Origin of the sequence: Kitasatospora sp. NPDC093102 (assembly GCF_040683915.1) — a bacterium.
GTDB lineage: Bacteria > Actinomycetota > Actinomycetes > Streptomycetales > Streptomycetaceae > Kitasatospora.
Genome location: NZ_JBFBFA010000038.1, coordinates 1 through 56,076, shown reverse-complemented (window position 1 = coordinate 56,076; position 56,076 = coordinate 1). Strand labels below are relative to the sequence as shown.

Here is a 56,076-nt window from a genome sequence, read left to right as displayed (position 1 = left end):
ATCCGAAAGCCGCCAGCGGCAGCAGGCGCTGTCAGGACCGCGCCCACCGGGCCGGGACGGCCGCCCCGCGCCAACCGGTGCCGGGGCACCGTCACCCCGGGCACACAGCAGGGGAGATCGTGCGCTGATGACCATTGACCACGACAGTGTGCCGCGATCGGGCGGCCCGCTGGCCGGCCCCCGCCGGCCCGGTACCGGGCTGCTCGACCGTCCGGCGGGAGTGGCACACCCCCGAGTGGTCCCGCCGCCGCGCCGCCCCCGCGGGACGGTCCGCGCCCGGTTGGCCCTGTCGCTCGCGCTGGTCCAGGCCGACATCATCGCGCTGTGCTCCGCCGGCGGCATCGCCAACCGCGCCGTCGACCCGGCCGCCCCGCTCGACCCGCTGCTCGGCGTCCCCGCGGTCCTGCCCCTGCTGCTCCTGCTCAACCTGGCCGGCGGCCTCTACCGCTCCCGGCTCACCCTCTCCGTCCTGGACGAACTGCCCGCGCTGGCCGCCCGGGCCGTGGTCGCCACCGCCTTCGCCGTCACCCTGTCCGGCTGCCTCGGCGACCGCTGGCCCGACTGCGGCCCGGCCGGCCTGGCCCGGCTCACCGTCCTGCTCGGCGCCCAGCTGCTGATCGCCGCCGTCGGCCGCGCCGTCCTCTACCACCTGGTCCGGCGGACCCGCCGCAGTCACCCCAGCCCCGTCCTCGTGCTCGGCGCCGGCCGCCTCGGCCACCGGGTCGCCGCCGCCCTCCGCGAGCACGGCGAGTACGGGATGCGCCCGGTCGGCTTCCTCGACGCCGACCCGCCGCTGCTGTCCCGCGACACCGACCTGCCCGTGCTCGGCGGCCGCGAGGCACTGGAGCGCGAGGTGCGCCGGCACGGCGTCCAGCACGTGATCGCCACCGCAGGCGCCGAGGACGAGGCCGAGACCGCCGCCGCCCTGCGCGAGGCCGCCCGGCTCGGCTGCCAGGTCTGGCTGGTGCCCGCGCTGCGCGAGTACGGCTCACTGCCCGCCACCCCGATCACCGGCGGCGACCACCTGTGGGGCTTCCCCTGCCTGCGGGTCGGCCGTCCGGCGAGGCGCCGCCCCGGCTGGGCCGCCAAGCGCGCCCTGGACCTCACCGCCGCCGCGGTCGGCCTGCTGCTGCTCGCCCCCGTCCTGGTGCTCTGCGCCCTCGCCGTCCGCTTCGACACCGGCCCCGGCGTGCTCTTCCGCCAGCAGCGCACCGGCCTGGACGGCCGGGTCTTCACCGTCCTCAAGTTCCGCACCCTGCGCCCGAGCAGCGCGCACGAGTCCGCCACCCGCTGGAACATCTCCCAGGACCACCGGATGGGCACCGTCGGCCGACTGCTGCGCAAGAGCTCCTTGGACGAGCTGCCCCAGCTGTGGAACGTCCTGCGCGGCGACATGAGCCTGGTCGGCCCGCGCCCCGAACGGCCGTACTTCGTCATGCGGTTCGGCCAGGCCTACCCCGAGTACGCCGACCGCCACCGGGTCCCGGTCGGCCTCACCGGTCTGGCCCAGGTCAACGGCCTGCGCGGGGACACCTCCATCGAGGACCGGGCCCGCTTCGACAACCGCTACATCGAGAGCTGGAGCTTCTGGCAGGACGTCAAGATCCTGTGCCGCACCGCAGCCCTGATGCTCCACCCGGACGGGAGCTGACCCAGCGTGGCCCTGACCCTCCCCGCCTTCCCCCGCCCGGCCTTACGGAAGACGCTGCCCGCGCTCGCGGAGCGCACCAGCCCGCTGACCGCGGCCACCGTCCTGCTGGTCTGCGTGCCCACCGGGGAGAAGGACGTCGCCGCCGCCGTCCACGTCACCGCCGCCGATCTCGCCTCGCTGGCGCTGGTCGCCCTCACCGCGCTCGACCTGCTGCGCGGGCGGCTGCCCGCGATCAGCCGCACCACCTGCGCGCTGTTCGGCGGGATCGTGGTCGCCGCGGCGGTCTCCACCATCGGCTCGATCGACCCGGCCGCCGGCGTCACCGGCTTCGTCCGGCTCACCCAGGTGTTCGTCCTGGTCCCCGCAGCCGTCCTCTGCTCGCTGCGCGACCGGACCGACCAGCGCCTGGTCCTCGGCTCCTTCGTGCTCGCCGCGCTGATCCAGGGTGTGGTCGGCGCGAAGCAGTACCTCACCCACACCGGCGCCTCCTACACCGGCCGGCCGATCCGGGCCGTCGGCACCTTCGGCGCACTCGACATCATGGCGATGTCCAGCGTGGTCAGCTACGGGCTGCTCGCCGCCCTCGCGCTGGCCCTCGGCGAGCGCGGGCCCGGCGGCAACGCCCGGCTGCGCCGCGCGATGTTCGCCGCCGCCGCCTTCCTCTCCTTCCCGCTGGCCGTCTCCTTCAGCCGCGGCAGCTGGATCGCCACCGGCCTTGCCGCGGCCGTGCTGCTGCTGCGCGCCGACGCCCGGCTGCTGGTGCGCAGCGCCGTCCTCGGCCTGGCCGCCGCGGTCGTCCTGGTCGGCGGCCTCGGCCTCGGCGGCTCCGGCGTCACCGAACGGCTCAGCTCGATCGGCTCCGTCTCCGCCGCCCCCGACCGGTCCGTCTCCGACCGGTACGACCTGTGGGCCACCGCCGGACGGATCTGGCAGGACCACCCCGTGCACGGCGCCGGACCGAAGGCCTTCCAGCAACTGCGCGACAGCCGCGCCCCGCTGCGGCTGTCCTCCGGCAGCGATGCCGCCGACGCCACCATCGGCTTCCAACGCGAACCGCTGCTCTCCCCGCACAACATGTACCTCCTGGTGCTCAGCGAACAGGGCCTGATCGGCATCACCGCCTACGCCGCACTCTTCCTCGCCCTGCTGCTCGGCTGCCACCGCCACCGCCACGGCCCCGGGCTCGCCGCACTCGCCCTGCTCACCTGGGTACTGGTCGACTTCCTGTACGCCGACATCGGCGGCACCACCACCGTGCTGACCTCCGTCGTCCTCGGCCTCGCCGCCCACGCGGCCGCACACCGGCCCGAGCGTCCCGCCACCGGGTCGGCGACCACCGGAGCGGCCCGGTGACCACCGACCAGCCGGCCGCCCTCGCCCCCTCCCTCCCGGCCCCCCGCAGCGCCCCCGGCCAGGACCCGGCCGCCGAGCACCACCCGGCCCCCCGGCGCGGCTTCGTCGCCAAGGCCTTCGGCATCACCGCCGTCCTCAGCGCCGCCGGCTCCGGCCTCGGCCTGCTGCGCGACCTCCTGCTGGCCCGCTACTTCGGCGCCAACCAGGGCACCGACGCCTTCCTGGTCGCCTGGACCGTCCCCGAGACCGCCGCACCGCTGCTGATCGAGGACGCCATGTCCTTCCTCATGGTGCCCGCCTTCGCCCTCGCCCTGGTGCTGCGCGAGGAGGACCCGGACGCCCCCGACCCGGTCCGCCAGCTGGTCCGTGCCACCCTGCCCTGGCTGCTGATCGCGCTCGGCGGCCTCGCCCTGGCCGTCGTCCTGGGCGCCCCGGAACTGGTCGGATTCCTCGCCCCCGGCCTCACCGACCCCGACCTGGCCGTCACCTGCACCCGGATCACCGCGATCACCGTGCTGCCCTTCGGCGTGGCCGGTTTCCTGGTCGCCGCGCTGCGCGCCCACCACCGCTTCACCGCCCCGGCCGGCATCTACGTCGCCCACAACCTCGGCATCCTCGCCGTCCTGCTGTGCTTCCACTCCTACCTGGGCGTGCGCTCCGCCGCCCTCGGCGTCGCGGTCGGCAGCCTGCTGATGGCCGGTCTGCTGGTGGGGCCCTTCCTGCGCAGGCTGCGCCAGGGCCCGCCCGGTGCCGGCCGAGGCCGCCGCTCGCGCCGGGCCCTGGTGCTGATGCCGCTCGCCCTGCTGCCGGTGGCCGCTTTCACGCTCACCCGCCAGTCCCAGGTCTTCGTCGAGCGCTACCTCGGCTCGGCGCTGCCGCCGGGCACCATCTCGCACCTCAACTACGCCGCCAAGGTCTCCCAGCTCGCCATGACGGCGGGCCTCCTGATCTGCACCGTCACCTTCCCGCTGGTCGCCCGGGCACTCGCCGCCGGGGACCTCACCGCCGCCCGCGACCGGGTGGAGCAGGACCTCGGCCAGGCCGCGGCCGTCGTCCTGCTCGGCACCGCCTTCCTGATGGCCTGCGCCCCCTCGGTGGTCTCGCTGCTGTTCGAACGCGGCGCCTTCGGCCCGCACGACACCGCCGCCACCGCCGACGTCATCCGGGTGTACAGCTTCGGCCTGCCCGCCCAGGCGCTCATCGGCGTGATGATCCGCCCGTACTTCTCGCTGCGTCCGGTGGTCCGCCGGGCCGACGACCCGGGCACCGAGGACGGCCGCCGCCGGCTGCTGGACTGGTACCCGGCCGCCGCGATGGTGCTCGGCCTCGGCGTCACCGTCACCACCGGCCTGCTCGCCACACCCGGCTTCGGCGCCCTGGGGCTGGCAGCCGGCAACGCGGCCGGCATCACCACCACTGCCGCACTGCTGCTGCACGGCCTGGTGCTCCGCGGCATCCCGCTGCGGCTGCGCCGGGTGCTCGGCGGCCACGGCCGGCTGGTGGCCGCCGCCGCCGGGGCCACGGTGCTCGGCACCGCCGTCGCCGGACTGGCCGCCGACCCCCTGCTCTCGACCCTCCTCGGAGGCCTCACCGTGGCGCTGGCCTTCGCGGCCCTCGGCACCGGGATCGGCGCCCGCGAGGTGCGCGGCCCGGTCCTCGCCGTCGCCCGGGCCCTGGGGCCCGTCCGGAACCCGCGAACCGTCGCCGAAGAAGGGAAGCGTCCCGATGGACGATGAACGGGGAACCGTCCGTTCGGCCCGGGCGGGCGTCAGCAGCACACCGCCGCACCGGGCACGACTGCCCAGGTGCCGCCGCCCGGTCGGCGAGCTGATGCGGGCCCGCGCCCTGGGCCGGGACGACCGACTGGTCGGCCTGACCTTCGACGACGGCTACGCGGACTTCGCCCGGTCCGCGGTGCCGATCCTCCAGACGTACGGCTTCGGCGCCACCGCGTACGTGGTCGCCGACCTGCTCGGCCGGGACAACGACTGGGACACCGAGGGCCCGCGCAGGAAGCTGCTCACCGTCCAGGAGGTCACCGAACTCGCCGCGGCCGGCTGGGAGATCTGCTCGCACGGCCTCGGCCACCAGGCGCTGCCCGGCCTGTCGGCCGAGGACCTCGCCGTCCAGACCCAGGAGAGCCGGCGCCTGCTGGAGGAGGCCGTCGGCGGCCCGGTCGCCGGCTTCTGCTACCCGTACGGCGCCGTCGACCTGCCCGCCGCCCTGGCCGTGCGCGACGCCGGGTACGACTACGCCTGCGCCATCGCGCACTCCCCGGTCACCGGCCGCTACGCACCGCCCCGCTGCTACGTCGGCGACCGCGACGGCGCCTGGCGGCTGCGCACCAACAAGAAGGGCCGGCCCCGGCTGCGCGACGCCGTCACCGAGCTGCGCCGGTCCCGCCGGGAGCGCCGGCCATGAGGGTGCTGCACATCGTCACCGGCCTCGCCTCCGGCGGCGCCGAGCGTCAACTCCAGCTGCTGCTGGGGCACCTGCCGGCGCACCAGCAGTGCGAGGTGCTCGCCCTGACCAACCCCGGCACGGTCGCCGCCGCGCTGCGCGCCGACGGCGTCACCGTCCACCACCTCGGCATGCGCGGCAACCGGGACCTCGGCGCGCTGCCCCGGCTGGTCCGGCTCGTCCGGGCCGGCCACTACGACCTGGTGCACACCCACCTCTACCGGGCACAGCTGTACGGCCGGCTGGCCGCCCGGCTGGCCGGGGTGCGCGCGGTGGTCTCCACCGAGCACTCGCTGCACGCCGGGGTGATCGAGGGCCGTCCGGCCACCCGGGGCGTCAAGGGCCTCTACCTGGCGGCCGAGCGGCTCGGCAGCACCACCGTCGCGGTCTCCCGCCAGGTCGCGCAGACACTGCGCTCCTGGGGCGTCCCGCCGGCCCGGATCGAGCTGATCCCGAACGGCATCGACACCTCCCGCTACCGCTTCCCGCCCGCCGAACGGGCCGCTGCCCGCCGCAGGCTGCGCGCCGAGCTCGGTCTGCCGTACGGGAGTTGGGTGGTCGGCGGGGTGGGCCGGCTGGTTCCCGGCAAGCGCTTCGAGGTGCTGGTCGAGGCGCTCGCCGACCTCGACCCGGCGACCCGGTTGGTGCTGGTCGGCGAGGGCCCGGAGCGTGCCGCGCTGGAGCGCCGGGCCGACGAACTCGGTGTGCGGGAGCGGCTGGTGCTCACCGGCGAGCGCGACGACGTGCCCGAACTGCTCGCCGCCCTGGACGTGTTGGCCGCCCCCTCCACCACGGAGACCTTCGGCCTCGGCGTCCTGGAGGGCCTCGCGGCGGGGCTGCCGGTACGGCACAGCGCCTGCCCGGCGCTCGACGAACTGCCGCCCAGCGCCGCCCCGCAGGCCCGCCGCATCCCCTCCGAGCCCGCCGCCTACGCCGCCGCGCTGCGCGACCTGCGGCCGCTCAGCGCGCACACCGCCGACCCGCTGCCGCACCCCCCGGCCGTCGGCCACTACGACATCGCCCGGGTCGCCTCAGACCTGGGTGCCCTCTACGACCGGCTGGCCCGCGACTGAACGCCCGCCACTGCCGGAACCGCCGTACCAGACCCAAGGAGCCATACCCATGACCACTCCGCGCCGAAGCGCCCGCCGCCTGGTCCGCCGCTGGTGGCCGGTGGTGCTCGCGGTTCCGCTGGGCGCCGCGGCCGGCGCCGGGTACGCCGTCGTCTCGCACCCGTCGTACTCCGCCAACGCCTATGTCCTCGTGGTCGCGCAGAGCCCCGGGGAGGCCGCGCTCGCGACCAACTTCGCCCAGGCGTACGGCCGGCTGGCCGGCCAGCCGCAGGTGCTCGCGGTGGCCGCCGCCGAGACCGGCCACACCCGGTCCGAGCTGGAGTCCCTGGTACACGGGACGACCTCCCCGGACGCCCCGATGATCGAGATCACCGGCACCGGGCAGCGCCCCCAGCAGGCCGCCCGGGCCGCCGACGCGGTGGCCCGCTCGTTGGTCGCCTTCGCCAACACCAGCAGCAAGGAGACCAACGTCCGGCTGGTGACGCTGTCCCCGGCCGCCGCGCCGGACAAGCCGACCACGCCGTCCGGGAAGCTGGACGTCGCGGTCGGCGGCGCGGCCGGGCTGCTGCTGGGCGCGCTGGTGATGACGACCCGTCGTCGGGGTGGCGCGGGGGCGCCGGAGGCGGCCGGGAGCCCCGAAACGCCGCAGGTCGCGCAGGCAACGGAGGGCGCGCAGGCGCCGCAGGCCGCGCAGGCAACGGAGGCCCCTTCCGCTCCCGTGTCGGTGGCGCTCCCGAGGACGCCGCGCCCGCGCAGCGAGGAGCCGGCCAAGGCCAGGACCGAGTCCAAGCCTGCCTCCGAGCCCAAGACCGAGGCCACCCCCCAAGCCGAGTCCGGGGCCGAGGCCGCGACCGAGGGGACGAAGGCCGAGGGGACGAAGGCTGAGGGGGCGAAGGTCGAGGGGGCGAAGGTCCAGGGCTCGAAGGCCAAGGGCGTGAAGGGGGAGGGTGCGAAGGCCGAAAAGAAGACCACCGGGAAGACCGACAAGAGCACCGGTGTCGAGCCCGCGGCGGCGAAGCAGCCCCCGGCCGAGGAGCAGCCCGCCGTCGCGGAACAGCCCGCCGCCCAGCCGAAGGCCCCGGCCGGGACGGGCCGATGAGCACCGACACCCGCAGAAGCGTCCTGCCCGCCCAGCCGACGGCGCCGGCCTGGACCACCGAGCTGCGCTGCGAGGACGGCGCCCTGGACGCCCTCGCCGAGGAGTGGGACGACCTGGCCGCCCGCTGCCGGACCGCCACCTTCTTCCAGGCCGCCGACTGGCAGCGCTCCTGGTGGCGTCACTACGGCCGCCCCGGCAGCCTGCTCGTGGTGCTGGTCCGCCGGGGCGCCCGGCTGGTCGGCGCGGGCGCCTTCGTGCGCCGCGGCGGACCGCTCGGCGGCCTGACCGGCCTCGGCGGCGGACTGGTCGACTACACCGACGTCCTGCTCGACGACGAGTGCGCCGACCGGGCCGCCGCCGAGTTCGCCGCCGCCCTCCCGCTCGCCCGCCCGTGGCAGTGGCTGGAGCTGCGCGAGGTGCACCCCGAGGCGGCGGTGCAGCGGGTGTACGAGCACTGGCGCGGCAGCCGCCGCCGTTACCAGGACTCGCTCTGCCAGTACCTGCCGGCCGTCCCGATGGACCAGCTGCTCAAGCGGGTGCCCGGCAAGACCGCCCAGCGCAGCCGGGTGAAGCTCCGCAAGATCGCCGAGGCCGGGGTGAAGGTCCGTTCGACCCCGGTGGCCGAGGTGCCGCAGGCGCTGGACGGGTTGCTGCGGCTGCACTTCCTGCAGTGGCAGGTGCGCGGCATCACTCCCGAGCACCGCACCGAGCGGTTCGCCCGGCACCTGACCGAGTCCACCGCCGGACTGGTCGCCGCCGGCAAGGCCGCCGTCCACCAGTTCCACCTGGACGGCCGGCTGGTCGCGGTGAACCTGCTGCTGCTCTGCCCGTCCTTCGGCGGGCTGTACATGTACGGCGCGCACCCGGAGCTGCGCGAGCGACTGGACATCGCCGGGCTGCTGTTCAGCGCGGCGCTGGACGAGACGGTCGGCGCGGGCGTCCCGGTGCTCGGCCTGCTGCGCGGCCAGGAGCCGTACAAGCAGCGCTGGCGGCCGGAGCGGCTGTCCAACCAGCGGCTGCTGCTCGGCCCGGCGGGGGCGGCACCGGCGGCCGCCGTCCGGGCCGGGGCGGTGTGCGCCCGGCAGGCGGCGGCGCACCAGCTGCGCACCCGCTTCCCCCGGCTCAAGGAGGCACTGCTGGCCCGCCGCCGCAGCTGACCGCTCAGTGCCGGGCGTGTGTCGCACCCGCCGGCCTGCCCGTCGGCTTACCGGTCGTCGGACGGGCCGACGGGCTCGCCGTCCCGCTGGGCGCGGCGGGTGAGGGCGGCGGGCTGGGCGGGCCCGGCACCGCAGGCACGTCCGGCGCCGCCGGGACGGCAGGTGCCGCCGGCGCCGGCGCCCCCTTCGAACCGGCCATCAGCTGTTTGAACGTCGCCGCCGAGCGGGGATTGCGGTCGCACTCGAAGAAGCCGTGCGGGCAGTAGTCGGTGACGGTCTGGTAGGCGGTGTCGTGGGTGCGGATCCAGTCGACCATCCGCTGCACGAACTCGGGGTTGTCGCCGTTGCGGAACAGCCCCCATTCCGGGTAGGAGACCGGCTTGCCGCGCTTGGCGGCGAACTCCACCTGGTCCTGCAGGCCGTACGGCTCGTGCACGTAGTCGTCGAAGGTGCCGCCGGCGGGCTGGTCGTAGTTGTCCATGCCGATGATGTCGACCACGTCGTCGCCCGGGTAGCACTTGGTCCACGGGACGGCATCCAGGCCCCGGCTGGGGGCGAAGTCGAAGCGGAAGCGCTGCCCGGGCACCGAGCGCATCACCCCGACGATCCGCCGCCAGTACGCCTTCCACGCGGACGGGTCGGGTTTGCAGCGGTGGGTGTAGGTGGTGCCGTTCATCTCCCAGCCGAGAGTGAGCACGGTGTCCGCGCCGCCCAGCGCGACCAGCCGGCGCGCGAGCGTGAGGAAGTGTCCGTCGAAGTCCCCGCGCGCCCCTTGGGCGAGCAGCTTGGCGACCGCGCCGTCCGGCACGTCCGCCTCGCTGGGCACCAGCATCGGCACGCCGAGCACCAGCAGCCGGGACGGATCGGCCCGCCGCCACTGCGACCACAGGCCGAGCACCATCGGCTCGCCCTCGACGTCGCTCCAGCCGTTGCCCGCCAGATAGGTGTGGCCGACCTGCATGTTCGCGTCGCCCAGCCACTGCGCGTACTGGCGGATCTGCGGGATGTGGTCGTCCCAGGACCCGACGAAGGCGCCGAACGGCGGCTCGTGACTCGGCCGCTGGACCGGCGGGCGGGGAGCCGCGCCGCGCGGCTCGACGGTGTCCGAGGAGAGGCTGTGCCGTTCGGTCTGGCTGAACGGCGTCCCGGCCGGGACGCTGGCCGTGGCCATCAGCAGCAGGGTGGCGGCGGCCAGCGTCAGGCGGCCGATTCGCATGGTGCTCTCCTCCGGATGTCGCGTGGGCGGGGCGCACGGTCTCGGCGTGGACGGACCGTGACGCCCCGCTCGCCGACAGTAGGCCCAAAGGGGGAAGGAAAAGCCGAATGTCACCCTAAAGTGGGCGTCGATCGAATGCCGTCCACCGCGGCGCCGGCCGCAACGACCGGCGACCGGTGGTCATGTATCAGCTCTGTAACGGTCCCGCCCGGCCCTTCCGGGCCACTCCGGCACGCCCGGTGGAGCGGCCGGAGCGCCGACGGCGCAGGTGGGCGGGTGGACGTACGGGGAGGGCACGCGCGGCCGGTCGGACGCCCGGCGCGACGGGCCTGTGGCGGAACCGGGCTGACTCGCGGGCCCGCCGAAAGGTACGCTCCGCCCGTGTCCTGGAAGCCTCTGCGTGTACTGACCCCCCGCTCGATCCTGCCTGCCTCGGCGGTGGTGCTGGTCCTTGCGGCCGGAGCGGCGGCGCACGCGAACAAGCCGGTGCCGTTCGGTGACCGGGTCGCGGGACCGGGTGGCGCGGGGGCGACGCCGGTGAACTCCGAGTCGCTCAGCTCGGCCGACCTCGACCTGCGGGTGGGGCCCGGCCTGGAGGCCTTCCACAAGCAGACCGGCGAGCAGGCCTGGTCCTACCGCCGCGAGGGCGCCGAGGCGCTCTACCTGGCGATGGCCGGCGACAACGCGATCGTGGTCTGGGACGACGGCATGGTCACCTCGGTGCGCCCCGGCGACCACGAGGTGCGCTGGCACCGCGCGGTGCCCGGCCTGGCCGACTGGCTGCACGGCGACGGCGAGCCCGGCGCCGACAAGCGGACCGACGCCGAGCGCAAGGCGCTCGCCAAGCAGCGGGCCGCGGGCGCGCTGCACACCGTCCAGCGGGACGGCTCGCCCTGGCTGGCCCTGGTCACGCCGAACCTGACCATGGGCCTGCGCGACGCCGACGGCGACCTGCGCTACAACGACAAGCCCTCCGCCGGCTGCGCCTACGACCCGCTGCGCACCGTCCACACCGACTACGCCGTGCTCATCCCGCGCACCTGCACCAACAGCAGCGGGCAGGCCGTCTCCGGCGGAATCACCGGCTACCGGCTGGACAGCAACGGCTGGGCCATGAGCACCGGGCCGACCGCCACGGTCAAGGTGCTGGACCGCAGCCGGGTGGAGATCACCGACGGCCCGATCGTCCCGCCCAGGGTGTTCGACACCAAGGTGGCCGCACCCGAGACGGCCTGCGGCAGCGTGGACGCGCCGTTCGCGGCGGTCCGCCCGCAGGGCGGCTGTGCGGCGGACCCGTCACCGAACCCGGCCGCGGGCGACCCGGCGGCCCAGGAGAACCCCCCGGCCCCGGACGCCACGGCTGCCACCGGAGCCCCCGCGGAGGACCAGCCGGCCGCCCAGCCGCAGTAGGCGGGAGGGGCCGCGGGCGACGGCCCCGCTAGCTGGGCCGGCGGTGGGTGCGCCGCTGCTCGGTGTGTGCCGGCAGTCGCCGGGAGTCGGCGAATACCCCAGGGCGGTACCTCTCCGGGGGCGGCGCGGGGCCCGGTAGACTTGCCGCCATGGCTATCTTCTCCGGGCAATAGCGGGCGGCGGCGCCACGAGGGTCGCGCCGACCGCCGATGAAGCCCCCACACGCCAACCCGGCCCCGGGTCCGTCCCACCCGGCCGCCCGCTCACGTCCCAGGAGTAGTCCCCAGCCATGATTTCCACCAACGCCCTCGAACTGCGTGCCGGTGCCCGGATCCTGATCGAGTCCGCGAGCTTCAAGGTCGCCGCCGGCGACCGGATCGGTCTGGTCGGCCGCAACGGCGCCGGCAAGACCACCCTCACCAAGGTGCTGGCCGGCGAGGGTCTGCCGGCCGCCGGTACCGTCACCCGTTCGGGCGAGGTCGGCTACCTTCCGCAGGACCCGCGCACCGGTGACCTGGACGTCCTCGCCAAGGACCGCATCCTGTCCGCCCGCGGCCTCGACACCGTGCTGAAGAAGATGCGCGAGAACGAGGACCGGATGGCCAACGGCAAGGGCGCCACCCAGGACAACGCGATGAAGAAGTACGCCCGGCTGGAGACCGAGTTCCTCACCAAGGGCGGGTACGCCGCCGAGGCCGAGGCCGCCACCATCGCCGCCGCGCTGGGCCTGCCGGACCGCATCCTCGGCCAGCCGCTGCACACCCTCTCCGGTGGTCAGCGCCGCCGTGTCGAGCTGGCCCGGATCCTCTTCTCGGACTCCGACGTGCTGCTGCTCGACGAGCCCACCAACCACCTGGACGCGGACTCGATCGCCTGGCTGCGGGACTTCCTGAAGACCTACAAGGGCGGCTTCATCGTCATCTCGCACGACGTCGACCTGGTCGAGACGGTCGTCAACAAGGTCTTCTACCTGGACGCCAACCGCTCCTGCATCGACGTCTACAACATGGGCTGGAAGCAGTACCAGCAGCAGCGCGAGGACGACGAGAAGCGCCGCAAGCGCGAGCGGGCCAACGCCGAGAAGAAGGCCGCGACCCTCAACGCCCAGGCCGACAAGATGCGCGCCAAGGCGACCAAGACGGTGGCCGCGCAGAACATGGCCCGCCGGGCCGAGAAGCTGCTGTCCGGGCTGGAGCAGGTGCGCCAGAGCGACAAGGTCGCCAAGCTGCGCTTCCCCGAGCCCGCCCCCTGCGGCAAGACCCCGCTGACCGCGAGCGACCTGTCCAAGTCGTACGGCTCGCTGGAGATCTTCGCGGGCGTGGACCTGGCGATCGACCGCGGTTCGCGGGTCGTCGTCCTCGGTCTGAACGGTGCGGGCAAGACCACCCTGCTGCGGATGCTGGCCGGGGTGGAGCAGCCGGACACCGGCGAGGTGATCCCCGGCCACGGTCTGAAGATCGGCTACTACGCCCAGGAGCACGAGACCCTGGACCCGGACCGCAGCGTGCTGGAGAACATGCGCTCGGCCGCGCCGGACACCGACCTGGTGCAGATCCGCAAGATCCTGGGCTCCTTCCTGTTCTCCGGTGACGACGTCGACAAGCCGGCCGGGGTGCTCTCCGGTGGCGAGAAGACCCGTCTGGCGCTCGCCACCCTGGTGGTCTCCTCCGCCAACGTGCTGCTGCTCGACGAGCCCACCAACAACCTCGACCCGGCCAGCCGCGAGGAGATCCTGGGCGCGCTGCGCGAGTTCGCCGGGGCGGTCGTCCTGGTCACCCACGACGAGGGCGCGGTCGACGCGCTCCAGCCGGAGCGGATCATCCTGCTGCCGGACGGCGTGGAGGACCTCTGGAGCCCGGCCTACGCCGATCTGGTCTCCTTGGCCTGACCGGAAGTAGACGCGAGATCCGCTTTTCAGATGAGAATATCTAGTCCTTTCGGCGTGTCCGGGAATGAAGTAGACCCGGATTCCGTTTAAGGACTTTCCGTCGGCCCGCCACTCGACCGTGGTCGGGCCGACGCTGCTGATCAGCAGTTTCACGGCGAACGGCGGCATCGACCCAGGGGGCGTGCACTCTGTGTGAGCGCCCTGATGCGCTCGGATCACCACCGACGGACCGCGCATTTCCGACATCGACCTTGTCGAATGGGTGGCCAGGACGCGGTGGATGGGTGATCATGGGAATCTGACCGAGCAACGCTACGAGGAGGCACGGGTGGCCGAGACTCTGAAAAAGGGCAGCCGGGTGACCGGTGCCGCGCGTGAGAAGCTCGCGGCCGATCTCAAGAAGAAGTACGACTCCGGGGCGAGCATTCGCGCTCTCGCGGAGGAGACCGGTCGTTCGTACGGCTTCGTGCACCGGATGCTGAGCGAGTCCGGAGTGATCCTCCGGGGCCGCGGCGGTGCCACGCGGGGCAAGAACAAGGCGACTGCCGGGGCCGGTTCCTGACGGTTCGTCAGCCATTGGCTGGATGACGCGGCGGCAGGGCGCCGACCGGGGAGACGACGGCTGGCCACCAGTCGGGCGTCCGCCCTCGGGTCGTGCGGACCGGCCGCCGATCGTCATGTCCGGGATGCCGCCCGCTCCCCGTTCCTCGGCTCCGTTCGTTTTCCTTTCGCTCCTCGATTTCGGCCCTCGGTTCCCCTCTTCGCCGAGCGTCCTGGGTCACGTCGATCTTTCGGGACCGTGGGCACTGCCCTCGCGCGTCGAGTTTTGTTACTCTCCGGTAGCCAAGTCTCTTGCCACCGGAGGTCCCCGCATGACCGCTCCCGCCACCGACCCGCAGGCCCCGAGCTGGGAGCGGGACGGCGTCCGCCTGGAGATCGAAGGCGAACTCGCCGTCATCACCCTGTGTCAGCCGAAGCGGCGCAACGCCCAGTCGCCCGCCCTCTGGCGCGCCCTCACCGACGCGGGCCGCGAGCTGCCCGGCAGCGTTCGGGTGGTGCTGCTGCGTGCGGAGGGGGTCTCGTTCTCCGCCGGGCTGGACCGGGCCATGTTCACCCCCGAGGGCATCCCCGGTGAGCCCACCTTCCTCCAGCTCGCCGCCTCCAGCGACCGGGAGCTGGACGAGGCCATCGCCTCGTACCAGGAGGCGTTCACCTGGTGGCGCCGCCCGGACCTGGTCTCCGTCGCGGCGGTCCAGGGCCACGCCGTCGGCGCGGGCTTCCAGCTGGCCCTCGGCTGTGACCTGCGAGTGGTCGCCGAGGACGTCCGGTTCGCGATGAAGGAGACCTCGCTGGGCCTCGTCCCGGACCTGGCCGGCACCAAGCCGCTCACCGACCTCGTCGGCTACGCGCGAGCCCTGGAGATCTGCGCGACCGGCCGCTGGGTGGGCGCCGAGGAGGCCGCCGCGATCGGGCTGGCCAACCTGGTGGTGCCGGGCGAGGAGCTGGACGCCGCCGCCCGCGAGCTCGCGGCGGCGCTGCTGGCCGCCCCGCGCGGCGCGGTGATCGAGACCAAGGCCCTGCTGCAGGGGGCCGCCGGGCGCTCCTTCGACGAGCAGCGTTCGGCCGAACGGGCGGCGCAGGCCCGCCGGCTGCGGGAGCTCGCCGGGATCGGCGACTGACTGCACGGCAACGACGCAGGGCCCGACCCCGAGGGATCTCCCCGGGGTCGGGCCCTGCCTGCGTCTTGTGCGGGGCGGGGCGAGGTGGGGCGTCGACGCTCGGCGGGCGGGGATCGTGGCGAAATGCCAGAGTTAGGGGGGTTTGCGATATAGCTGGAGCCGCACGACGGGAGAAACACCCATGCCTGACACTCCGACGCCCGCGACCATGCACAAGCACACCGGCAGCACCCCGCCCGCCGGTCCGCCGCCGGGTGCCGGCGGTGTCAAGCCGGTCGGGGAGCGCGGCCACACCGCGCTGGCCGTCGGCGTGGTGGAGAAGATCGCCGGGATGGCGGCCCGCGAGGTCGTCGGGATCCACGCGCTCGGCTCCGGGCTCGCCCGTACCTTCGGCGCGATGCGGGACCGGGTGCCCGGCGGCAAGTCCAGCGTCGGGCGGGGCATCAAGGCGGAGGTCGGCGAGAAGCAGACCGCGATCGACATCGCCCTGGTGGTCGAGTACGGCGTGGTCATTCCCGAACTCGCCCGCCAGGTGCGGGAGAACATCATCAACGCGGTCGAACGGATGACCGGCCTGGAAGTCGTCGAGGTCAACATCGCGGTCAACGACGTCCATCTCCCGGACGAAGTGGAGTTCGAGGAGGAAGAGGAGCCGGTGGCGGCGTCCGGGCAACGGCCGAAGCTCAAGTAACGGGGCCGGGTGCGGGCGGGGCAGCGGCGGGCCGGGGTCGGCCGGAGTCCGTCCGAGGACCAGTCGAGGCAGCGGGAGACTAGGGAGTAGCGGATGAACCTGGCCATCATCGGCCTGGTGGTTGGCATGGCCCTCGGCTTCGCCGGGTACTTCGGTGGGTTCGCGGCCTTCCTGCTGGTGGCCGTGCTCGGGCTGGTCGGCTTCGTGATCGGTCGTCTGCTGGAGAGTGACATCGATCTGGGCGACCTCGGTGACCTGCTCCGCGGCCGCGACCGGCGCCGCTGATGGCGGGCCCCGCGTCGGTTCCGGCTGCCGTTTCCGGTTCGGGTTCCGTACCGGGGCGTCGGGGGCGGCTCAGGGTCGCCGACCGGGTGTACGCCCGGATCGCGGCCCGGGCCACCCGGGAGGTGCTGTCCGAGGCCTGGCCCGCCGGACGGGCGAAGGGGGCGCCGCCGCATGTCTCGGTGACCGTACCGGGGAGCACGGTGAAGGTCCGGGTGGCGCTCGAGCTGCCGTTCCCTGCGGACATCGCGGCGCTGGCCGGGGCGGTGCGGCAGCGGATCAGGGAACGGGTGGCGGGGCTGACCGGGGTCAGGGTGTCGGAAGTGGTCGTCGTGGTCGAGAAGTTGGTGACGGGGGGCGCCTCGTGAACGCGGAGGCTTCCGGGGCGGAGGTTCCCGGGACCGAAGGTGTGCGGACGCCGGCGTCGGGGGTTCGGCCGGGGAAGGTGAGGCGGCTGCGGGCGCCTCGTACGGCTGTGGCGGCGTTGGTGGCGACAGGGGTACTGGTGGTGGCGGGGGCGCTGCTGTACGACGTGGTCGCCGTGCGGTTGGGGCAGCCGGCGCGACAGTGGCGGGCGCAGATCGCGGACGAGCTGGCGACACGGCACCTCGACGACTTGGCGGTGCTGGTGGGGGCCGGAGTGGCGACCCTGCTCGGCGGGTGGCTGCTGTGGCTGGCCGTCGCGCCCGGGCTGCGGCGGTGGCTCGTGCTGCGGCCGTACGGCGGGACGACCGCGGCCATCGACCGGGCCGGGGTCGGGCACCTGCTGGCGGACCGGGCGGCGGGGTTGGACGGGATCGACCACCTGCGGATCCGGGTCGGGCGGCGGCGGGTCCGGGTCTCGCTGGTGGGGGTGGCGGATCCGGCGTTGGTGCAGCGGCAGTTGCGGGACGAGCTGGGACGGGTGGGATTGGGACGGCCGATGCGGCTGGACGTGCGGGCGGCGCGGGGGGCTGCGGGTGTGGTGGGGGAGGACTCGGGTGGGGGTGCCGGTACTGGGACGGGGGCCGGGGCGGCCGGCGGTGAGGGGGCGGCGGGGTGAGGAGAACGGTCGTCAACCGGGTGATGCTGGGGACGCTGGGGGCGGTCCTGCTGGTGGTCGGGGTGCTGGTGCTGGCAGGCGGGCTCGACCTGTACCGGCGGCTGGGCGTACATCCGCCGGAGTGGTGGCCGCTCACCTCGCCCGACCAGCCGGTGGTGAGCGCGAGTTCGCGGGTGCGGTGGGTGGCGGCGGCGTGGTGGTGGCCCACGGTGATCGGTGGGTTGACCGTGCTGGTCGCGGGGACGGCGTGGTGGCTGGTGGCGCAGCTGAGGCGCAGTGGGCTGTCGAGCATCGTGGTGCCGACACCGGGGGTGAGCGGGCTTCGACTGCGGGTCGGTGCGCAGGCGCTGGAGGAGGCGCTGGAGAACCGGACGGTGGTGCTGCCGGAGGTCGAGCGGGCCGGGGTGCGGCTGGTGCGGGCGCCGAGACATCCGCGGTTGCGCGGGGCGGTGCGGTTGCGGCCGGGCGGGGATCCGGCCGCGCTGGTGGAGCACTTCGAGGACGGGCCTCGTTCGGATGCGTGCGGGAGCCTGCGGCTGGCGGAGTTGCCGGCCGATCTGCGGATCCGCGTTCTGCAGGGCGCCCCCGCCGAGCCGCGGCACGGGCGGGGTCGGCGGGGGCGGAGGCGGAGGCAGCCGAGAGTGGAATAGTCGGGACCGATTGGTCAGGGCCGAGTAATCGAGAGTGGAGCGGAAGTAGGGGCAGGAGTCAAGAGGGGCGGGGCGGTGGTCAGAGGGTGCGGAGGGCGCCGCCGTCGACGGGGACCATGACGCCGGTCAGGTAGGAGGCGGCGGGGGAGAGCAGGAAGGCGGCGACCTTGCCGAACTCCTCGGGGGTGCCGTAGCGGCGGAGCGGGATGGTGGCGTTGGCCTGGGCACGGGCGGCGTCGGGGTCGGGGGCGAGGCCGTCGAGCTCGCGGACCCGGTCGGTGTCGATCCTTCCCGGGAGCAGGCCGAGCACGCGGATGCCCCGGGGCCCGAGTTCGTCGGCGAGGGCCTTGGCGGCCATGGCGAGACCCGGGCGCAGACCGTTGGAGATGCCCAGGCCGGGGATCGGCTGGCGGACCGAGCTGGAGAGCACGAAGCCGATCGCACCGCCGTCGGGGAGTGCGGCGGCAGTGGCGCGGGCGAGCCGGAGGGCACCGAGGAAGACGGACTCGAAGGCGCCGCGCCAGGCGTCCTCGGGGGTGGTCTCGACGGGGCCCGCCTGGGGGCCGCCGACGCTGATCAGGATGCCGTCGAGGCGGCCGAAGTGCTGTCGGGCCTCGGCGATGAGGCGCTCGGGGGTGTCGGGGGAGGCGTTGTCGGCGACGAGGCCCCGGGCGGTGCCGAAGGTCTCGAGTTCGGCGACGGCGGTGTCGACGGCTTGCCGGGTGCGGCCGCTGATGAGCACGCGGGCGCCGTCGGCGGCGAGTTCGCGGGCGCTGGCGAGGCCGAGGCCCCGGGTGGCGCCGGTGACGATGTAGGCCTTGTCTTTCAGTCCGAGATCCATGGGGACATAGTGCCCGGTGAGGGGTGGGCTGTGAGGGTCGGGGCTCCCGGGAGGGTGGGGGAACGGGTGGGTTTCTGCGCGGGCGCGCGGGCTTCGCCCTGCGCGCCCGCCGGGTGGGGCGGGTCGGGGCTGGCGTTGACGTCGGGGGGAAGGTTTACGGTCGTTGCCGGAAGCGTGGGAGGAGTGGTTCGGCGTGCGGATCGGGGAGTTGGCGGAGCGGGCAGGGACGACCACGCGGGCGTTGCGGTACTACGAGCAGTTGGGGCTGTTGCCGGCCCGGCGGGCGGGCAACGGGTACCGGGCGTACGACGAGGGGGATCTGCGGTTGCTGCGGGAGATCCGGATGTTGCAGGACTTCGGGTTCGGGCTGGAGGAGACCAGGCCGTTCGTGGAGTGCCTGCGGGCGGGGCACCCGGAGGGGGACTCGTGTCCGGCCTCTCTGGAGGTGTACCGCCGGAAGTTGGGGGAGCTGGACGAGTGCATCGCCCGGCTCCAGGACGTGCGGGCGCAGGTGGCGGGGCAGTTCGATCGGGCGGTGAGGGCCCGGGACGAGTTGGCCGCCGTTCAGGAACCGCCTCTTTGTGAACTGGTGAAGGAGTAGACGGTGGTGGAGATCACGGGTGTGCCGGCAGTGACGGACGAGACGTTCGCCGCGGAGGTGCTGGCGGCCGAAGGGCCGGTGCTGGTGGACTTCACGGCGGACTGGTGCCCGCCGTGCCGGATGATGGCGCCGGTGCTGGCGGACATCGCGCGGGAGGAGGCGCACCGGCTGCGGGTGGTGAGCGTGGACGTGGACCACAACCCGCGGACGCAGGCGGCGTACGGGGTGCTGTCGATGCCGACGCTGATGGTGTTCCGGGATGGGCAGCCGGTGCGGTCGGTGGTGGGGGCGCGGGCGAAGGCGCGGTTGCTGAGGGAACTGGACGACGTTCTCTAGGCCTGGACGACGTTCTCTAGGCCTGGACGACGTTCGCTAGGCGGGGACGGCGTTCGCTAGGCGGGGACGGCGTCGAGCGGGACCTCGGCTTCGGCGGCCTGCTTGGCGCGGTCCTTGGCCTCGCGCCGGGCGAGGACCCAGACACCGACCGGGATCATCGCGGTGAACAGCCACCACTGGATGGCGTAGGCCATGTGCGGGCCGATGTCGGAGTGGTTGGGCTCGGGGATCAGCTGGGGCTGGTCGGCCGGGGCCGGGGTGGTGCCGGTGAGTTCGAGGTAGCCGCCGAGGAGGGGGGCGCCGGTCTGCTTGGCCTGCTCGTCGGTGTTGATCAGGTTGAACTGGCGGTCGGGCAGGCCGGTGCGGTCCTTGATGCCGCTGGCGCCGTAGGTTTCCTCGGAGCGCAGGCGGCCGGCGAGGGAGACCTCGCCGGTGGGGGCGGCCGGGACGGGCGGGTACTCGGTGGCTCCGGTGCCGGAGGCGACCCAGCCGCGGTTGACCAGGACGGTGCCCTTGCCGTCGGCGAGCTGGAAGGGGGTCACGACGAAGTAGCCGATGGTCCCGTTGGAGTCGGTCCGCTTGCGGACCACGAATTCGTGTGCCGGGTCGTACTGTCCGGTGGCGGTCACCGCGCGCCAGGTGAGGTCCTCGGGGACCGCGAAGCCGGGGGTCGGCGACAGGGTGTCGAAGGGGACCGGCGCGGCCGTGAGGGCCTGGCCGATCAGCTCGTTCCGGGCCACCCGTGCCTCGTGGCGGTGCAGCTGCCAGAAGCCCAGCTTGATCGTCGCGGGGATCAGCAGCAGCGCGACCAGCATGGTGATCAGCCACTGTCGGGTCAGCAGAAAACGGTACACATGGGAACGGTACGCCGACCTCACAACCGGCTCACGCACCGGGGTGCGGGGCGACCTCGCGCAACAACTGGAGGAAAGCGTCCTCGCCGACCACCGGGGTGCCGACGTCGCGGGCCTTGCGGGCCTTGCCGCTCCAGCTGTCCGGTTCGTTGGTGACCAGCAGGCTGGTGAGGCGGCTCACCGAGGTGGCGATGTGCAGGCCGGCCTCGACCGCGCGGTCCTCCAGGACCTCGCGGTCGGTGGCGGTGTCGCCGGTGATGGCCACCCGCATGCCTTGGACCAGCGGCTTGCCGTCCTCCCAGCGCCCCGGGTTGGGGTACGGGCAGGGCGGGCGCTTCTTGGCCTGGCGGTACGTGGCGCCGGACCAGGTGCTGCGGCCGGGCGTGGCGGGCTCCTCCTCGCCGAGGTCGGTGACCGCGACGCAGTTCTGGAGCGGCAGCGGCACGCCGCCGTCGCGGGCGAGGTGCAGGCTCGGGCGGAAGGCCTCGGCGAGCACCCGGGCGTCGTCAAGGGCGTTGTGGGCGTGGCGTTGCTGCACGCCGAAGTGGGCGGCGAGCGAGGACAGCTTGCCGTTGGGCAGCGGCAGGCGCAGGTCGCGGGAGAGGACCATGGTGCACAGCCGCTGTTCGACCGGGGCGCGCAGGCCGGCCCGGGAGAACTCGCGGGAGATCATGTTCCAGTCGAAGAGCGCGTTGTGCGCGACCAGGACGCGGTTCTCCAGACGCGCGGCGAACTCGTCGGCGATCTGGGGGAAGGCCGGGGCGGTGGCGAGCAGTTCGGCGGTGAGGCCGTGGATCCAGACCGGGCCCGGATCCCGCTCCGGGTTGACCAGGGTGTACCAGTGGTCGACGACGTCGCCGTCCGCGTCCAGCTGGTAGACACCAGCCGAGATGACGCGGTCCGAGCGGCCGAGACCGGTCGTCTCGACGTCGACGACCGCGAAGCCCCCGGTGGGGGCGGCGGAGCGCTGCGCGGGGACCGGTGCGGTCCGCGGCGCTCCGTACGTCTCGGGCTGGATCGGTTGCATGGTCCAACAGGATAAGGGGCCGGGCGGGGGGCTCCGGCCGGAATGTTCCGACCGACCGGCCGGAATAGAGTGGTCGGCGGGGGTGTCGTACATCTGGTCGAGATCGTTCAGCTAAGGAACAGCGCATGCGTGCCACCGTGATTCACGGCCCCAACGACATCCGGATCGAAGAAGTACCGGACCCGGTGATCCAGCACCCGACAGACGTGGTGCTCCGCGTGGTGAACGCCTGCATCTGCGGCAGCGATCTGTGGGCCTACCGCGGGGTGGCGCAGCGGGTGGCCGGACAGCGGATCGGGCACGAGTTCCTGGGCGTGGTCGAGGAGGTCGGCGCCGAGGTGCGCGGCTTCGCCAAGGGCGACCTGGTGGTCGCGCCGTTCGTCTGGTCGGACGGGACGTGTGACTTCTGTCTCGGGGGCCTCCAGACCTCCTGCCCGCACGGAGGGTTCTGGGGGCAGGTCGGTTCGGACGGCGGCCAGGGCGAGGCGGTGCGGGTGCCGTTCGCGGACGGGACGCTGGTGAAGCTGCCGAAGGAGGCGGCGGGCGACGAGAAGCTGCTGCCCGGGCTGCTGGCGCTGTCCGACGTGATGTCGACCGGGCATCACGCGGCGGTCTCGGCGCGGGTGCGGCCCGGCGCGACGGTCGCGGTGGTCGGCGACGGCGCGGTGGGCCTGTGCGGCGTACTGGCGGCGCACCGGCTGGGCGCGGGCCGGATCATCGCACTGGGCCGGCACGAGGCCCGTACCCAGCTGGCCCGTCGCTTCGGTGCGACGGACGTGGTGGCGGAGCGCGGCGAGGCCGCGGTCGAGGCGGTGAAGGAGCTGACCGGCGGTCAGGGCGCACACGCGGTGCTGGAGGCGGTCGGCACCGAGGACTCGATGCGGACGGCCATCTCGATCGCCCGGGACGGTGGCGCGGTGGGCTACGTCGGGGTGCCGCACGGCGGCAGCGCGGGCGTCGACATCGGTCAGATGTTCGGCCGAAACGTTTCGTTGAACGGCGGCGTCGCCCCGGCCCGGGCGTACATCCCCGAACTGCTGCCGGACGTGCTCTCGGGCGCCATCGAGCCGGGTCTGGTCTTCGACCGCACCGTCGACCTGGACGGCGTTCCGGACGGCTACCGCGCGATGGACGACCGCTCCGCCCTGAAGGTGCGGATCGCGTTCTGAGGCGTCGGCCTCCTGGCACCGGCCCGTGCCGCCCCGAGTGGGGTGCGGCACGGGCCGGTGCCGTTCTCCCGGCAGGGGATCAGCGGGAGGCGGGGTCCGGAGCGATGACGGAAACCAGGTGGATGTTCTGGTACTTGTCGGCGTAGGCCAGGCCGCCGCCGAAGCGGTCGGCGCTCCACTTGTAGTCGAAGGCGTAGTCGGAGGGGAGGTGAGCCTTGAGGGACTTGGTCACCGGGACGCCCGTGTGGAAGTCGACCACGCTGCTCACGCCCTCGTCACCTGGGGTGTACACGAGGAAGCCCTTGCCCATGCCCTGGGCGCGCGCCGGAACCTCGATGGGCGAGCTCGCGCCGTCGGGGCGCAGCAACCCGGCCGATCCGGTGTCACCGTCGAACCAGCAGTTCCAGTAGAGCCATCCGCCGGCGGACTTCAGCTGGGTGATCTTGCAGTCCCTGCCGGTCTGCAGCGTCCGGGACTGCTGGGTGGCCAGGTCCAGGACGACGACCTCTCCGGTCTTCGCGCCGGGGGTGATGAGCCGTCCGTCGTCGATCGTGCCGATGTTGCCGGAAGCCGTCGCCACGGTCGCGCCCGGGGTGGAGCCGTCGAGGTCCACCACGGCCAGCGAGCTCTGCGGCCAGTACGACGTGTCCAGCAGGACGTACCGGCCGGACGCTCCGACGACCTCCGTGGGGCGGACGGCCTTGTCGAGGGCGATCTCCTGGTACTGGTCACCCCGGCGCACGGACAGGTTGTTGCCGTAGCCGCTGTTGAGGTGGACGACCCGGCCGTCGCCGGTCCCGGCCATGTCCGTGCAGATGGTGGGGCCGCCACCGCAGGAGAGGTGGGGGTTTTGGTATCCCTCCCGGCCCAGGGGCGTCCGGGCCGAGACGGCCGGAGTGTCGCCGAGCGTGCCCCGGCGGCCGTAGAAGCCCTCGCCGAGGTAGTTGCCGCCCTCGGCGCTGATCAGGGTGCCGGCGGACAGGTTGAGGCTGTCCACGTGGTAGGCGTCCGGGGCCACCCTGTACTTGGTCGCGACGGTGGTGGGCGCTGCGCCGCCCGTGGCCGTGACCTTGCGGACGGTCCAGTCGGCGGCGGTGTCGCCGCCCTCCACGATCGCGGCGCCGTCGGGGGCCTGGGCGATGGTCTCGGAGGCGTGGGACAGCAGCACGACGGGATCGCCGCCCCCGACCGGGGTGGCCACCAGCTCCCGCTGGACCGGGACGTCCGAGTCCTGCTGGTCGTAGCCGCTACGCCCGACGGTCAGCACCCAGTCGCCGGACAGGCCGATCGCGCGGGGCTGGGCGTAGTAGTCGACCGGGACGGTCCGGTCGGGCGCGTTCAGGTCGGCCCGGGACAGGACGTGGATCCTGCAGTCGCCGCCGAGCCAGGCGAGCTGCGCGGTGTCCACGGCCGTGAGCGGGTTGTCGCAGCCCCCGGTGTTCCGAGGGGAGGGGAGCAGGGGCGAGACGCGGACTGCCCCGGTGTGGGTGTCGGCCAGGGCGATCCGGTAGCCGTCGTTGAAGTACAGACCGAACGCCGCCTCGCGCGCGTCCCCGCCCAGCGGCGCGGTGGAGCCCGGGTGCAGGCCGGCGTCCGCCCAGCTGGTGACGGGCACGACGGTGGTGCCTCCGTTGCCGTCGGGCCGCAGGAAGTTCAGCGGCCCGGGGTACGTGGCGGATCCTTCGGTGAGCACGGCGTCACCGTAGACGCCCCGGATCCACGCGGTCTCCGGGCCGTTCACGGTGGCCGTCGCCCCGGTGGACATGTCCTGGAGCTTCCACGTCGTGCCGGCCCGGCGCGGATCCGCGTCGACGGTGAAGTCCGAACCCGCGCCGCGCAGACCGGGATCGGGCCGGGTCTCGTCGTAGTGGCCGACCACCGTGGTGGCTCCGGTGTCGTACGCGGTCCAGGCGAAGGCGTCGTCCTGGGTGGTGTGGAAGAACCCCGCGGCGCCGGCGGCGAGCAGCGTCTCGCTCCGGGGCTGGGGCAGCGGCTCGCCCGGGACCACGACCTCCGGCAGGGCGGTCGGGTCGGCGCCGGCCGGGGTGGCCGAGGCGCCGGGGAGCGGGCCGGCGAGGGCGAGCGCGGAGGCCAGGAACGGCAGCGCGAGGAGTCGGGTGGTGGCCGATCTGCGGGTCATGGCGTGCGGAATTCCCCCTGACATGGCGTGCCCATCTCATCGAACGCGTCCGAAAATTGACGAATGGCCAGAGTTGTGAAGAGGCCGCGTCGATAATGGGACTTTATGAAGATCAAGTGAGTGGCTGGAGGTTACCACCGCGCACCGGTGAAGCCGACGGGATTTGATCGAGGGTGGCCCGTTCGCTGAAATCGGCTGCTTTTCGGCCAATCGGATGGTGCGAAGGGGTGAACGGTCGACTGGTCGCGGTCAACCCCTTCCGGGGTGGGCAGGACGCTCCTAGCATTGCGCGGCACACACCAGACATGTGACGCCCCTCACGTTCGATCGTTCCCGCCCCCGTGTGACAAATACGCCGAAGGAGTGAGGAGACAGCGTGGATTCGCCGCCGCTCACCACCGCCGCCACGGAAGTCCGACTCATCGACGACAGCGAGGAGTTCCGTACCCTGCGGCGCTCGTTCCGCAGTTTCGCCTTCCCGGTCACCATCGGTTTCGTGCTCTGGTACCTGCTCTACGTCCTGCTCTCCTGTTATGCCCCGGGGCTGATGCGCACCAGGGTCCTCGGGCACGTCAACGTGGCCCTGGTGCTCGGGCTGCTGCAGTTCGCGACCACCTTCGCCATCGCCGCCTGGTACGCCCGCTACGCGGACCGGCGGATCGATCCGTCCGCCGCGGCGATCCGCGAGGCCCACGGCGCCGTCGTCCACGCACCCCGGGAGCCCGCCGAATGACCCCGCTCGCCAGCTCCGCCACCGAGCACCGCGGCCTGACCATGGCCCTGTTCGGCGTCTTCGTCCTGGCCACTCTCGGCATCACCGTGTGGGCCGGACGGCAGACCAGGAGCGCCTCCGACTTCTATGCCGGCGGCCGTGGCTTCACCGGGTTCCAGAACGGCCTGGCGATCTCCGGCGACTACATGTCCGCCGCCTCCTTCCTCGGCATCGCCGGGACCATCGCGCTCAGCGGCTACGACGGCTTCCTCTACTCGATCGGCTTCCTGGTCGCCTGGCTGGTCGCGCTGCTGCTGATCGCCGAACCACTGCGCAACTCCGGCCGGTTCACGATGGCGGACGTGCTCGCGTTCCGGATGCGCCAGCGCCCGGTGCGCACCGCGGCGGGCGTCTCCACCATCGTGGTGTCGATCTTCTACCTGCTCGCCCAGATGGTCGGCGCCGGCACCCTGGTGGCCCTGCTGCTGGGGGCCGAGGGGAACGCCGCCAAACGCTGGACCATCGTCGGGGTCGGCGCACTGATGATCATCTATGTGGTGATAGGAGGGATGAAGGGCACCACCTGGGTGCAGATCGTCAAGGCGGTGCTGCTGATCGCCGGCGCCGCGCTGATGACCGTCCTGGTGCTGGCCAAGTACCACTTCAACCCCTCCGAACTGCTCGGCGCGGCGGCGAGCGCGAGCGGCAAGGGCGAGGCCTTCCTCCAACCAGGACAGAAGTACGGCAGCAGCACCGCCAAGCTGGACTTCATCAGCCTGGGCATCGCGCTGGTGCTCGGCACCGCCGGCCTGCCGCACATCCTGGTCCGCTTCTACACCGTTCCCACCGCCAAGGCGGCCCGGAAGTCGGTGCTCTGGGCGATCGGCATCATCGGCGTCTTCTACCTGATGACCCTGGCGCTCGGCTTCGGCGCGGCCGCACTGGTCGGCTCCAAGGCGATCAAGGCGGCGAACGCGGCGGGCAACACCGCGGCCCCGCAGCTGGCCGAGGCGCTCGGCGGAGGCGTCGGGACCACCGGTGGCGCGATCCTGCTCGCGGTGATCTCGGCGGTCGCCTTCGCCACCATTCTGGCCGTGGTCGCCGGGCTCGCTCTCGCCTCCTCGGCCTCCTTCGCGCACGACCTCTACGCCAACGTGATCCGGCGCGGGAAGGCGAGCGAGAAGGAGGAGGTGCTGTCGGCGAAGTGGGCAGCGGTCGCGATCGGGGCGGTGGCGATCGTGCTCAGCCTCTTCGCGGACAAGCTCAACACCGCCGCCCTGGTCGCCCTGGCCTTCGCGGTCGCGGCCTCCGCCAACCTGCCCACCCTGCTCTACTCGCTGTTCTGGAAGCGCTTCACCACCGCCGGCGCGGTCAGTTCGGTCTACGCCGGCCTGATCACCTCGGTGGCGCTGGTGGTCTTCTCCCCGGTGGTCTCCGGTGCGAAGACCTCGCTCTTCCCGCACTCCGACTTCCACTGGTTCCCGCTGGAGAACCCCGGTCTGGTCTCCATCCCGGTCGGCTTCCTGGCCGGCTGGCTCGGCACGCTGCTGTCCAGGGAACGCGCCGACCCGGCGAAGTACGCTGAACTCGAGGTTCGCTCGCTGACCGGGCTGGGCGCCCATTGATCACCCCGCGATGACTATGCTGGCCCGGCCCGCCGTGACGGTGGCCGGGCCGGCCGCATCTCGGGGAAGGACGTACGTGCTGCTCGACACCTTCGGACGACAGGCCGTCGACCTGCGGGTCTCCCTCACGGACCGGTGCAACCTGCGCTGCACCTACTGCATGCCGGAGGAGGGCCTGCAGTGGCTGGCCAAGCCCGACCTGCTGACCGACGAGGAGATCGTCCGGCTGGTCACCATCGCCGTGCGCGACCTGGGCGTGCGCGAGGTCCGCTTCACGGGCGGCGAGCCGCTGCTGCGCCCCGGACTGGTCGCCGTCGTCGCCGCCTGTTCGGAGCTGGAGCCGCGCCCGGAGCTCTCGCTGACCACCAATGGCATCGGGCTGGCCCGCACCGCGACGGCACTGCGCGAGGCCGGTCTCGACCGGGTCAACGTCTCGCTGGACACTCTCGACCCCGAGGTGTTCCACACCCTCACCCGCCGCCACCGCCACCAGGACGTGCTGGACGGGCTGGCCGCCGCCGAGGCCGCCGGGCTGGCGCCGGTGAAGCTGAACGCGGTGCTGATGCGCGGGGTCAACGACCACGAGGCGGCCGACCTGCTGGCCTGGTGCCTGGAGAAGGGCTACGAGCTGCGCTTCATCGAGCAGATGCCGCTGGACGCCCAGCACGGCTGGGACCGCGCGTCGATGGTCACCGCGACGGAGATCCTGGACCTGCTCCAGGCCCGCTTCACGCTGACCCCCGAGCCGACCGCGCGTAGGGGCGCGGCACCCGCCGAGCGCTGGCTGGTGGACGGCGGCCCCGGTCGGGTGGGCGTGATCGCCTCGGTCACCCGCCCGTTCTGCCGGGCCTGCGACCGCACCCGGCTGACCGCCGACGGCCAGGTGCGCAACTGTCTGTTCGCGACCGGCGAGACCGACCTGCGCACCGCGCTGCGCTCGGGAGCGGACGACGCCGAACTGGCCGGGCTGTGGCGGGCGGCGATGTGGGGCAAGAAGGCCGGGGCCGGGATCGACAACCCGGAGTTCCTCCAGCCCGAGCGGCCGATGTCCGCGATCGGCGGCTAGGCCGGTTCCCTCCGAGGCCGATCGGGGCTAGGCCGGTTCGCCGGAGCCCTCGGCGGCCTCGGGGGTCCAGTCGGCGAAGGCGACGACCTCCTTGAGGAAGCCGCGAACCCCGAGGAACTGGGACAGGTGCTCGCGGTGCTCGTCACAGGCGAGCCAGGTCTTGCGGCGGTCCGGAGTGTGCAACTTGGGGTTGTTCCACACCAGCACCCAGCCGGCGTCCGCCCGGCAGCCCTTGGCGGAGCAGATCGGCGTCTGCGCGGTGTCCATCGGGCCGTCCTCAACGATTGGCGGGTACGTCTGCACCGCCAGTCTGTCACGCCCGCTCGGGCCGGCCGGATCCGGGCATGACGACGCCGGGCAGCCACGGGGGGAGCCGCCCGGCGTCGGTCCGTCGCTCCGACGGGGGATGCGGAGCGCGTACGCAGTATGTCACGCCGAGACCATCGGATGGGGAGGTCTTGCATGATTAATCTGAGCTTCTTTTGAGCTTTCGCTGAGCCGAACGAGGGCGAACCGGCGCCAAACGGACGGTCAGTCCACGTCCTGTGAAGGATCGGTGGGAACGGCCTTTGCCTCTCCTGTACCGGCTTTCGCACCCGCCCCACCCGTCCCACCGGGGCCGATCATCACCGGGGTGTCGAGCGGAATGTCGAAGGTGCTCGGCAGACCCGGGGCCCGCTCCCGGCCCGCGTTGGCGATCAGCACCGCGAAGTAGGGCAGCAGCACGGCGCCCGCCAGCGCGGCCAACGCCAGCACCCGCTGGACGTCCCACAGCACCACGGCGAGCAGCACACAGGCCGTGCGGACCAGCATCGAGATGACGTAGCGGCGCTGGCGCCCCCGGACGTCCTCGGTGAGGCTGCTGCGCGCTCCCGTGATCCGGAAGACCTGTCCGCCGCCGGCGCTCTTGCCCATGTGTCCTACCGCCCTCGTCACGCACCCGCGCGCCTGGCCGCGCGGCATCCTCACGGTACGCCCGGACGCGGGCGGCGACGAGACCGGGTGGGCCGGACCCACTCGGTCGGGTACGCGAAGGGCCTGTCCGGCGGAGCGGACAGGCCCTTCGGCGGCGGGCGCCGGCGCGGTGGTGCGTGCCGGCGGGCTACGAGCGCCGGGAGAGGTACTGCGGGGGAACGGCGTCGGTGAGCCAGACGCCGTTCTCGCTGAGCCGGAACTCGTGGCCGGCCGCCGTCATCGCCGCGGCGTTCACGGTCAGCACCACCGGACGGCCGTGCCGGGCACCGACCCTGGTCGCCGTCTCGGTGTCCGCCGAGAGGTGGACGTCCTGACGGGCCATCGGGCGCAGGCCCTCGCGGAAGATCGCCGCCAGGTGCCGGTCGGCGGTGCCGTGGTAGAGCACGGGCGGCGGCACGGCGGCGGCCAGACCGAGGTCGACCGCCACCGTGTGGCCCTGGTTGGCGCGGATCGAGAGACCGTCCGGTGAGTAGCCGAAGCGGCGCTTGTTGTTGGTCGCCACGACGTGGTCCAGCTCGGCCCGGGTGAGCGGCCGGCCCCGGGCGGCGAGCGCGGCGAGCAGCTCGTCGACCCGGACCCAGCCGGCCCCGTCCAGCGTGACTCCCACCAGCCCGGGTTCGTGCCGCAGGATGCGCGACAGCATCTTGCTCGACCTGACCAGGCGCTTCTCGTCCATCATGTCTCTCGTATCCCCCGTTGGTCAGTGGCTAAGAGGCCTGGCTGACCGAACTCATGTTGAAGTCCGTGACACGCACGGGTGGCATCGCGGTGCGGGTGACGTTGTCGCTCCACTCGCGGGGCAGGCAGCGTTCGGTGCGGCCCACCTCGGTGATCCGGTTCAGCAGGTCCACCGGGGACTCGTTGAACCGGAAGTTGTTGACCTCGCCGACGACCTCGCCGTTCTCCACCAGGTAGACGCCGTCCCGGGTGAGTCCGGTGAGCAGCAGCGTCGCCGGGTCGACCTCGCGGATGTACCAGAGGCAGGTGAGCAGCAGGCCGCGTTCGGTGCGGGCGATCATCTCGTCCAGGGTCGGCGCCGACTCCTGGTCCGCCGTCTCCAGCACGAGGTTGTCGATCGCCGGGCGCAGCGGCAGGCCGGTGAGGGCGGCCGAGTGACGGCTGGTGATCAGATCGTTCAGCACGCCCTCGCGGATCCACTCGGTGGCGGCGATCGGCTGGCCGTTGTCGAAGACCGAGTAGTCCCCGCCGGTGGAGTGGGTGAGCACGAACGGCACGGCCTCCAGGCCGGGCTCGTGCGGGTCGGAGCGCAGCGTCAGCGGCAGGCCGCTGAGCTTGTCGCCGAGCCGGGTGCCTCCGCCGGGCTTGGAGAAGACCGTCCGGCCCTCCTGGGCGTCCCGGCCGCCGGAGGACCAGTTGAGGACGGTCAGTAGGTCGGCGACGGCCGAGGGCGGCAGCAGCGCCTCGTACCGTCCGGCCGGCAGGTCCACCTTGCGGGCGCCCCAGCCGAGCCGCCTGGTCAGCTCGGTGTGCAGGGCGGCGACGTCGATGTCGGCGAAGTCCCGGGTGGCGGCGCCCACCCAGGCCGAGCCGGACAGGTCGGCGGTCTTGGCGTTGATCTCGACCATGCCGGTGGGCTGGTCGTGGCGCAGCCGCAGGCCGGTGGAGCTGCCCAGGTAGCTGGAGGTCATCTCGTGCCGGGCGAAGCCGTAGAGCAGTTCGCCCTGGGCGGCGGCGCGGGCGAAGGCCTCGCCGAGGGCCGGGCCGAAGGCGTCGAACACCTCGATGGAGGTCACCGCGGGCGGCTCGGTGAAGTCCGGCGAGGAGGGCTGGCCGGCGATCAACGGCTGGGCGTCCTCGGCCGGTCCGGCCGCGCGGGCGGCCTCCTCGGCGGCCCGCACCAGGTCCTCCACCTCCTCCGCGGTGACGGCTTCGCGGGAGACCACGCCGGAGGCGGTGCCCTCGGCGCCGGCCACGGTGGCGATCACGGTGAGGCGGCGGCCGCGGGTGACGCCGTTGGTGGTCAGCGCGTTGCCGGCCCAGCGCAGGTTGGCGGTGGACTCCTCGTCGGCGATCACCACACAGCCGTCGGCGCGGGAGAGGCCGAGCGCCAGCTCGACGAGTTCGTGGGGCTGCTTCGCGGTCATCAGTGACCCGCCTCCTGCTGGGTGTTGAGCACGTTGACGTTGCGGAACAGCGCCGACGGGCAGCCGTGGCTGACCGCCGCGATCTGACCGGGCTGCGCCTTGCCGCAGTTGAAGGCGCCGCCGAGGCGGTAGGTCTGCGGGCCGCCGACCGCCGCCATCGAGCCCCAGAAGTCGGTGGTGGTGGCCTGGTAGGCGAAGTCCTTGACCTGGCCGGCGAGTTCGCCGTCCTTGATGGCGTAGGCGCGTTGCCCCGTGAACTGGAAGTTGTACCTCTGCATGTCGATCGACCAGGAGCGGTCGCCGACGATGTAGAGGCCGTTCTCGACCTGGGCGAACAGGCCCTCGGTGTCCGGGCCGTCGGCGGCCGGCTGCAGCGAGACGTTGGCCATCCGCTGCACCGGGACGTGCGCGGGGGAGTCGGCGAAGGCGCAGCCGTTGGAGCGCTCGAAACCCTTCAACTCGGCCATGCTGCGGTCGAGCTGGTAGCCGACCAGGATGCCGTCCTTGACCAGGTCCCAGGACTGGGTGGCCACGCCCTCGTCGTCGTAGCCGATGGTGGACAGGCCGTGCTCGGCGGTGCGGTCGCCGGTGACGTGCATCAGCTCGGAGCCGTACTTGAGCGAGCCGAGCTGGTCGAAGGTGGCGAAGGAGGTGCCGGCGTAGGCGGCCTCGTAGCCGAGCGCGCGGTCCAGCTCGGTGGCGTGGCCGATCGACTCGTGGATGGTAAGCCAGAGGTTGGTCGGGTCGATGACCAGGTCGTAGCGGCCCGCCTCGACGCTCGGGGCCTTCATCTTCTCGGCCAGCAGGACGGGCAGCTCGGCGAGTTCGGCGTCCCAGTCCCAGCCGGTGCCGGTGAGGTACTCGTAGCCGCGGCCGACCGGCGGGGCCAGGGTCTGCATCGAGTCGAAGGCGCCCGTGCGCTCGTCGACCGAGGTGGCCTCCAGGTCGGAGTACACCCGGATCCGCTGCTGGGTGGTCACCGTGCCGGCGGTGTCCGCGTAGAACTTGTTCTCCTGGACGGTCCGCAGGGCCGCCTGGACGTGGGAGACGCCCTCGGCGGCCAGCAGCCGGGAGCTGCGCTCGGCGAGCAGCGCGGTCTTCTCGGCGTCCGGCACCTCGAAGGGGTTGACCTCGTACGCGGAGACCCAGGTGACGTCCCGGTACACCGGTTCGTCGGCCAGCTCGACCCGCTGGGTGGAGCCGGCCGCCCGGCTGATCCCGCCGGAGAGCCGGGCCACCGCGACGGCCTGCTCGGCGACCCGGGCCGCCGCGTCGGGGGTGAGGTCGACACCGGCGGCGAAGCCCCAGGCACCGTCCAGCAGCACCCGGACGGCGAAACCGAGCTGCACGCTGTCGGAGGTGCCGGCCGGACGCGCGTCGCGAAGCCGCCAGGAGGCGCTGCGGATCCGCTCCAGGCGGAAGTCGGCATGGCTCGCGCCCAGCTTGCGGGCCCGGGTGAGCGCGGCGTCGGCGAGGGGGCGCAGCGGCAGGGCGAGGAACAGCGGGTCGACGGCGCGCCCGTGCGGGGCGCCGGAGCGATCGGCCGGAGGGATCGGAGGCAATCGGGCTCCCAGGTCGCGGAGGGTGGCGGTGCGGCGCCACAGGGGCGCCCACACCGCATCATTTCCCGTCCACCGGGTTTCCGGCCAGCGCATTTCGACCGGTGCGCTGCGGTTTCGGCCAGTACGGTTCGGGCGCTGTTTCCCGTTGCCGATTCCGCTTCCCGCTTCCCGCTTCCCGGTTCCCGTTTCCCGGGCGTGCCGGTACGGGCCGTCAGCCGACGGTCTCCCACCAGCCGTCCAGCTCCGGCGGGTTGTCGACGTCGACCCGCTCGCCGGGGCGCGGGACGGCCAGCGGGACGGCCTGCCCCTTGGCCGCCTTCACCAGCCGCTCGATCGGTTCGGCCCACGGGTGCAGGCCCAGGTTGAAGGTGCACCAGTGGACGGGCACCAGCAGGCCGGCGGTCAGGTCCTTGTGCGCGAGGACGGCGTCTTCGGGGGTCATGTGGATGTCCGCCCAGGCCGCGTCGTAGGCGCCGATCTGGACCAGAGCGGCGTCGAACGGGCCGTGCTGCTCGCCGATCCGGGCGTAGCCCTCGAAGTAGCCGGAGTCGCCGGTGTAGAAGACCTTGCGGCTCGGGCCGGCGATCACCCAGGAACCCCACAGCGTGGTGTTGCGGGTCAGCCCACGGCCGGAGAAGTGGTGCGCCGCGGTGAGGGTGAGCACCAGGTCACCCAGGGTGCAGGTCTCGTCCCAGTCCAGCTCGATGATCCGGTGCTCGGGGACGCCCCAGCGGCGCAGATGGGCGCCGATGCCGAGCGGCACTGCGAAGGGCGCGGACTGGCTGCGCACCAGACGCTTGACCGTCACCATGTCCAGGTGGTCGTAGTGGTCGTGCGAGATCAGCACCGCGTCGACCTGCGGCAGCTCCTCCAGCCCGACCGGCACCGGGTGCAACCGCTTGGGGCCGACGTGCGCGGCGGGGGAGCAGCGGTCGCTCCAGACCGGGTCGAGCAGCACCCGGAAGCCCTCGATCTCCACCAGCGCGGAGGCGTGGCCGTACCAGGTGACCTTCACGCCCTCGGCGGCCGGTCCGGACGGGGTCTCGGGGCGGACGGTCGGCACCGGGCGGGCGGGGACGCGGCCGGCCCGTTCGAACAGCATCCGGCGGGCGGTGGCGCCGTCGAAACCGGGGGCGCCGGCGGTGCGGGCGAGCGCGGAGGGCGCGTTGTGGAAGACGCCGTCGCGGTACTGCGGGGAGTTGCGTACCCGCTCCTCGCGCTCGCCGTCCGGCCGTCGCCCGAACGCCGCAGGCAGGTCGCGCAGCGACCAGGCGGCCGTGCCCAGGCCGGCCGCCAGCGCGGTGAGGGCCAGCAGTCGTCCGCCTCGGTGGGTGCTCCCGGGCCGTGCCTTGGTCATCCGCTCTGCCTTCGTCGCTCGCCGGGATGGTCGGGAATCGGTACGGCAGGTCCCGGGCCGGCCCGCACCACGGGGGCAACGGGTGTGCCCGCCCGTGTTGTTCCCGTACAGTCGCCCCGATCCGGGCAACGCCCGGGCCTGGGCGATGTCCGCCGCCGGGACGGAACGGGCGGGTACGGATTGTCGGATTGCGACAGATCCGCCGGGGAGGCGCTGTGGGAGCCCGATGCGCCGCCGCCGCCGACCGCCCGATAGCGTCACACTGCGTACGCATTCCGACGTATGCGCTCACACACGGAGAGAGGTGGATCGTTGAGCCGCTCGGTTCTCGTCACCGGAGGAAACCGGGGCATCGGCCTCGCGATCGCCCAGGCCTTCGCCGAAGCGGGCGACAAGGTGGCCATCACCAGCCGCTCGGGCGAGGTGCCGGAGGCGCTGGCCAAGTACGACGTCCTTGCGGTCCGCTGCGACATCACGGACTCCGTACAGGTCGACGCCGCCTTCACCGAGATCGAGCAGAAGCACGGCGCGGTCGAGGTTCTGGTCGCCAACGCGGGCATCACCAACGACACCCTGCTGCTGCGCATGTCCGAGGAGGACTTCACCTCCGTCGTGGACACCAACCTGACCGGCACCTTCCGGGTGGTCAAGCGCGCCTCCAAGCTGATGATGCGTGCCAAGAAGGGCCGCGTCGTGCTGATCTCGTCCGTGGTGGGCCTGTCCGGCTCCCCGGGCCAGGCCAACTACGCCGCCTCCAAGGCCGGCCTGGTCGGCTTCGCCCGGTCGCTGGCGCGCGAGCTCGGCCCGCGCAACATCACCGTCAACGTGGTCGCCCCCGGCTTCGTCGACACCGACATGACCGCCGTGCTCAGTGACGAGCGCCGCGCGGAGATCGTCGCGGGCGTGCCGCTGGGCCGCTACGCGGCGCCCGCCGAGGTCGCCTCCACCGTGCGGTTCCTCGCTTCCGACGAGGCCGCGTACATCACTGGAGCCGTCATTCCCGTCGACGGCGGATTGGGCATGGGTCACTGATCATGAGCGGAATCCTCGAAGGCAAGCGGATCCTGATCACCGGTGTGCTGATGGAGTCCTCCATCGCCTTCCACACCGCCAAGCTCGCGCAGGAGCAGGGTGCGGAGATCATCCTCACCGCCTTCCCGCGTCCGAGCCTGACCGAGCGGATCGCCAAGAAACTGCCGCACCCGGTCAAGGTGCTGGAGCTGGACGTCTCCGACGCGGAGCAGCTGGCCGGCATCGCCGACCAGGTCCGCGAGCACCTGCCGACCCTGGACGGCATCGTCCACTCGATCGGCTTCGCTCCGCAGGACGCTCTGGGCGGCAGCTTCCTGGACACCCCGTGGGAGTCCGTGGCCACCGCGATGCACGTCTCGGCGTACTCGCTGAAGTCGCTGACCACGGCGCTGCTGCCGCTGATGCAGGACGGCGGTTCGGTGGTCGGTCTGACCTTCGACGCCCAGTTCGCCTGGCCGCAGTACGACTGGATGGGCCCGGCCAAGGCTGCCCTGGAGTCGACCAACCGCTACCTGGCGCGCTACCTGGGCGAGCGGGACATCCGCTGCAACCTGATCTCGGCCGGTCCGATCGGCTCGATGGCCGCCAAGTCCATCCCGGGCTTCGGCGAGCTGGCCGACACCTGGAACCACCGCTCCCCGCTGAAGTGGGACCTGAGCGACCCGGAGCCGGCCGGCCGCGGCATCGTCGCGCTGCTGTCGGACTGGTTCCCGAAGACCACCGGCGAGATCATCCACGTCGACGGCGGTCTGCACGCCATCGGCGCCTGACGCTCCGCCCGTACGCCGCTGCCCGGCCCTCCCTCGTGGGGGTGCCGGGCAGCGGCGTTTCGTTCTCGTTTCGGCCGGGGTCCAGGGCGGGCCTGGGCTCCTGGTCGGGATTCCTGGTCGGTAGTCCTGGCCGGGGCCGGGGCCGGGGTCGGCGCCGGGCACGTCGGGCTTGAGGGCGGGTCTGGTGCCGGCGCGAGGGCGGTCAGGCCTCCGCGGTGGCGCAGGCGCCGATGGCGCGGCCCGCCTCGACCGAGGCGCGCTGGGCGTCACCGGCCCGGATGGCCTCCAGGATGCCGTGGTGGCCGATGTAGCGCTCGGCGATCAGCTCGGGGCCGACGTCGTGCCGCAGGTGCTCACGGGTGACCTCGCCGAGGTCGGCGTAGACGGCGAGCAGGACGTCGTTGTGGGCGGCTGCCACCACGGCCTGGTGGAAGGCGGCGTCGGCCTGGATGAAGTCCTCGGCCTCGCCGGAGTGCCAGGCGGCCTCCCGGCGGGCCAGTGCGCCGTCCAGCAGCTCCAGGTCGCGGGCGGTCCGGCGGTGGGCGGCGAGGCCCGCTGCCGAGGTCTCCAGCGCCGCCCGCAGCTCGGCGATCTGGGCCTGTTCGGCGTCGGCGAAGCGGCGGTGCATGACTCCGGCCAGCTCGCTGGTGGCCAGCACGTACGTGCCGGAGCCCTGTCTGATGTCGAGCAGCCCGTTGTGGGCGAGGGCGCGGACGGCCTCGCGGACGGTGTTGCGAGCGACGCCGAGCTGTTCGACCAGGGCGGCCTCGGTGGGGATGCGCGAGCCGACCGGCCACTCCCCGGAAGTGATCTGGGCACGCAGCTGTGCGATCACCTGGTCGGACAGCGGGGTGCGCCTCGGCGAGGACAGCGCCACGGGGGACTCCTTGCGACTACGGCTCGGGTGGGGCCTGGGTGGGAGGTGGCCGGTGGATGAACGGTCGGCACATCATGCCAATTACAAGGTGCGTCAATTCATCCCATCATTCTATGATGTCGCTCATGCCCGCAGCAGACACCACCGCCTCCAACCCGACCGAGACCCGGCGGCCGCCGACCGAGCGGCCCGCAGCCTCAGGCTCCGCCAAGTACCTGGGCTGGCTGTTCGCCGTCGCGATCGCCGCCGCAGCCTTCAACCTGCGCCCCGTGGTCACCAGCCTCGGGCCGCTGCTCGACCAGGTCCGTGCCGACCTGGGAATGAACCCGACCCTCGCCGGGCTGCTCACCGCCGTCCCGTCGCTGTGCTTCGCGCTGTTCGGCTTCGCCGCCCCGGCCGCGGCCCGCCGGATCGGCCCCATCGCGGTGGTCACGGCCGGCATGGGCGCGATCGCCGCGGGCGTGCTGGCCCGCTCCTTCGCGGGTGGCACCGCGGTCTTCCTGCTGCTGACCGCGCTCGCGCTGGCCGGCGTCGCAGTCTCCAACGTGCTGCTCCCGGTCGTGATCAAGCGCTACTTCCCGGAGAAGGTCGGTCCGATGATCGGCCTGTACTCCATGGCACTGTCCGCCGGCACCGCGCTGGCCGCCGCCGTCACCGTGCCGCTGACCAGCGCGTTCGGCGGCGACTGGCGATACGGCCTGGGTGTCTGGGCGGCGCTCGGCGCGCTCGCGCTGCTGCTCTGGCTGCCGGTGCTGATCGCCAAGCGCGAGCGCGGCGAGCGGGCGGGCGGCAACGCCGTCCCGGCCAAGCTGCCGATCACCCGCAGCCGTACGGCCTGGGCGCTGGCCGGCTTCTTCGGCCTCCAGGCCAGCGGTGCGTACATGGTGATGGGCTGGCTGCCGAAGATCTTCCAGGACGCCGGCGTCGACAAGGGCACCTCCGGCGTGCTGCTCGCGGTCACCATGGTGATCGGCGTGCCGGTCTCCTACGTCCTGCCCAACCTCGCCGCCCGCCGCGGTGACCAGCGGCCGTTCGTGGTCGTGCTGGCCTCGTGCGGCATCGCCGGCTACGCCGGGCTGGCGCTCGCCCCGGCCGGCGCGCCGTGGGTCTGGGCGGTCCTGGTGGGCCTGTCCAACTGCGCCTTCCCGCTGGTGCTGACGATGATCGGACTGCGCGCCCGGACGGCCGGCGGCGTCGCACAGCTGTCCGCCTTCGCCCAGGGGATCGGCTACCTGATCTCCGTTCCCGGTCTGCTCCTGATCGGCCGGATCTACGACGTCACCGGCCAGTGGTACTGGCCGCTGGGCTTCCTGGCCCTGCTGCTGGTGCCGCAGATGCTGTTCGGCCTGCGCGCGGCGCTGGCCCGGTACATCGAGGACGAGGCGGTGCACCCGGGGGAGCAGGCCAGGGCGTGACGCCCGACGGGGGCGTGTGACGCCGGGGGCCGGCCGCGGCGGTGAAGGGCGAGGACCGACGGGGAAGGTCAAGGCCTGGCCAAGGCGGTGGGGCCAGCGGACGGCGGGCGTGTTCGGGATGGGAGAATTCCGGACATGCCCGTTCTCGATCCCGATCCCACCGACGGCCGCAAGCAGCTCGGCCGCATCGCCCTCGCCTTCGGCGCCATCGTGGTGCTGGTGGCGGTCATCGCCACCGTCGCGGCCACGATGGGCTGAGGGATTCCCGTACGCCACCCGGTGCCCTGGTGAACGGGGCATCGTGAGACTCCTCGTCCCTCGGAGTGGTGGCATCCGGGAGCGTCGCGCCGCCGGGCCGCTTTTCTGCCAAGCTTGCTGGGTATGAGCGCCGACACGCCCCGCAGGATCATCGTTCTCCGCCATGCCAAGGCCGACTGGCCGAACGGCGTGGACGACCACGAGCGGCCGTTGGCCGACCGGGGCCGACACCAGGCTCCGGACGCCGGCCGCTGGCTGGTCGACTCCGGCATCAACCCCGACTACGTGCTCTGCTCCACCGCGCTGCGCACCCGCGAGACCTGGAAGCTGGCGGCGCACGAGCTGCCCAAGCGGTCCCGCAAGACGGTGTACGAGGACCGGGTCTACGAGGCCAGCCCCGGCGAGATCATCGCCGTGCTCCAGGAGACTCCGGAGGAGTTCTCGGACCTGGTTCTGGTCGGCCACAACCCGGGTGTGCTGGGTCTGACCCAGGTGCTGGCCGGGGACGCGGGCGACCGGGACGCGCTGGAGCGGCTGCGGCTCGGGGGCTTCCCGACGGCGGCGATCGCCGTGCTCAGCTTCAGCGGCTCCTGGAAGGGCGTCGAGCCGGGCGTGGCCGAGCTGGTCTCGTACTACACGCCGCAGGACTGATCCCGGGAACGTACGTGAGGGGCGCGCGGATTTGATCCGCGCGCCCCTCGTGTGCGTCCGAAGGCCCTCCTCGGGCGGGCCTCACTCCATCGGCCGTGGCCGGGCCGGCCCTTACTCGGGCGGGGTGCCGTGCAGCGCGTCGGCCGCCTCGACCTCCTCGCGGGTGATGCCCAGCAGGTACAGCACGGTGTCCAAGAACGGCACGTTCACCGCGGTGTCGGCGGCCTCGCGCACCACCGGCTTGGCGTTGAACGCCACCCCGAGGCCGGCCGCGTTCAGCATGTCCAGGTCGTTGGCGCCGTCGCCGATCGCCACCGTCTGCTCCAGCGGCACCTTCGCCTGCTCGGCGAAGCGGGCCAGCCAGCGGGCCTTGCCCGCCCGGTCCACGATCTCGCCGACCACCCGGCCGGTGAACCTGCCGTCCACCACCTCCAGGGTGTTCGCGGCCGCGAAGTCCAGCCCCAGCTGCTCCACCAGGTGGTCGGTGACCTGGGTGAAGCCGCCGGACACCACCGCGACCTGGTAGCCGAGGCGCTGGAGGGTACGGATCAGGGTGCGTGCGCCCGGCGTGAAGCGGACCTCGGCGCGGACCTTCTCCGTCACCGAGGCGTCCAGCCCGGCCAGCAGCGCCACCCGGGCCCGCAGCGACTCGGCGAAGTCCAGCTCGCCGCGCATCGCCGCCGCCGTCACCTCGGCGACCTTCTCCTCGCAGCCCGCGTGGGCGGCGAACAGCTCGATCACCTCGTCCTGGATGAGCGTGGAGTCGACGTCCATGACCACCAGGCGCTTGGCCCGGCGCTCCAATCCGGCCGCGACCACCGCGACGTCCACCCGTTGGGTGGCCGCCTCCTGGGCCAGCGCGGCCCGCAGCTCGTCGGTGGCGACACCGGAGACGGCCAGCTCGACCGCCGTCACCGGGTACTTGGCGAGCCTGAAGACACGGTCGATGTTGCCGCCGGAGGCGGTGATCCGGGAGGTGAGCGCGGAGACGGCAGCGGCCGTCAGCGGGTTGCCGAGCACCGTGACGTGCGAGCGGCCCTCACGGCGCGGCCGGTTGTCACCGATACCGGAGAGGATCTCGGCCTGGAGCTTCTGCTCGTCGGCCCAGCGGTGGACGGTGGCCCGCAGCCCACCCTCGGCGCCGGGTGCGGGGGGCGGGGTGACCAGGGCGCACAGCGTGATGCGGCCACGGGTGACGACCTGCTCGATGTCGATGACGTCGACGCCGAAGCCGGCCAGCGTCGTGAAGAGGCCGGCGGTGATGCCGGGGCGGTCCTTGCCGAACACCTTGACGAGCAGGGTGCGCTCGTCCGCGGTCCGGTGCTGGGCGGCGGGGAGGGGCTCAGCGGCCAGGGGCGATGCGTTCATGGTGCCTCCCACGCTACCCGGCGCCCGACGGCCCGGGGGCACCCGTCCCACCTCGCGGGACGCCATGGGTCAGGCTCGGTAGCAGCCTGGTCACAGTCACCCAGGCCGACTTTCATCGGCGGTCGGCGGGCTGGAATGATTCCCCCCGTCAATCACAGGAACATCGCACCCCTGGCCGGGGGCCACAATTCGGGGGAACCGAGAGAGCGGGGCAGGCGCGCAGTGCCGCAACTCGTCATTGAGATCAACGGACAGCAGCGGACTCTGGAGCCGGGGCGGTCCTACACCATCGGGCGCAACCCGCAGTCCGACTTCTCGTTCGAGGACGCCAGGGTGTCCTGGCAGCACGGGACCATCAGCTTCAACGGCAGCGGTTGGCAACTGGACGACCACGGCAGCACCAACGGAACGTACGTGGCCGGCGCCCGCACCATGCAGGCCCAGCTGTTCCCCGGTGCCGTGGTCAACCTGGGCAACCCGGAGAACGGCCCCCGGCTCGGCTTCTCCGCACCCGCGCACGCCGCTGCTCCGCAGGCCGCCCCGATGCACGAGGCCACCACCAGCCGTGGTCCGGTGCCCACGCCCCAGCAGCCCGCTCCGCAGCAGGGCTGGCCGCAGCACGACCCGTACCAGCAGCCGCAGCAGCAGGCCTGGTCGGGTCAGCCGCAGGCCCAGCCGCCGTTCCCGCAGCAGCAGTACGCGCCGCCGCAGGCCCAGCCGGCCCCGCAGCCGCAGCCCCAGCACGGTGGCTTCCCGCAGCAGCAGGGCTTCCAGGGCCCGCCGCAGCAGGGTGGCGACGGGCCGCAGCCGACCATCATCCGCAACCTGACGTCGGCGATGCGCACCGTCCGGATCGGTCGTGCGCTCGACAACGACATCGTGGTGTCCGACCTCCAGGTCTCCCGTCACCACGCCGAGCTGCGTCAGCTCCCGGACGGCCGCTATGAGATCGTCGACCTCGGCAGCCACAACGGCATCTTCCTCAACGGTCAGCGGGTGCAGCGTCAGCTGATGGGCCCGCAGGACCGGCTGACCGTCGGTCACTCCGGCTTCGTCCTGGTCGGCGACCAGCTCCAGGAGTTCGTCGACACCGGCGCGGTCTCCTTCTCCGCCCGCCACCTGACCGTCGAGGTCGAGCACAAGGGCGGCAAGAAGATCCTGCTCAACGACGTCAGCTTCGGCGTCCCGGAGAAGTCCCTGGTCGCGGTCATCGGCCCGTCCGGCTCCGGCAAGTCCACGCTGCTGCGCGCCCTCACCGGGTACCGTCCGGCCGACCGCGGCGAGGTCCTGTACGACGGCCGCAACCTCTACAAGCAGTTCGCCGAGCTCCGCTCGCGCATCGGCCTGGTGCCGCAGTCCGAGATCCTGCACCGCGAGCTCACCGTCCGAAAGGGCCTCAAGTACGCGGCCCGGCTGCGCTTCCCCGGCGACACCGAGGCGCGCGAGCGCGAGGCCCGGATCGACGAGGTGCTGTACGAGCTGCGCCTGGACAAGCGCGCCGACAACAAGATCACCGCGCTCTCCGGCGGCCAGCAGAAGCGTGTCTCGGTCGCCCTGGAGCTGCTGACAAAGCCCTCGCTGATCTTCCTGGACGAGCCCACCTCGGGCCTCGACCCGGGTATGGACCGTGAGGTCATGCAGATGCTGCGAGGTCTCGCCGACGACGGCCGCACCATCCTGGTCGTCACCCACTCGGTGGCCGAACTCGCACTGTGCGACCGGCTGCTCGTAATGGCGCCGGGCGGTTCGGTGGCCTACTTCGGCCCGCCGGACGAGGCGCTGCACTTCTTCGGGTACGAGACCTGGGCGGACGTCTTCCAGGCCTTCGAGAACTACCCGGACCACGACTGGGCCGGTCGCTACAGGGGCTCGGTGCACTACCAGCAGTACTCCGCACCCACCGTGGAGGCGGGCGAGGTGCAGCACGTCCAGGTCGCCCAGGAGGCCGTCAAGCCGCCGAAGCCGCAGAGCTGGGGCTCGCAGCTGTGGACCCTGATGCGCCGCTACATGTCGGTGCTCGCCTCGGACCGGGGCTTCCTGGCGCTGTCGGTGCTGCTGCCCGCGGTCATCGGCGCGGTCAGCGTGCTGATCCCCAACGAACCGGGGCTCGCTTCCAACCCGAAGACGCAGCTCCACCTCAACAGCGGGGCCGCCACGATCATTCTGATCCTGGCGATCGGCGCCTGCTTCTCCGGAGCGGCCAACTCGGTCCGAGAGTTGATCAAGGAACGGGCGATCTACGAGCGAGAACGAGCCACCGGGCTCTCCCGCTCGGCGTACATGATGTCCAAGATCATCGTGCTGGGCTTCTTCAGCGTGATCCAGGGCGCCATCATCTCCGCCGTCGGCTTCCTGCCGCGCAAGCTCCCCGAGCACGGCCTGATCGTCAAGAACCTGCCGATCATCGAGATGACCATCGGCATGATCCTGCTGAGCTTCGCTGCGATGATGTTCGGTCTGATGATCTCCGCGCTGGTGAAGACCGCCGAGAAGACCATGCCGCTACTGGTCATGTTCGCCATCGTCCAGGTCGTCTTCACCGGCTGCCTCTTCCAGATCTTCAGCAAGCCCGGTCTGGAGCAGGCCGCCTGGCTGATGCCGGCCCGCTGGGGCACCGGCGTCGTGTCCACCACGCTCGACCTGTCCATGCTCATGGGACCTTGGAACAAGGACTTCCAGAACCCCAACTACGACCCGCTCTGGAAGCACAGTGTCGCCCAGTGGGCGATCGACGCGGGCGTGCTGATCGCCATCTCGATCGTCATCGGCGTCCTCGTGACCCGGCTCCAGCGCCGGCACGAGCCCGAGGTCATGCAGAAGGGCTGACCCCTTCTCCGGCAGCAGGCCGAGAGGCGGCTCTCCCACTGGGGAGGGCCGCCCCTCGGCGTTCCGGGCGGTCTCCCGAGGCCCCGGACGGGCCCTGCGGCCTAGGTCCCCGGGCCTGGGCCCGGGGCGGCTGTGGGCGGACGCGGCGGTCGTCATGGCGGCGGTAGTTTGGCGGTATGCCCAGCACCACCGGAGACCACCGTGCCCACCGGGGCCTGCTGTCCGCCTGCGAACCGTGTCTGTCCGGGATCGAGGCCGTCAGCCAGGCGCTGCTCGCCATGAGCCGGCATTTGGAGGTCCGCGAGGTGCTGCGCCGCATCACCGCCTCCGCCCGGGGCCTGCTCGGCGCCGAGTACGCGGCCCTGGGCGTGCCCGACGACCACGGAGGCTTCGCCCAGTTCGTGGTCGACGGTGTCACCGACGAGCAGTGGCGAGCGATCGGCCCGCTGCCCCGGCAGCACGGCGTGCTCGCCGCGATGCTGCACGAGACCGGCCCCACCCGGCTCGTGGACGTCCGCAAAGCACCAGCCTTCGAAGGGTGGCCCGCGGCCCACCCCGACATGGACGCCTTTCTGGGCATGCCGATCCTGGACACCGAAGCGGCCGAGGACGAGCCCCAGGTGATGGGCGTCATCTTCCTCGCCAACAAACGCGGCGGGGGCCTCTTCACCGACCACGACGAGGAACTGCTGCGGATCCTCGCCGCACACGCCGCCCTCGCCCTTTCCAACGCCCGGCTGTACGAGCGCAGCCGCGAGCTCACACTGGCCGGCGAGCGTGCCCGGATCGCCCATGATCTGCACGACGCCGTCTCGCAGAAGCTCTTCTCGCTCCGGCTCACCGCCAAGGCGGCCGCCAAGCTCGTCGACCGCGACCCGGCCCGGGCACGCGCCGAGCTTGCCGAGGTCGCCCGGCTGGCCGCCGAGGCCGCCGACGAACTGCGCGCCGTCGTCGTGGAACTGCGTCCCGCCGCCCTGGAGGAGGACGGGCTGAGCGCCACCCTCGCCTCCCAGGTACAGGTCCTCGACCGGGCGCACACCGCCGATGTCGTCTTCGCCGCCGACGGCGTCCGGGCGCTGCCACCCGCCCAGGAGGCTGCGCTGCTGAGAGTCGCCCAGGAAGCGCTGCACAACGCACTGCGCCACTCCGGTGCCCGCCGGGTCACTGTCACCCTGGCCGGGACGCCTGCGCGCGGTGCGGTGCTGCGCGTGCACGACGACGGGCGCGGCTTCGATCCAGAGTCTGTCCGTCGGGCTGGCCGCCACCTCGGCCTGGCCTCGATGCGCGACCGTGCGGCCGCCGTCGGCGGCACGCTCACCCTGGAGTCGGCCCCCGGCCGGGGGACGCTCGTCGAGATGGAGGTCCCCGGTGCCTGAGAGCACACCGTCGATCCGTGTCCTGCTGGTCGACGACCACCAGGTGGTTCGACGCGGGCTGCGCACCTTCCTGGAAGTGCAGGACGACATCGAGGTGGTCGGGGAGGCCGCCGATGGGGCGGAGGGCGTCGAGCGGGCCCGTGAACTCGACCCCGACGTCGTCCTGATGGATCTCAAGATGCCCGGCGTCGACGGCATCGAGGCGCTGCGCACGCTCAAGGGGGAGGGCAGCCGCGCCCGGATCCTGATCGTCACCAGCTTCACCGAGCACCGCACGATGGTTCCCGCGCTGCGGGCCGGTGCGGCCGGGTACGTCTACAAGGATGTGGACCCGGAGGCGCTGGCCGGGGCGATCCGTTCGGTGCACGCCGGCCACGTTCTGCTCCAGCCCGAACTGGCCGAGGCTCTCCTTTCCGACGATGGCCCGCGCGCTCCACAGGGCCGCGGTGGCACGCTCACAGAGCGCGAGCGCGAAGTGCTCGGTCACATCGCCGATGGCCGCTCCAACCGGGAGATCGCCCGTAGCCTGCACCTCTCGGAGAAGACGGTGAAGACCCATGTGTCCAACATCCTCATGAAGCTGGACCTGGCCGACCGCACCCAGGCAGCACTCTGGGCCGTTCGCCACGGCGAGACCCGCGAGGGGTAGTGCGCTGGGGGCGTGGGGAGTTGGTGCGGACGCCGTGCGGATCGGCAGGTTTTCGGCCAGGACAGGCGTCAAACGGGGGTCCCGCATGTGCCGTTCGGCAGGGATGGTCGGAATTGGGGTGATGTGTAGTCAGTCGGCTGTGCCAGGCTGATCGCCGACACCGATCCCGAGGGAGGGGCGGATGAACGCGATGCGCAGTGAGTGCGGGCCTGTCGTACCGGCCCATGAGCTTGAGTTGACGTGCCGCATGTTCGATGAGCCTCCGATGTCCGGGTCTGGGTCGCAACCGATTGCCGAGGGCGAAAATCGAGGACGGGAGCTGGGTGGGCGCTTGTCCGGGGGCCAGGAGGTGAGAGTAGATATCCGCGCAGCCGAGGCCATCGAGCGTAGAGCGAGCTTGGTTCGGGAGACAGTCCGAGACCGGGAGGCCTACGGGCCTGAGTTGCTGAGGCGCCGGCTCCGGATGCGGCGCTGGCAGTTCAACCTGGCACGGGAACGTGAACTGATCCCAGAGCCGGACCTCGACAACGGCACCTGGTCGGCCCTCGTCGAGGTGCAGCTGAAGGCCCGTGCCGAGGAAATCATCCTCGCGCTGGGCGCTGTGCCGCCGGTGGGGGCGGCCAAAGCGGCCACGGTTCTGCGCCACACCACCGGTCTGTTGGTGATCGCCGAGGACGTCAGGCGGCTTGCCGCCGCAGGGGAGCTGCGCCCCTGCGGCGGATACCGAGGCTGGCCGACATACAGCCGGGAGGCCTTGGCGGCCGTCCCGCATGCCGCGGTGGAGCAGGTCGTCATGAAACGTATGCACAAGGCCGCGGCCACGGCACGGGCTGCGGTCGAGGCGCTGGAGCGGCGGCTTGCGGAGAGCTACTCGGAGGAGGAGGCAGCCGAAGTCCTGAGGCGGTCCCGGTGTCGGCTGGCAGCCGCTACGGCGCCGGGAGGCCCGACCGCCGGGCCCGACAGCAGGTACGAGCATGCCGAGGTAATCGCGCTCACCGTAGACCCCGGGAGCCGGCATCTCTCAGCGGTCGTCTCGCTCGTCGACGAGGGCGTTGTATGCGGCCACCTGGGCACGTCGGGCCGTGCGCCGCAGCGGGGCCAGGACGGACTGGCGGGCCGCCATCTCAGAGGCGCTGACGGCAGCGCCGTGGCTGCCGGAGGCGATGGTGAGCAAGGCGGACACCTGGCGGGCCGACTCCAGCACACGGACAGCCCGGGGCGGGTAGCCGGGGGCGAGCAGCTCGCTGTGCCCTCGACGGCGATAGACATCGAGGGCGCGCAGGGCCTCAGGCCCTGTGCCGGCCACGTCGAGGCGGGTGAGCATGAGGGTCGCCTCCCGCAGCCCGTCCGCCAGCTCACGTTCCGCCTCGTGCAGCGAGGGTACGTCCGCCGGCGGTGTGTCGCTGACCTCGGAACAGCGCCACAGCACGGTTGCCGAGCGGTCGCCGGCCGGGCCGTACACCTCCACCTCCGGCACCAGCCCGAGCGGTGCGCCCACGGCCAGGACGGCCTCACCCGCGCTCATGGCCTGCTCGTTGAAGGCCCTCGGGCCGGTCAATCCGAGCGGATGCCCGGCTGAGGGCAGAGCGAGACGCAGGCCCTTCACGCCGAGCACCCGCAGCCGCCCCAGCGCCCAGGTCAGCCCGTGCTGCTCGCCAGGCGCGTCACCGGGCAGCCCGGTAACCCGGTGGATCTCGTCCGCACCCAGGACAGCTTCAGCGGCGTCGTCCGGTGATACCAGACCCGCCAGCAGGGCGTTGCCCCAGGCGGTGAGCCGCCCCGAACGGGGCTCTTCGTACGGATTGTCGGCAGGAGTCGCGAGCATCCGGCCAGCCTACGGAATCGGCGGTCATCCGCGTGGCGTAGGTTTGCCCATGCGTGTGCGGCGCACCCACCCGTGCCCACCGGCTGCCGGAGTAGGCCCGCCGCCCGCACCGACGGCCGAGAATCTTGTTTTTGGGGAAGGCATAGGCATGAGCGACGTGCTGGAGCTGGTGGACGTATCCGTGGTCCGGGAGGGGCGTGCGCTGGTCGACCAGGTCTCGTGGTCCATCTCCGAGGGCGAGCGTTGGGTCATCCTGGGCCCGAACGGCGCCGGCAAGACCACGCTGTTGCAGATCGCCTCCTCGTACCTGTTCCCGACCTCGGGCAAGGTCACGGTGCTGGGTGAGAAGCTCGGCGAGATCGACGTCTTCGAGCTGCGTTCCCGGATCGGCCTGGCCGGCGCCGCCATGTTCGACAAGCTGCCGGCCGAGCAGACCGTGCTGCAGACCGTGCTCACCGCGGCCTACGGTATGACGGTCAGCTGGCAGGAGACCTACGAGCAGTCCGACGAGGGCCGCGCCCTCGCCCTGCTCGACCGCCTCGGCATGGCCAACCTCACCGGTCGCAAGTTCGGCACCCTCTCCGAGGGCGAGCGCAAGCGCACCCTGATCGCCCGCGCCCTGATGACCGACCCCGAGCTGCTGCTGCTCGACGAGCCCGCGGCCGGCCTCGACCTCGGCGGCCGCGAGGACCTGGTCCGCCGGCTCGGCGCGCTGGCCCAGGACGAGTTCGCCCCGGCCATGGCGATGGTCACCCACCACGTCGAGGAGATCGCCCCCGGCTTCACCCACGTCCTGATGATCCGCCAGGGCAAGGTGCTCACCGCGGGCCCGATCGACACCGAGCTGACCGCCCGTAACCTCTCCAAGTGCTTCGGCCTGCCGCTCACGCTGGAGCGCCACGGGGACCGCTGGTCGGCCCAGGGACTGCCGCTGGGCTGAGCCCCCGTCCGCCCCGTCGCGGCGCTCTACTCCTCCATCACTCGGAAGGCCGTCGGGACCGGTCGCACGCGCGACCGGTTTCCGCCCCTCGACCTGCGGGAACTGTCCCCCGAAGGCCCTTCGCTCCCTAGGATGGACGTGTGGACAGCTGGATCTGGTGGTTCCTGGCCGCCGCGGCCCTCGGCATACCGCTGGTGCTCACCGCGGTGCCGGAGTTCGCCATGTTCGCGATCGGCGCGCTGGTGGCCGCAGTGGTGGCCGCGCTGGGCGGGGGAGCGATCCCCCAGACCCTGACCTTCATCGCGGTCTCGGTCGGGCTGCTGGTCTTCGTCCGCCCCATCGCCCGCCGGCAGCTGCAGAAGGGCCCGCAGGTCAAGATGGGCATCGAGGCGCTCCAGGGCGCCACCGCGGTCGTCGCGGAAACCGTCGACGGGGAGGGCGGCCGGATCAAGCTGAACGGCGAGATCTGGTCGGCTCGCGCGCTCAACCCGGACAGTGTGTACCAGCCGGGCCAGAAGGTCGACGTCGTCGAAATCCAGGGCGCGACCGCCCTGGTCGTCTAGGGGAGAGTCCGTGGAACCCGTCCTTATCGTTTTGGTCGTCCTGGTCGTGGTGGCCTTCATCGCGCTGATCAAGACGATCCAGGTCATCCCGCAGGCCAGCGCCGCGATCGTGGAGCGCTTCGGCCGCTACACCCGGACGCTCAACGCAGGGCTGAACATCGTCGTCCCGTTCATCGACCGGGTCCGCAACCGGATCGACCTGCGCGAGCAGGTCGTGCCGTTCCCCCCGCAGCCGGTGATCACCCAGGACAACCTGGTCGTCAACATCGACACCGTCATCTACTACCAGGTGACCGACCCCCGCGCCGCGACGTACGAGGTCGCCAGCTACATCCAGGCGATCGAGCAGCTGACCGTCACCACGCTGCGCAACATCATCGGCTCGATGGACCTGGAGTCCACCCTGACCTCGCGCGAGGTCATCAACGCCGGCCTGCGCGGCGTCCTGGACGAGGCCACCGGCAAGTGGGGCATCCGGGTCAACCGCGTCGAGCTGAAGGCGATCGAGCCGCCGACCTCCATCCAGGACTCGATGGAGAAGCAGATGCGCGCCGACCGGGACAAGCGCGCCGCGATCCTCACCGCCGAAGGCCAGCGCCAGGCCCAGATCCTCAAGGCCGAGGGTGAGAAGCAGGCCGAGGTGCTCAAGGCCGAGGGTGAGGCGCAGGCCGCGGTCCTGCGCGCGGACGGTGAGGCGGCCGCGATCCGAACGGTCTTCGAAGCCATCCACGACGGCGACGCCGACCAGAAGCTGCTCGCCTACCAGTACCTCCAGACCCTGCCCGAACTGGCCAAGGGCGACTCCAACAAGCTCTGGATCATCCCCAGCGAGGTAGGCGACGCGCTCAAGGGCCTCGGCGGCGCCTTCACCGGTCTGACCGGCAACGGCGGGGTGAACGGCGGCGCGGTCGCGGCGCCCAGCGTTCCGCAGGCGGCCCCCGCGGCCACCCAGGTGCCGCTGGACCCGGCGTCCGGCCCGCGGCCGGTGGACACCGAGAAGGGCGCCGCCCGTCCCCGGGTGGACCCGGCGCGGGAGTACCCGAAGATCGACCCGGAGTGATCGGTCGAATCGTGCTTCGCCGTGGGCCCGCTGCCAAGAGGTGGCGGGCCCACGGCCTTTCGCGGTACCGAATCGCGCGTACCGGGCGTTGTGGCGTGCGTCCCGAATAGTGGGCGGGTCTGGTCGGCCCGCAAGGCCGTCCGGCATGATCCCCTCGGACAGGACCGAGAGGAGAGGTGACCCATGACGCTCTGGGAGTCGATCGCCGTCCTGGTGGCCGGCATCGGCGCCGGGATGATCAATGTGATCGTCGGTTCCGGCACCCTGATCACCTTCCCGGTCCTGCTCGCCGTGGGTATTCCGCCGGTCACCGCCAACGTCTCCAACTCCTTCGGTCTGGTCCCCGGCTCGCTCAGCGGCGTGATCGGGTACCGCCGCGAACTGGTCGGCCAAGGCCGCCGCGTGCTGCGCATGGGCATCGCTTCACTGCTCGGCGGGCTGGTCGGCGCGCTGCTGTTGATCAAGCTGCCGAGCGGGGCCTTCGACGCGATCGTCCCGGCGCTGATCCTGCTCGCGCTCGTCCTGGTGGTGATCCAGCCCCGGGTGGCCAGGGCCGTCGCCGCCCGTCGCCGCCCCGGCGGCGATCCGGACGGCAGCCCGGTGCTGCTGGTCGGGGTGTTCCTGACCGGCATCTACGGCGGTTACTTCGGCGCCGCGCAGGGCGTGCTGCTGATGGCGCTGATGGGCATGCTGCTCCAGGACGACCTCCAGCGAATCAATGCGGTGAAGAACGCCCTGGCGATGATCGTCAACGCAGTCGCCGCGCTCTTCTTCCTCTTCACGTCGACCGTGAACTGGGCCGCCGCCGGTCTGATCGCGGCGGGCTCGCTGGTCGGAGGACTGCTCGGCGCCAAGGTCGGCCGCCGCCTCCCGCCGACCGTGCTGCGCGGTGTCATCGTGGTGGTCGGTCTCGTGGCCGTCACCAAGCTGTTGCTGAGTTGAACGAACGTCAGACCGTGTGCAGGTCGAAGGAGTGCGCCATGGCCCTGGAGATGCGTGAGAGCTGCGAGCGCTGCGCGGTGTCGCTGAGCGCAGACGGCCGCGCCTCGATATGTTCCTACGAGTGCACCTTCTGCCCGGACTGCACCGAGGCTATGGCCGCCGCCTGCCCCAACTGCGACGGCGAGCTCGTGGCCCGTCCGCGTCGGAAGGCCGCCTGACACCGGAACCCCGGACATTCCGGAAGCCCGGCACCCCCGACCCACCAGGAGCGCGGCGATGACCAGCAGGGCACGGCTGAACGAGGACGAGATCACGGCGGCCCTGGCGGCGCTGCCCCAGTGGACGCGAGCGGGCGACAGCATCGCCCGCAGCGCCGACGCCCCGGACTTCCCGGCGGCGATCCGGGTGGTCGTCGCCGTCTCCGAGCAGGCCGAGGCGCTCGACCACCACCCGGACATCGACATCCGCTGGCGCACCCTGCGCTTCGTCCTGTCCACCCACAGCGCCGGCGGCCTCACCGGGCTGGACTTCACCCTCGCCGCCCGGATCGACGGGGCCCTGCGTGCCGAGTCGGCAGCCTGACGCGGCGCCACCGAGAATCCCGGGACCGTACGACCGAGGGCCCGGGCCACGTCACCGGGCGGGCGTGAGATGCTGACTGGCGCATCGGCAGGCAGGTGGCTCGGGAGGGACGGAACGGATGGCGCAGGAGCCTTTCGGAGACGCCCACTCCCAGCAGCCGTGGTTGCCCCCGGGCCACTCGGACTGGCAGAACGGCGGGTACGGCGGGTACTCCGAGCAGCAGCAGACGCCGCAGCAGCCGTCGCAGTGGCAGCCGCAGCCGGACTACGCCTCGGCCGAGTACGGGCAGCAGCAGCCGCAGTTCGGCCAGGGTGCTCACGGGCACACCGGCTATGACCAGAGCGGGTACCACCAGAGCGGGTACGGCCCGGCCGGCTATGGCGAGGGCGGCTACGTCCAGGGCCAGTACGGCGGACAGGAGCAGTACCAGCCGTATCCGCAGTACCCGGATCACGCGCAGCAGCATCAGGCGTACGCGACGTACGCCACCACGCAGCAGCCCGCCGAGGAGGGGCTGTACGTCCCGGCGGGGGCGGAGTTCTCGGCGGACGGCTACGTACACGTCGAGGAGACCGAGCCGACGCCCGCGCTCGTCCCCGAGAAGCCCGCGGAGACTTCTCCGGAGCAGGCTCCCGGGCCGCAGGCCGGGACCGCCGCGCCGTCGCGGGCCGCCGCCCGTCGGAGTGCCGGCGGCGGTTCCGGTGTTGGGGCGGGCTCCGGCTCCTCGCTCTCGGCCAGGGCCCGGAAGGCCGCCGACGCGGTGCTGACAGGGGAACACGTGCCCAGCCGCAAGGCCCTGCTGGTGCGGACCGGCGCCGGGGTGGTCGCGCTGGGAGTGCTGGTGGCGGCCGGGCTGATGGTCGGCACCGAGGGCGGTGGCAGTGCGGCGGCGAGCAGCGGCGGTGAGCCGGGCTTCGCGGTGGCGCACACCCGGGCGTGGGCCGCGCAGCCCGTCGCGGCCGGTTCCTCCGCGGGCGACGACACGCTGATCGGCAGCTGGCTGCTGGCCGACGTGGTGGTCCGGGCCGATGGCTCCGGAGTGCATGCGTACGACCGGGCGGGTGGCAAGCCGACCTGGTCGGTGGAACCGCCGGCCGCCGGGGCCGTTCCGTGCGGGCTGTCGGCGGGGGTGAACCAGGCGGGCCTGGGCGCGGCGCTGTTCCGTCCGCAGCCCGATCCGAAGAGCCCCTGCACGCTGGTGGCCGCGGTGGACAGCAAGACCGGCAAGACCGCGTGGACCAAAGCCCTCTCGGACACCAAGGGCGGCTACTCGGCCCGGGTCGGCGTTACCGAGGACAAGGTGGTCGCCGTCGGCGACGACCGGGCGCTGGCCTGGGAGTCGGCCGACGGGAAGGACGTCTGGCAGTACACCGGGCAGGGCAAGTTCTGCACCCTGTCCGGCGGTGTCAGCGGCAAGACCGTGCTCGTCGCCTCCTCCTGCGCCGACTCGACCCCCGCCGACCAGGCCGTGGCGCTGAACATCGCGGACGGCAAGGTCGGCTGGTGGCGGGGCCTGAACAACCAGCCGAAGACGGTGACCGTGCTGTCCGCCGAGCCGTCCGTGGTCCTCACCACCGGGGAGAAGCCCGAGGACGACCGGGTGTTCGCCTGGGGCACGGGCGGCGACCCGGCGGCCGAGATCCCGGTGGCCGTCGACGGCGGTCGGCTGGACGTCGTCCACGGTGTGTTTTCGGCTACTCCCGGCGTGTACTTCGAGGGCCGCACGATGGTCACCACCCTGGCCCCGCCGAACGGCGGCGGGCCGGTGGCCGCCGTCGGCTACGACCTGGACACCGGCAAGCAGCGCTGGAAGGTGCCGACCGCCGCCAAGGGCGCCGTCCGGGCGGTCGGCATCGACGGCGGGTCGCTGGTGCTGGCCGCCGACGAACGCCGCGACCAGCCCGCCCGACTCAGCCGGTTCCCGCTGGCGGGCGGTCAGGAGGCGACCGGCGGCAACTTCCCGCCCGGTACCGGCTCGCTGCTGATCTCCGGACGGGTGCTGATCGGCGGCGGGCAGGTGGTCGTGGTACCCGAGCACTCGACCAACTACGGCACGGCGGCGGGGTACAAGGCGAAGGACTGAGGCCTTCTGCCCTGGTCCACGCCCGTGCCGTCCCCACCCGCCGTCGTCCTGACGCTGAGAGTTTCCTCAGGTTGAGAGCGTCCTCGATCCCGGGAACCGCATCACGCCGCGGAGACGGGCCGGCCCGGTACGGTCGGCAGCCAGTCGGCGAGGTCCCGGACCTCCGAGCTGCGCAGACCGAGCGCCAGCATCAGGCTGGCCTGCGGCGTGGGCACGAACGGGCGGCGCAGTAGCTTCATCCCGGCCTGCTCCGGCGTACGGTCCGCCTTGCGCTGGTTGTCCTCCGCGCACGCGGCCACGGTGTTCATCCAGCTGTCGGCACCACCGCGCGACCTGGGCTGGAGGTGGTCCACCGTAGTGGCCCGCCGGCCGCAGTACGCGCACAGGTGCTGGTCCCGGGCCAGTACGCCCCGCCGCGACCACGGAGCCTGTTGTCGGAATGGCACCCGTACGTACCGTTGCAGTCTGATCACCCGCGGCACCGGGACGGCCACACCCGTCCCCCGGATCGAGCGCAGCGGATGTGCCTGCTCCACCACCGCCTTGTCCTGGAGCACCAGGACGACGGCGCGCTGGAGCGACACCGTTGTCAGGGGCTCGTAGCTCGCGTTCAGAACCAGCGTGTTGCGCACTCGGCACACCCTTCCCGCGGGCGTGCCACGGCGGCACGACCGTCTCCACACACGTCACTGCCGCCGCACGGCGGTGGAACCACTCTGAATGGGCCCGCAGCCGTCGAACAACGGAATTTCCGGTATCGGGGAGGGGCCCGCGAGGGCGGGCCGCCGGACCCGGTGGGGTGCCTCGGGGAAAACTCGCTGGCCGGAACCGCGTAGGCTCTAACAGGCTGGAGTCGTACCGACCCGGGGCCCGACCGAATCGGGCCGGCACCGGGCGGACGCCCGATCGAAGGAGAAGCGTGACCGTGACGGACATCGTCGACGAGCTGCGGTGGCGAGGGTTGATCGCCCTGTCCACTGACGAGGACGCACTGCGCAAGGCGTTCGCGGACGGCCCGGTCACGTTCTATTGCGGCTTCGACCCGACGGCCCCCAGCCTGCACCTCGGCAACCTGGTGCAGATCCTCACCATGCGCCGCATCCAGCAGGCGGGAAACCTCCCGCTCGGCCTGGTCGGTGGTGCCACGGGCCTGATCGGCGACCCGAAGCCCACTGCCGAGCGGGTGCTCAACGATCCCGAGACGGTGGCCGGTTGGGTCGAGCGCCTGCGGGGCCAGATCTCGCGCTTCCTCGACTTCGAGGGCCCGTACGCGGCGCGGATGGTCAACAACCTGGACTGGACGTCCGGGATGTCGGCGATCAGCCTGCTGCGTGACGTGGGAAAGTACTTCCGGGTCAACAACATGATCGCCAAGGAGGCCGTCGCCCGACGGCTCAACTCCGACGCGGGCATCAGCTACACCGAGTTCAGCTACCAGATCCTCCAGGGCATGGACTACCTGGAGCTGAACCGCCGCTACGGCTGCGCCCTGCAGACCGGTGGCAGCGACCAGTGGGGCAACCTGACCGCCGGCACGGACCTGATCCGCAAGGCCGACGGCAAGTCCGTCCACGCGCTGGCCACTCCGCTGATCGTCAAGGCCGACGGCACCAAGTTCGGCAAGACCGAATCCGGCACGGTCTGGCTCGACCCCGAGCTGACCACCCCGTACGCCTTCTACCAGTTCTGGCTGAACGCGGACGACCGGGACGTCCCCAACTTCCTGCGGATCTTCAGCTTCCGCTCGAAGGAGGAGATCGAGGAACTGGAGCGCGAGACCACCGAGCGCCCCGCCGCCCGCCTCGCCCAGCGTGCCCTCGCCGAGGAGCTCACCACCCTGGTGCACGGCGTGGAGCAGTACGAGCGCGCGGTCGCTGCGTCCAAGGCGCTGTTCGGTCAGGGCGACCTCGCCGACCTCGAGCCCGCGACCCTGGCCGCCGCCCTGGCCGAGGTCCCGAAGGCGGAGGTGTCCGAACTCCAGACGGTGGTCGACCTGCTGGTCGCCGTCGGCCTGTCGCCGAGCCGCTCGGCCGCCCGCCGGACGATCAAGGAGGGCGGTGCCTACCTCAACAACGTCAAGGTGACGGACGAGGAGGCGGTGCCGACCGAGGCCGACCTGCTGCACGGCCGCTGGCTCGTGTTGCGGCGGGGCAAGCGGAACCTGGCGGCGGCGAAGCTGGTTGCCGCCGGCTGATGGGTCTACGGACCGGTCGGCCCTAGGCCAGGCTGAAAGTACACCCGCTCTGAGCTGCGGCTTTGAGTCCCGAGGGCCGGATCTGGACAGATCCGGCCCTCGACGTTTGACGATGTCGGCCAGGTGGCCTAGTGTTGAACGAGTCGCTGGAGCGGCAGCCTCACTCAGCGCGACCCACTCTCACTCTGGTCCCCATGAAAATGGGCACTTCGGCGTTCCCGCCAATCAGGTGAGTGTGAATTTCGAGTAACACTCGGAATGCGCTAATGTGGTGGATGTCGCGAAAAGCGGGCCCGACCAGTTCGGGAAGTTGGATGAATGAAACTCCGGAAAACGGAGCAGAAAACATCTGATAAGCTGGAAACACGAAAGAACGAAGCCCGGAGGGTCCGCTGGAAGGCGGTCCGAAGGAAGTGTCCGTTCCTTGAGAACTCAACAGCGTGCCAAAAGTCAACGCCAGATATGTTGACATCCCCGGCCTCAGATTTTCTGGGGTTGGAGATTCCTTTTGAAATAACACTAGCGAGGACGCAGTGCGCGGGGCCGCCTTATTCCGGTGGTTGCCGTGCCGCTCAACGCGGGTGTCGACCGGCGCTTTTAATTAAGCACTGCCGGGTAAACATTCACGGAGAGTTTGATCCTGG

53 protein-coding genes are annotated in these 56,076 nt (G+C 72.3%); 38 read left to right on the top strand and 15 right to left on the bottom strand.

The genetic code is table 11. From position 1 onward, the window contains the following. The first annotated feature begins 127 nt into the window (after positions 1 to 127). The 7 genes from AB0O11_RS31300 to AB0O11_RS31270 are packed head-to-tail and all read left to right on the top strand — an operon-like array spanning position 128 to position 8,793. Positions 128 to 1,651 carry a sugar transferase gene (locus AB0O11_RS31300; RefSeq protein ID WP_363393726.1) on the top strand — a complete coding sequence of 508 codons (1,524 nt, stop codon included), beginning with the start codon at positions 128 to 130 and terminating at the stop codon, positions 1,649 to 1,651. A 6-nt stretch (positions 1,652 to 1,657) separates the two neighbouring features. Continuing rightward, entirely contained in the window at positions 1,658 to 3,004 is a 1,347-nt protein-coding gene (locus AB0O11_RS31295; RefSeq protein WP_363393724.1) for an O-antigen ligase family protein, read from the top strand. Continuing rightward, complete coding sequence (locus tag AB0O11_RS31290; RefSeq protein ID WP_363393722.1) at positions 3,001 to 4,740, top strand: lipid II flippase MurJ; 1,740 nt, start codon at positions 3,001 to 3,003, stop codon at positions 4,738 to 4,740. The genes AB0O11_RS31295 and AB0O11_RS31290 overlap by 4 nt, the downstream gene beginning before the upstream one ends. Next, entirely contained in the window at positions 4,730 to 5,425 is a 696-nt protein-coding gene (locus AB0O11_RS31285) for a polysaccharide deacetylase family protein (protein WP_363393720.1), read from the top strand. Before AB0O11_RS31290 ends, AB0O11_RS31285 begins: the two co-directional genes overlap by 11 nt. Beyond that, entirely contained in the window at positions 5,422 to 6,537 is a 1,116-nt protein-coding gene (locus AB0O11_RS31280) for a glycosyltransferase (protein WP_363393718.1), read from the top strand. Before AB0O11_RS31285 ends, AB0O11_RS31280 begins: the two co-directional genes overlap by 4 nt. Before the next feature lie 49 nt (positions 6,538 to 6,586). Then, positions 6,587 to 7,636: a Wzz/FepE/Etk N-terminal domain-containing protein gene (locus AB0O11_RS31275; protein ID WP_363393716.1), complete on the top strand. Its 1,050-nt coding sequence runs from the start codon at positions 6,587 to 6,589 to the stop codon at positions 7,634 to 7,636. Continuing rightward, positions 7,633 to 8,793: a GNAT family N-acetyltransferase gene (locus AB0O11_RS31270; protein ID WP_363393715.1), complete on the top strand. Its 1,161-nt coding sequence runs from the start codon at positions 7,633 to 7,635 to the stop codon at positions 8,791 to 8,793. The genes AB0O11_RS31275 and AB0O11_RS31270 overlap by 4 nt, the downstream gene beginning before the upstream one ends. 4 nt (positions 8,794 to 8,797) lie before the next feature. Here AB0O11_RS31270 and AB0O11_RS31265 read toward each other — a convergent pair whose 3' ends face one another. Further along, complete coding sequence (locus tag AB0O11_RS31265; RefSeq protein ID WP_363393713.1) at positions 8,798 to 10,009, bottom strand: glycosyl hydrolase; 1,212 nt, start codon at positions 10,007 to 10,009, stop codon at positions 8,798 to 8,800. A 381-nt stretch (positions 10,010 to 10,390) separates the two neighbouring features. Here AB0O11_RS31265 and AB0O11_RS31260 point away from each other — a divergent pair, with 381 nt between their 5' ends. The 9 genes from AB0O11_RS31260 to AB0O11_RS31220 all read left to right on the top strand — a co-directional run bounded on the left by AB0O11_RS31260 (position 10,391) and on the right by AB0O11_RS31220 (position 17,651). Further along, positions 10,391 to 11,419 carry a hypothetical protein gene (locus AB0O11_RS31260; protein WP_363393711.1) on the top strand — a complete coding sequence of 343 codons (1,029 nt, stop codon included), beginning with the start codon at positions 10,391 to 10,393 and terminating at the stop codon, positions 11,417 to 11,419. A gap of 289 nt (positions 11,420 to 11,708) precedes the next feature. Continuing rightward, a complete protein-coding gene (locus AB0O11_RS31255; RefSeq protein WP_363393710.1) occupies positions 11,709 to 13,307 on the top strand; it encodes an ABC-F family ATP-binding cassette domain-containing protein in 1,599 nt (532 codons plus the stop codon). Positions 13,308 to 13,635: 328 nt separating this feature from the next. Then, a complete protein-coding gene (locus tag AB0O11_RS31250; protein WP_030059940.1) occupies positions 13,636 to 13,869 on the top strand; it encodes a helix-turn-helix domain-containing protein in 234 nt (77 codons plus the stop codon). 310 nt (positions 13,870 to 14,179) lie between these two features. Then, the gene (locus tag AB0O11_RS31245) at positions 14,180 to 14,986 is read left to right on the top strand and encodes an enoyl-CoA hydratase/isomerase family protein (RefSeq protein ID WP_363393708.1); all 807 of its coding nucleotides are present in this window, start codon (positions 14,180 to 14,182) and stop codon (positions 14,984 to 14,986) included. A 181-nt stretch (positions 14,987 to 15,167) separates the two neighbouring features. Beyond that, positions 15,168 to 15,677, top strand: coding sequence for an Asp23/Gls24 family envelope stress response protein (locus tag AB0O11_RS31240; protein ID WP_363393706.1), 510 nt, complete (start codon positions 15,168 to 15,170; stop codon positions 15,675 to 15,677). A 93-nt stretch (positions 15,678 to 15,770) separates the two neighbouring features. After that, positions 15,771 to 15,962 (top strand): hypothetical protein, encoded by a 192-nt coding sequence (locus AB0O11_RS31235; protein WP_363393704.1) that lies wholly within the window; start codon positions 15,771 to 15,773, stop codon positions 15,960 to 15,962. Positions 15,963 to 16,048: 86 nt separating this feature from the next. Next, positions 16,049 to 16,327 carry a hypothetical protein gene (locus tag AB0O11_RS31230; protein WP_363393702.1) on the top strand — a complete coding sequence of 93 codons (279 nt, stop codon included), beginning with the start codon at positions 16,049 to 16,051 and terminating at the stop codon, positions 16,325 to 16,327. Between the two features lie 119 nt (positions 16,328 to 16,446). Continuing rightward, a complete protein-coding gene (locus AB0O11_RS31225; protein WP_363393700.1) occupies positions 16,447 to 17,001 on the top strand; it encodes a DUF6286 domain-containing protein in 555 nt (184 codons plus the stop codon). Then, positions 16,998 to 17,651 (top strand): alkaline shock response membrane anchor protein AmaP, encoded by a 654-nt coding sequence (locus tag AB0O11_RS31220; protein WP_363393698.1) that lies wholly within the window; start codon positions 16,998 to 17,000, stop codon positions 17,649 to 17,651. The genes AB0O11_RS31225 and AB0O11_RS31220 overlap by 4 nt, the downstream gene beginning before the upstream one ends. Before the next feature lie 79 nt (positions 17,652 to 17,730). Here the strand turns inward: AB0O11_RS31220 and AB0O11_RS31215 are convergent, their stop codons facing one another. Beyond that, on the bottom strand, positions 17,731 to 18,492 hold the full coding sequence (locus AB0O11_RS31215; RefSeq protein ID WP_363393696.1) for an SDR family oxidoreductase: 762 nt from the start codon (positions 18,490 to 18,492) through the stop codon (positions 17,731 to 17,733). A gap of 193 nt (positions 18,493 to 18,685) precedes the next feature. Here AB0O11_RS31215 and AB0O11_RS31210 point away from each other — a divergent pair, with 193 nt between their 5' ends. Together AB0O11_RS31210 and trxA are read left to right on the top strand one after the other, a co-directional pair. After that, positions 18,686 to 19,093: a MerR family transcriptional regulator gene (locus AB0O11_RS31210; RefSeq protein WP_363393765.1), complete on the top strand. Its 408-nt coding sequence runs from the start codon at positions 18,686 to 18,688 to the stop codon at positions 19,091 to 19,093. Between the two features lie 3 nt (positions 19,094 to 19,096). After that, the gene (gene trxA / locus AB0O11_RS31205) at positions 19,097 to 19,429 is read left to right on the top strand and encodes a thioredoxin (protein ID WP_363393694.1); all 333 of its coding nucleotides are present in this window, start codon (positions 19,097 to 19,099) and stop codon (positions 19,427 to 19,429) included. A 56-nt stretch (positions 19,430 to 19,485) separates the two neighbouring features. Here the strand turns inward: trxA and AB0O11_RS31200 are convergent, their stop codons facing one another. After that, positions 19,486 to 20,283, bottom strand: coding sequence for an SURF1 family protein (locus tag AB0O11_RS31200; RefSeq protein WP_363393692.1), 798 nt, complete (start codon positions 20,281 to 20,283; stop codon positions 19,486 to 19,488). Between the two features lie 31 nt (positions 20,284 to 20,314). Further along, complete coding sequence (locus tag AB0O11_RS31195) at positions 20,315 to 21,310, bottom strand: DEDDh family exonuclease (protein ID WP_363393690.1); 996 nt, start codon at positions 21,308 to 21,310, stop codon at positions 20,315 to 20,317. A gap of 125 nt (positions 21,311 to 21,435) precedes the next feature. Between AB0O11_RS31195 and AB0O11_RS31190 the strand changes: the two genes are divergently transcribed. After that, positions 21,436 to 22,479, top strand: coding sequence for a zinc-dependent alcohol dehydrogenase family protein (locus AB0O11_RS31190; RefSeq protein ID WP_363393688.1), 1,044 nt, complete (start codon positions 21,436 to 21,438; stop codon positions 22,477 to 22,479). Positions 22,480 to 22,558: 79 nt separating this feature from the next. On the opposite strand, the gene AB0O11_RS31185 is transcribed toward AB0O11_RS31190, so the two are convergent. Next, positions 22,559 to 24,619, bottom strand: coding sequence for a hypothetical protein (locus AB0O11_RS31185; protein WP_363393686.1), 2,061 nt, complete (start codon positions 24,617 to 24,619; stop codon positions 22,559 to 22,561). A 376-nt stretch (positions 24,620 to 24,995) separates the two neighbouring features. On the opposite strand from AB0O11_RS31185, the gene AB0O11_RS31180 reads away from it, so the two are divergent. The 3 genes from AB0O11_RS31180 to moaA all read left to right on the top strand — a co-directional run bounded on the left by AB0O11_RS31180 (position 24,996) and on the right by moaA (position 28,022). Then, entirely contained in the window at positions 24,996 to 25,352 is a 357-nt protein-coding gene (locus AB0O11_RS31180; RefSeq protein WP_363393684.1) for a DUF485 domain-containing protein, read from the top strand. Continuing rightward, positions 25,349 to 26,956, top strand: coding sequence for a cation acetate symporter (locus AB0O11_RS31175; protein ID WP_363393682.1), 1,608 nt, complete (start codon positions 25,349 to 25,351; stop codon positions 26,954 to 26,956). Before AB0O11_RS31180 ends, AB0O11_RS31175 begins: the two co-directional genes overlap by 4 nt. A 76-nt stretch (positions 26,957 to 27,032) precedes the next feature. Next, on the top strand, positions 27,033 to 28,022 hold the full coding sequence (gene moaA, locus AB0O11_RS31170) for a GTP 3',8-cyclase MoaA (RefSeq protein ID WP_363393763.1): 990 nt from the start codon (positions 27,033 to 27,035) through the stop codon (positions 28,020 to 28,022). A gap of 27 nt (positions 28,023 to 28,049) precedes the next feature. Here moaA and AB0O11_RS31165 read toward each other — a convergent pair whose 3' ends face one another. The 6 genes from AB0O11_RS31165 to AB0O11_RS31140 form a co-directional block, all read right to left on the bottom strand. Beyond that, positions 28,050 to 28,289 (bottom strand): hypothetical protein, encoded by a 240-nt coding sequence (locus tag AB0O11_RS31165; RefSeq protein WP_363393680.1) that lies wholly within the window; start codon positions 28,287 to 28,289, stop codon positions 28,050 to 28,052. A gap of 264 nt (positions 28,290 to 28,553) precedes the next feature. Beyond that, entirely contained in the window at positions 28,554 to 28,937 is a 384-nt protein-coding gene (locus AB0O11_RS31160) for a DUF3099 domain-containing protein (RefSeq protein WP_363393678.1), read from the bottom strand. Between the two features lie 187 nt (positions 28,938 to 29,124). After that, a complete protein-coding gene (locus AB0O11_RS31155) occupies positions 29,125 to 29,673 on the bottom strand; it encodes an RNA 2'-phosphotransferase (RefSeq protein WP_363393761.1) in 549 nt (182 codons plus the stop codon). A gap of 31 nt (positions 29,674 to 29,704) precedes the next feature. Next, complete coding sequence (locus tag AB0O11_RS31150) at positions 29,705 to 31,102, bottom strand: metallopeptidase TldD-related protein (protein ID WP_363393676.1); 1,398 nt, start codon at positions 31,100 to 31,102, stop codon at positions 29,705 to 29,707. Continuing rightward, positions 31,102 to 32,664 (bottom strand): TldD/PmbA family protein, encoded by a 1,563-nt coding sequence (locus tag AB0O11_RS31145; RefSeq protein ID WP_363393674.1) that lies wholly within the window; start codon positions 32,662 to 32,664, stop codon positions 31,102 to 31,104. Before AB0O11_RS31145 ends, AB0O11_RS31150 begins: the two co-directional genes overlap by 1 nt. A 211-nt stretch (positions 32,665 to 32,875) precedes the next feature. Continuing rightward, a complete protein-coding gene (locus tag AB0O11_RS31140; protein ID WP_363393673.1) occupies positions 32,876 to 34,021 on the bottom strand; it encodes an MBL fold metallo-hydrolase in 1,146 nt (381 codons plus the stop codon). A 312-nt stretch (positions 34,022 to 34,333) separates the two neighbouring features. Here AB0O11_RS31140 and fabG point away from each other — a divergent pair, with 312 nt between their 5' ends. Beyond that, on the top strand, positions 34,334 to 35,053 hold the full coding sequence (gene fabG / locus AB0O11_RS31135; RefSeq protein ID WP_363393671.1) for a 3-oxoacyl-[acyl-carrier-protein] reductase: 720 nt from the start codon (positions 34,334 to 34,336) through the stop codon (positions 35,051 to 35,053). 2 nt (positions 35,054 to 35,055) lie between these two features. Next, on the top strand, positions 35,056 to 35,823 hold the full coding sequence (gene fabI / locus AB0O11_RS31130) for an enoyl-ACP reductase FabI (protein WP_363393669.1): 768 nt from the start codon (positions 35,056 to 35,058) through the stop codon (positions 35,821 to 35,823). 202 nt (positions 35,824 to 36,025) lie between these two features. On the opposite strand, the gene AB0O11_RS31125 is transcribed toward fabI, so the two are convergent. Beyond that, complete coding sequence (locus tag AB0O11_RS31125; protein ID WP_363393667.1) at positions 36,026 to 36,700, bottom strand: FadR/GntR family transcriptional regulator; 675 nt, start codon at positions 36,698 to 36,700, stop codon at positions 36,026 to 36,028. A 116-nt stretch (positions 36,701 to 36,816) separates the two neighbouring features. On the opposite strand from AB0O11_RS31125, the gene AB0O11_RS31120 reads away from it, so the two are divergent. From AB0O11_RS31120 to AB0O11_RS31110, 3 genes are all read left to right on the top strand, one after another. Next, positions 36,817 to 38,115, top strand: a complete 1,299-nt coding sequence (locus AB0O11_RS31120) for an MFS transporter (protein ID WP_363393759.1) — start codon at positions 36,817 to 36,819, stop codon at positions 38,113 to 38,115. A 135-nt stretch (positions 38,116 to 38,250) separates the two neighbouring features. Further along, a complete protein-coding gene (locus AB0O11_RS31115) occupies positions 38,251 to 38,373 on the top strand; it encodes an SGM_5486 family transporter-associated protein (RefSeq protein ID WP_363393665.1) in 123 nt (40 codons plus the stop codon). Positions 38,374 to 38,496: 123 nt separating this feature from the next. Further along, a complete protein-coding gene (locus AB0O11_RS31110; protein WP_363393663.1) occupies positions 38,497 to 39,024 on the top strand; it encodes a histidine phosphatase family protein in 528 nt (175 codons plus the stop codon). Between the two features lie 111 nt (positions 39,025 to 39,135). Here AB0O11_RS31110 and serB read toward each other — a convergent pair whose 3' ends face one another. Next, the gene (serB, locus tag AB0O11_RS31105) at positions 39,136 to 40,392 is read right to left on the bottom strand and encodes a phosphoserine phosphatase SerB (RefSeq protein WP_363393661.1); all 1,257 of its coding nucleotides are present in this window, start codon (positions 40,390 to 40,392) and stop codon (positions 39,136 to 39,138) included. A 222-nt stretch (positions 40,393 to 40,614) separates the two neighbouring features. On the opposite strand from serB, the gene AB0O11_RS31100 reads away from it, so the two are divergent. The 3 genes from AB0O11_RS31100 to AB0O11_RS31090 all read left to right on the top strand — a co-directional run bounded on the left by AB0O11_RS31100 (position 40,615) and on the right by AB0O11_RS31090 (position 45,243). Further along, a complete protein-coding gene (locus tag AB0O11_RS31100) occupies positions 40,615 to 43,218 on the top strand; it encodes an FHA domain-containing protein (RefSeq protein ID WP_363393659.1) in 2,604 nt (867 codons plus the stop codon). A 278-nt stretch (positions 43,219 to 43,496) separates the two neighbouring features. Further along, positions 43,497 to 44,594, top strand: a complete 1,098-nt coding sequence (locus AB0O11_RS31095; protein WP_363393757.1) for a GAF domain-containing sensor histidine kinase — start codon at positions 43,497 to 43,499, stop codon at positions 44,592 to 44,594. Further along, a complete protein-coding gene (locus tag AB0O11_RS31090; RefSeq protein ID WP_363393657.1) occupies positions 44,587 to 45,243 on the top strand; it encodes a response regulator transcription factor in 657 nt (218 codons plus the stop codon). Before AB0O11_RS31095 ends, AB0O11_RS31090 begins: the two co-directional genes overlap by 8 nt. Before the next feature lie 1,021 nt (positions 45,244 to 46,264). On the opposite strand, the gene AB0O11_RS31085 is transcribed toward AB0O11_RS31090, so the two are convergent. After that, positions 46,265 to 47,068, bottom strand: coding sequence for a hypothetical protein (locus AB0O11_RS31085; protein ID WP_363393655.1), 804 nt, complete (start codon positions 47,066 to 47,068; stop codon positions 46,265 to 46,267). 148 nt (positions 47,069 to 47,216) lie between these two features. On the opposite strand from AB0O11_RS31085, the gene AB0O11_RS31080 reads away from it, so the two are divergent. From AB0O11_RS31080 to AB0O11_RS31050, 7 genes are all read left to right on the top strand, one after another. Further along, entirely contained in the window at positions 47,217 to 48,008 is a 792-nt protein-coding gene (locus AB0O11_RS31080; protein WP_363393653.1) for an ABC transporter ATP-binding protein, read from the top strand. Positions 48,009 to 48,148: 140 nt separating this feature from the next. Further along, positions 48,149 to 48,571, top strand: coding sequence for an NfeD family protein (locus AB0O11_RS31075; protein ID WP_363393651.1), 423 nt, complete (start codon positions 48,149 to 48,151; stop codon positions 48,569 to 48,571). Between the two features lie 10 nt (positions 48,572 to 48,581). After that, complete coding sequence (locus AB0O11_RS31070) at positions 48,582 to 49,631, top strand: SPFH domain-containing protein (protein WP_316526943.1); 1,050 nt, start codon at positions 48,582 to 48,584, stop codon at positions 49,629 to 49,631. Positions 49,632 to 49,814: 183 nt separating this feature from the next. Then, positions 49,815 to 50,573 carry a sulfite exporter TauE/SafE family protein gene (locus AB0O11_RS31065; protein WP_363393649.1) on the top strand — a complete coding sequence of 253 codons (759 nt, stop codon included), beginning with the start codon at positions 49,815 to 49,817 and terminating at the stop codon, positions 50,571 to 50,573. A gap of 38 nt (positions 50,574 to 50,611) precedes the next feature. Next, a complete protein-coding gene (locus tag AB0O11_RS31060; RefSeq protein WP_363393647.1) occupies positions 50,612 to 50,791 on the top strand; it encodes a DUF1272 domain-containing protein in 180 nt (59 codons plus the stop codon). A gap of 58 nt (positions 50,792 to 50,849) precedes the next feature. Next, entirely contained in the window at positions 50,850 to 51,155 is a 306-nt protein-coding gene (locus AB0O11_RS31055; protein WP_363393645.1) for a 4a-hydroxytetrahydrobiopterin dehydratase, read from the top strand. Positions 51,156 to 51,273: 118 nt separating this feature from the next. Then, complete coding sequence (locus AB0O11_RS31050) at positions 51,274 to 53,238, top strand: PQQ-binding-like beta-propeller repeat protein (protein ID WP_363393643.1); 1,965 nt, start codon at positions 51,274 to 51,276, stop codon at positions 53,236 to 53,238. 101 nt (positions 53,239 to 53,339) lie between these two features. Here the strand turns inward: AB0O11_RS31050 and AB0O11_RS31045 are convergent, their stop codons facing one another. Beyond that, positions 53,340 to 53,870 carry an HNH endonuclease gene (locus AB0O11_RS31045; protein WP_363393641.1) on the bottom strand — a complete coding sequence of 177 codons (531 nt, stop codon included), beginning with the start codon at positions 53,868 to 53,870 and terminating at the stop codon, positions 53,340 to 53,342. Between the two features lie 293 nt (positions 53,871 to 54,163). On the opposite strand from AB0O11_RS31045, the gene tyrS reads away from it, so the two are divergent. Next, the gene (gene tyrS / locus AB0O11_RS31040; protein WP_363393755.1) at positions 54,164 to 55,432 is read left to right on the top strand and encodes a tyrosine--tRNA ligase; all 1,269 of its coding nucleotides are present in this window, start codon (positions 54,164 to 54,166) and stop codon (positions 55,430 to 55,432) included. The last annotated feature ends 644 nt before the right edge of the window (positions 55,433 to 56,076 follow it).

Excerpts from the sequence above, each read along its gene's own strand:
- AB0O11_RS31275 (WP_363393716.1), top strand. The coding sequence starts at position 6,587 with ATGACCACTCCGCGCCGAAGCGCCCGCCGCCTGGTCCGCCGCTGGTGG.
- AB0O11_RS31195 (WP_363393690.1), bottom strand. The coding sequence starts at position 21,310 with ATGCAACCGATCCAGCCCGAGACGTACGGAGCGCCGCGGACCGCACCG.
- AB0O11_RS31095 (WP_363393757.1), top strand. The coding sequence starts at position 43,497 with ATGAGCCGGCATTTGGAGGTCCGCGAGGTGCTGCGCCGCATCACCGCC.
- AB0O11_RS31255 (WP_363393710.1), top strand. The coding sequence starts at position 11,709 with ATGATTTCCACCAACGCCCTCGAACTGCGTGCCGGTGCCCGGATCCTG.
- AB0O11_RS31175 (WP_363393682.1), top strand. The coding sequence starts at position 25,349 with ATGACCCCGCTCGCCAGCTCCGCCACCGAGCACCGCGGCCTGACCATG.
- AB0O11_RS31215 (WP_363393696.1), bottom strand. The coding sequence starts at position 18,492 with ATGGATCTCGGACTGAAAGACAAGGCCTACATCGTCACCGGCGCCACC.
- AB0O11_RS31115 (WP_363393665.1), top strand. The coding sequence starts at position 38,251 with ATGCCCGTTCTCGATCCCGATCCCACCGACGGCCGCAAGCAGCTCGGC.
- AB0O11_RS31280 (WP_363393718.1), top strand. The coding sequence starts at position 5,422 with ATGAGGGTGCTGCACATCGTCACCGGCCTCGCCTCCGGCGGCGCCGAG.
- serB (WP_363393661.1), bottom strand. The coding sequence starts at position 40,392 with ATGAACGCATCGCCCCTGGCCGCTGAGCCCCTCCCCGCCGCCCAGCAC.
- AB0O11_RS31065 (WP_363393649.1), top strand. The coding sequence starts at position 49,815 with ATGACGCTCTGGGAGTCGATCGCCGTCCTGGTGGCCGGCATCGGCGCC.
- AB0O11_RS31185 (WP_363393686.1), bottom strand. The coding sequence starts at position 24,619 with ATGACCCGCAGATCGGCCACCACCCGACTCCTCGCGCTGCCGTTCCTG.
- AB0O11_RS31300 (WP_363393726.1), top strand. The coding sequence starts at position 128 with ATGACCATTGACCACGACAGTGTGCCGCGATCGGGCGGCCCGCTGGCC.
- AB0O11_RS31140 (WP_363393673.1), bottom strand. The coding sequence starts at position 34,021 with ATGACCAAGGCACGGCCCGGGAGCACCCACCGAGGCGGACGACTGCTG.
- AB0O11_RS31190 (WP_363393688.1), top strand. The coding sequence starts at position 21,436 with ATGCGTGCCACCGTGATTCACGGCCCCAACGACATCCGGATCGAAGAA.
- AB0O11_RS31110 (WP_363393663.1), top strand. The coding sequence starts at position 38,497 with ATGAGCGCCGACACGCCCCGCAGGATCATCGTTCTCCGCCATGCCAAG.
- fabI (WP_363393669.1), top strand. The coding sequence starts at position 35,056 with ATGAGCGGAATCCTCGAAGGCAAGCGGATCCTGATCACCGGTGTGCTG.
- AB0O11_RS31120 (WP_363393759.1), top strand. The coding sequence starts at position 36,817 with ATGTCGCTCATGCCCGCAGCAGACACCACCGCCTCCAACCCGACCGAG.
- AB0O11_RS31235 (WP_363393704.1), top strand. The coding sequence starts at position 15,771 with ATGAACCTGGCCATCATCGGCCTGGTGGTTGGCATGGCCCTCGGCTTC.
- AB0O11_RS31155 (WP_363393761.1), bottom strand. The coding sequence starts at position 29,673 with ATGGACGAGAAGCGCCTGGTCAGGTCGAGCAAGATGCTGTCGCGCATC.
- AB0O11_RS31245 (WP_363393708.1), top strand. The coding sequence starts at position 14,180 with ATGACCGCTCCCGCCACCGACCCGCAGGCCCCGAGCTGGGAGCGGGAC.
- AB0O11_RS31060 (WP_363393647.1), top strand. The coding sequence starts at position 50,612 with ATGGCCCTGGAGATGCGTGAGAGCTGCGAGCGCTGCGCGGTGTCGCTG.
- AB0O11_RS31055 (WP_363393645.1), top strand. The coding sequence starts at position 50,850 with ATGACCAGCAGGGCACGGCTGAACGAGGACGAGATCACGGCGGCCCTG.
- AB0O11_RS31050 (WP_363393643.1), top strand. The coding sequence starts at position 51,274 with ATGGCGCAGGAGCCTTTCGGAGACGCCCACTCCCAGCAGCCGTGGTTG.
- AB0O11_RS31265 (WP_363393713.1), bottom strand. The coding sequence starts at position 10,009 with ATGCGAATCGGCCGCCTGACGCTGGCCGCCGCCACCCTGCTGCTGATG.
- AB0O11_RS31085 (WP_363393655.1), bottom strand. The coding sequence starts at position 47,068 with ATGCTCGCGACTCCTGCCGACAATCCGTACGAAGAGCCCCGTTCGGGG.
- AB0O11_RS31240 (WP_363393706.1), top strand. The coding sequence starts at position 15,168 with ATGCCTGACACTCCGACGCCCGCGACCATGCACAAGCACACCGGCAGC.
- AB0O11_RS31160 (WP_363393678.1), bottom strand. The coding sequence starts at position 28,937 with ATGGGCAAGAGCGCCGGCGGCGGACAGGTCTTCCGGATCACGGGAGCG.
- AB0O11_RS31285 (WP_363393720.1), top strand. The coding sequence starts at position 4,730 with ATGGACGATGAACGGGGAACCGTCCGTTCGGCCCGGGCGGGCGTCAGC.
- AB0O11_RS31150 (WP_363393676.1), bottom strand. The coding sequence starts at position 31,102 with ATGACCGCGAAGCAGCCCCACGAACTCGTCGAGCTGGCGCTCGGCCTC.
- AB0O11_RS31270 (WP_363393715.1), top strand. The coding sequence starts at position 7,633 with ATGAGCACCGACACCCGCAGAAGCGTCCTGCCCGCCCAGCCGACGGCG.
- AB0O11_RS31165 (WP_363393680.1), bottom strand. The coding sequence starts at position 28,289 with ATGGACACCGCGCAGACGCCGATCTGCTCCGCCAAGGGCTGCCGGGCG.
- AB0O11_RS31080 (WP_363393653.1), top strand. The coding sequence starts at position 47,217 with ATGAGCGACGTGCTGGAGCTGGTGGACGTATCCGTGGTCCGGGAGGGG.